Annotated in this window: 45 protein-coding genes and 2 pseudogenes (1 of these 47 cut by a window edge); 23 read left to right on the top strand and 24 right to left on the bottom strand. The window is 70.1% G+C overall.

Annotated elements, in window-relative coordinates; genetic code table 11:
* Positions 1-220: 220 nt before the first annotated feature.
* Positions 221-1,399 (bottom strand): GDSL-type esterase/lipase family protein, encoded by a 1,179-nt coding sequence (locus ACFYYH_RS03495; RefSeq protein WP_388545214.1) that lies wholly within the window; start codon positions 1,397-1,399, stop codon positions 221-223.
* A gap of 92 nt (positions 1,400-1,491) precedes the next feature.
* Entirely contained in the window at positions 1,492-2,109 is a 618-nt protein-coding gene (locus ACFYYH_RS03490) for a TetR/AcrR family transcriptional regulator (protein ID WP_388545211.1), read from the bottom strand.
* A gap of 176 nt (positions 2,110-2,285) precedes the next feature.
* Between ACFYYH_RS03490 and ACFYYH_RS03485 the strand changes: the two genes are divergently transcribed.
* Positions 2,286-2,768, top strand: a complete 483-nt coding sequence (locus ACFYYH_RS03485; RefSeq protein WP_388545208.1) for a MarR family winged helix-turn-helix transcriptional regulator — start codon at positions 2,286-2,288, stop codon at positions 2,766-2,768.
* Positions 2,769-2,925: 157 nt separating this feature from the next.
* Here ACFYYH_RS03485 and ACFYYH_RS03480 read toward each other — a convergent pair whose 3' ends face one another.
* Entirely contained in the window at positions 2,926-4,338 is a 1,413-nt protein-coding gene (locus ACFYYH_RS03480) for a hypothetical protein (protein WP_388545205.1), read from the bottom strand.
* A gap of 163 nt (positions 4,339-4,501) precedes the next feature.
* Between ACFYYH_RS03480 and ACFYYH_RS03475 the strand changes: the two genes are divergently transcribed.
* The 5 genes from ACFYYH_RS03475 (at position 4,502) to ACFYYH_RS03455 (ending at position 7,975) form a co-directional block, all read left to right on the top strand.
* Positions 4,502-4,867: a hypothetical protein gene (locus ACFYYH_RS03475; RefSeq protein ID WP_388545202.1), complete on the top strand. Its 366-nt coding sequence runs from the start codon at positions 4,502-4,504 to the stop codon at positions 4,865-4,867.
* Positions 4,868-5,192: 325 nt separating this feature from the next.
* Positions 5,193-5,807 carry a TIGR04222 domain-containing membrane protein gene (locus tag ACFYYH_RS03470; RefSeq protein WP_388545200.1) on the top strand — a complete coding sequence of 205 codons (615 nt, stop codon included), beginning with the start codon at positions 5,193-5,195 and terminating at the stop codon, positions 5,805-5,807.
* 139 nt (positions 5,808-5,946) lie between these two features.
* Positions 5,947-6,876 carry an N-acyl homoserine lactonase family protein gene (locus ACFYYH_RS03465; RefSeq protein ID WP_388545197.1) on the top strand — a complete coding sequence of 310 codons (930 nt, stop codon included), beginning with the start codon at positions 5,947-5,949 and terminating at the stop codon, positions 6,874-6,876.
* A gap of 93 nt (positions 6,877-6,969) precedes the next feature.
* Positions 6,970-7,395: an SRPBCC family protein gene (locus ACFYYH_RS03460; RefSeq protein ID WP_388545195.1), complete on the top strand. Its 426-nt coding sequence runs from the start codon at positions 6,970-6,972 to the stop codon at positions 7,393-7,395.
* Between the two features lie 121 nt (positions 7,396-7,516).
* Positions 7,517-7,975: a MarR family winged helix-turn-helix transcriptional regulator gene (locus tag ACFYYH_RS03455; RefSeq protein ID WP_388545193.1), complete on the top strand. Its 459-nt coding sequence runs from the start codon at positions 7,517-7,519 to the stop codon at positions 7,973-7,975.
* Here ACFYYH_RS03455 and ACFYYH_RS03450 read toward each other — a convergent pair.
* Complete coding sequence (locus ACFYYH_RS03450; RefSeq protein WP_388545190.1) at positions 7,858-8,394, bottom strand: chorismate-binding protein; 537 nt, start codon at positions 8,392-8,394, stop codon at positions 7,858-7,860. The genes ACFYYH_RS03455 and ACFYYH_RS03450 overlap by 118 nt on opposite strands.
* 141 nt (positions 8,395-8,535) lie before the next feature.
* Positions 8,536-9,204 (bottom strand): methyltransferase domain-containing protein, encoded by a 669-nt coding sequence (locus ACFYYH_RS03445; RefSeq protein ID WP_388545187.1) that lies wholly within the window; start codon positions 9,202-9,204, stop codon positions 8,536-8,538.
* Between the two features lie 214 nt (positions 9,205-9,418).
* Between ACFYYH_RS03445 and ACFYYH_RS03440 the strand changes: the two genes are divergently transcribed.
* Complete coding sequence (locus tag ACFYYH_RS03440; RefSeq protein ID WP_388545355.1) at positions 9,419-10,306, top strand: GNAT family N-acetyltransferase; 888 nt, start codon at positions 9,419-9,421, stop codon at positions 10,304-10,306.
* Between the two features lie 100 nt (positions 10,307-10,406).
* On the opposite strand, the gene ACFYYH_RS03435 is transcribed toward ACFYYH_RS03440, so the two are convergent.
* The 4 genes from ACFYYH_RS03435 to ACFYYH_RS03420 form a co-directional block, all read right to left on the bottom strand.
* On the bottom strand, positions 10,407-11,216 hold the full coding sequence (locus ACFYYH_RS03435; protein WP_388545185.1) for a serine protease: 810 nt from the start codon (positions 11,214-11,216) through the stop codon (positions 10,407-10,409).
* Positions 11,217-11,806: 590 nt separating this feature from the next.
* Complete coding sequence (locus tag ACFYYH_RS03430; RefSeq protein ID WP_388545352.1) at positions 11,807-12,523, bottom strand: alpha/beta fold hydrolase; 717 nt, start codon at positions 12,521-12,523, stop codon at positions 11,807-11,809.
* 137 nt (positions 12,524-12,660) lie between these two features.
* Positions 12,661-13,293 carry a TetR/AcrR family transcriptional regulator gene (locus ACFYYH_RS03425; protein WP_388545182.1) on the bottom strand — a complete coding sequence of 211 codons (633 nt, stop codon included), beginning with the start codon at positions 13,291-13,293 and terminating at the stop codon, positions 12,661-12,663.
* 1,001 nt (positions 13,294-14,294) lie between these two features.
* A complete protein-coding gene (locus ACFYYH_RS03420; protein WP_388545180.1) occupies positions 14,295-14,969 on the bottom strand; it encodes a guanylate kinase in 675 nt (224 codons plus the stop codon).
* A 420-nt stretch (positions 14,970-15,389) separates the two neighbouring features.
* Here ACFYYH_RS03420 and ahcY point away from each other — a divergent pair, with 420 nt between their 5' ends.
* Genes ahcY through ACFYYH_RS03400 form a run of 4 tightly spaced genes read left to right on the top strand, consistent with a single transcriptional unit; the run spans position 15,390 to position 20,409 of the window.
* Positions 15,390-16,865, top strand: a complete 1,476-nt coding sequence (ahcY, locus tag ACFYYH_RS03415; protein ID WP_388545177.1) for an adenosylhomocysteinase — start codon at positions 15,390-15,392, stop codon at positions 16,863-16,865.
* A 24-nt stretch (positions 16,866-16,889) separates the two neighbouring features.
* Positions 16,890-17,843: a cupin domain-containing protein gene (locus tag ACFYYH_RS03410; protein ID WP_388545175.1), complete on the top strand. Its 954-nt coding sequence runs from the start codon at positions 16,890-16,892 to the stop codon at positions 17,841-17,843.
* A gap of 41 nt (positions 17,844-17,884) precedes the next feature.
* Entirely contained in the window at positions 17,885-19,138 is a 1,254-nt protein-coding gene (locus tag ACFYYH_RS03405; protein WP_388545173.1) for an aminotransferase class III-fold pyridoxal phosphate-dependent enzyme, read from the top strand.
* Positions 19,135-20,409, top strand: coding sequence for a hypothetical protein (locus tag ACFYYH_RS03400; RefSeq protein ID WP_388545170.1), 1,275 nt, complete (start codon positions 19,135-19,137; stop codon positions 20,407-20,409). Before ACFYYH_RS03405 ends, ACFYYH_RS03400 begins: the two co-directional genes overlap by 4 nt.
* Positions 20,410-20,514: 105 nt before the next feature.
* Here ACFYYH_RS03400 and ACFYYH_RS03395 read toward each other — a convergent pair whose 3' ends face one another.
* From ACFYYH_RS03395 to ACFYYH_RS03370, 6 genes are all read right to left on the bottom strand, one after another.
* Positions 20,515-21,348 (bottom strand): ABC transporter permease, encoded by an 834-nt coding sequence (locus ACFYYH_RS03395; RefSeq protein WP_388545167.1) that lies wholly within the window; start codon positions 21,346-21,348, stop codon positions 20,515-20,517.
* Between the two features lie 11 nt (positions 21,349-21,359).
* Positions 21,360-22,127 carry an ABC transporter permease gene (locus ACFYYH_RS03390; protein ID WP_388545166.1) on the bottom strand — a complete coding sequence of 256 codons (768 nt, stop codon included), beginning with the start codon at positions 22,125-22,127 and terminating at the stop codon, positions 21,360-21,362.
* On the bottom strand, positions 22,124-23,083 hold the full coding sequence (locus ACFYYH_RS03385) for an ATP-binding cassette domain-containing protein (RefSeq protein ID WP_388545163.1): 960 nt from the start codon (positions 23,081-23,083) through the stop codon (positions 22,124-22,126). The genes ACFYYH_RS03390 and ACFYYH_RS03385 overlap by 4 nt, the downstream gene beginning before the upstream one ends.
* Positions 23,080-23,943, bottom strand: coding sequence for a hypothetical protein (locus ACFYYH_RS03380; RefSeq protein WP_388545161.1), 864 nt, complete (start codon positions 23,941-23,943; stop codon positions 23,080-23,082). Before ACFYYH_RS03380 ends, ACFYYH_RS03385 begins: the two co-directional genes overlap by 4 nt.
* The gene (locus ACFYYH_RS03375) at positions 23,940-25,127 is read right to left on the bottom strand and encodes a M16 family metallopeptidase (protein WP_388545159.1); all 1,188 of its coding nucleotides are present in this window, start codon (positions 25,125-25,127) and stop codon (positions 23,940-23,942) included. Before ACFYYH_RS03375 ends, ACFYYH_RS03380 begins: the two co-directional genes overlap by 4 nt.
* A 654-nt stretch (positions 25,128-25,781) precedes the next feature.
* Positions 25,782-26,687, bottom strand: coding sequence for a cupin domain-containing protein (locus tag ACFYYH_RS03370; RefSeq protein WP_388545157.1), 906 nt, complete (start codon positions 26,685-26,687; stop codon positions 25,782-25,784).
* A gap of 233 nt (positions 26,688-26,920) precedes the next feature.
* On the opposite strand from ACFYYH_RS03370, the gene ACFYYH_RS03365 reads away from it, so the two are divergent.
* Complete coding sequence (locus tag ACFYYH_RS03365; RefSeq protein WP_388545154.1) at positions 26,921-27,979, top strand: hypothetical protein; 1,059 nt, start codon at positions 26,921-26,923, stop codon at positions 27,977-27,979.
* A 19-nt stretch (positions 27,980-27,998) separates the two neighbouring features.
* On the opposite strand, the gene ACFYYH_RS03360 is transcribed toward ACFYYH_RS03365, so the two are convergent.
* Positions 27,999-29,477 carry a helix-turn-helix domain-containing protein gene (locus ACFYYH_RS03360; protein ID WP_388545151.1) on the bottom strand — a complete coding sequence of 493 codons (1,479 nt, stop codon included), beginning with the start codon at positions 29,475-29,477 and terminating at the stop codon, positions 27,999-28,001.
* A gap of 365 nt (positions 29,478-29,842) precedes the next feature.
* Here ACFYYH_RS03360 and ACFYYH_RS03355 point away from each other — a divergent pair, with 365 nt between their 5' ends.
* The 6 genes and pseudogenes from ACFYYH_RS03355 to ACFYYH_RS03330 all read left to right on the top strand — a co-directional run bounded on the left by ACFYYH_RS03355 (position 29,843) and on the right by ACFYYH_RS03330 (position 39,134).
* A complete protein-coding gene (locus ACFYYH_RS03355; protein WP_388545148.1) occupies positions 29,843-31,540 on the top strand; it encodes a DUF885 domain-containing protein in 1,698 nt (565 codons plus the stop codon).
* 175 nt (positions 31,541-31,715) lie between these two features.
* On the top strand, positions 31,716-32,525 hold the full coding sequence (locus ACFYYH_RS03350; protein WP_388545145.1) for a class I SAM-dependent methyltransferase: 810 nt from the start codon (positions 31,716-31,718) through the stop codon (positions 32,523-32,525).
* A gap of 220 nt (positions 32,526-32,745) precedes the next feature.
* Positions 32,746-33,539: pseudogene (locus ACFYYH_RS03345) on the top strand (response regulator transcription factor).
* A 152-nt stretch (positions 33,540-33,691) separates the two neighbouring features.
* Positions 33,692-35,428, top strand: coding sequence for a sensor histidine kinase (locus tag ACFYYH_RS03340; RefSeq protein WP_388545142.1), 1,737 nt, complete (start codon positions 33,692-33,694; stop codon positions 35,426-35,428).
* A gap of 161 nt (positions 35,429-35,589) precedes the next feature.
* Positions 35,590-36,945 carry a glycosyltransferase gene (locus ACFYYH_RS03335; RefSeq protein WP_388545140.1) on the top strand — a complete coding sequence of 452 codons (1,356 nt, stop codon included), beginning with the start codon at positions 35,590-35,592 and terminating at the stop codon, positions 36,943-36,945.
* Positions 36,942-39,134, top strand: a complete 2,193-nt coding sequence (locus ACFYYH_RS03330) for an ArnT family glycosyltransferase (RefSeq protein ID WP_388545137.1) — start codon at positions 36,942-36,944, stop codon at positions 39,132-39,134. The genes ACFYYH_RS03335 and ACFYYH_RS03330 overlap by 4 nt, the downstream gene beginning before the upstream one ends.
* Before the next feature lie 587 nt (positions 39,135-39,721).
* Here ACFYYH_RS03330 and ACFYYH_RS03325 read toward each other — a convergent pair.
* Positions 39,722-40,687, bottom strand: a complete 966-nt coding sequence (locus ACFYYH_RS03325; protein ID WP_388545136.1) for a pirin family protein — start codon at positions 40,685-40,687, stop codon at positions 39,722-39,724.
* 123 nt (positions 40,688-40,810) lie between these two features.
* On the opposite strand from ACFYYH_RS03325, the gene ACFYYH_RS03320 reads away from it, so the two are divergent.
* The gene (locus ACFYYH_RS03320) at positions 40,811-41,182 is read left to right on the top strand and encodes a tetratricopeptide repeat protein (RefSeq protein ID WP_388545133.1); all 372 of its coding nucleotides are present in this window, start codon (positions 40,811-40,813) and stop codon (positions 41,180-41,182) included.
* Between the two features lie 219 nt (positions 41,183-41,401).
* Here ACFYYH_RS03320 and ACFYYH_RS03315 read toward each other — a convergent pair whose 3' ends face one another.
* From ACFYYH_RS03315 to ACFYYH_RS03305, 3 genes are all read right to left on the bottom strand, one after another.
* Positions 41,402-42,793, bottom strand: a complete 1,392-nt coding sequence (locus ACFYYH_RS03315; protein WP_388545130.1) for an NADP-dependent succinic semialdehyde dehydrogenase — start codon at positions 42,791-42,793, stop codon at positions 41,402-41,404.
* 110 nt (positions 42,794-42,903) lie between these two features.
* On the bottom strand, positions 42,904-44,754 hold the full coding sequence (locus ACFYYH_RS03310; protein ID WP_388545127.1) for a transketolase: 1,851 nt from the start codon (positions 44,752-44,754) through the stop codon (positions 42,904-42,906).
* A gap of 1 nt (position 44,755) precedes the next feature.
* Positions 44,756-46,141 (bottom strand): NAD(P)/FAD-dependent oxidoreductase, encoded by a 1,386-nt coding sequence (locus tag ACFYYH_RS03305; protein ID WP_388545125.1) that lies wholly within the window; start codon positions 46,139-46,141, stop codon positions 44,756-44,758.
* 294 nt (positions 46,142-46,435) lie between these two features.
* Between ACFYYH_RS03305 and ACFYYH_RS03300 the strand changes: the two genes are divergently transcribed.
* Complete coding sequence (locus ACFYYH_RS03300; protein WP_388545351.1) at positions 46,436-46,981, top strand: DUF5709 domain-containing protein; 546 nt, start codon at positions 46,436-46,438, stop codon at positions 46,979-46,981.
* 254 nt (positions 46,982-47,235) lie between these two features.
* Here the strand turns inward: ACFYYH_RS03300 and ACFYYH_RS03295 are convergent, their stop codons facing one another.
* Both ACFYYH_RS03295 and ACFYYH_RS03290 read right to left on the bottom strand, forming a co-directional pair.
* Positions 47,236-47,766: an ATP-binding protein gene (locus ACFYYH_RS03295; protein ID WP_388545122.1), complete on the bottom strand. Its 531-nt coding sequence runs from the start codon at positions 47,764-47,766 to the stop codon at positions 47,236-47,238.
* A gap of 262 nt (positions 47,767-48,028) precedes the next feature.
* Positions 48,029-48,397: a hypothetical protein gene (locus ACFYYH_RS03290; protein WP_388545121.1), complete on the bottom strand. Its 369-nt coding sequence runs from the start codon at positions 48,395-48,397 to the stop codon at positions 48,029-48,031.
* Between the two features lie 131 nt (positions 48,398-48,528).
* On the opposite strand from ACFYYH_RS03290, the gene ACFYYH_RS03285 reads away from it, so the two are divergent.
* Positions 48,529-48,909, top strand: coding sequence for a VOC family protein (locus tag ACFYYH_RS03285; protein ID WP_388545118.1), 381 nt, complete (start codon positions 48,529-48,531; stop codon positions 48,907-48,909).
* Positions 48,910-49,100: 191 nt separating this feature from the next.
* Here ACFYYH_RS03285 and ACFYYH_RS03280 read toward each other — a convergent pair whose 3' ends face one another.
* Together ACFYYH_RS03280 and ACFYYH_RS03275 are read right to left on the bottom strand one after the other, a co-directional pair.
* Positions 49,101-49,634 (bottom strand): type 1 glutamine amidotransferase domain-containing protein, encoded by a 534-nt coding sequence (locus ACFYYH_RS03280; RefSeq protein ID WP_388545116.1) that lies wholly within the window; start codon positions 49,632-49,634, stop codon positions 49,101-49,103.
* Between the two features lie 158 nt (positions 49,635-49,792).
* The gene (locus ACFYYH_RS03275) at positions 49,793-50,794 is read right to left on the bottom strand and encodes an amino acid ABC transporter permease (protein ID WP_388545113.1); all 1,002 of its coding nucleotides are present in this window, start codon (positions 50,792-50,794) and stop codon (positions 49,793-49,795) included.
* A gap of 765 nt (positions 50,795-51,559) precedes the next feature.
* Between ACFYYH_RS03275 and ACFYYH_RS03270 the strand changes: the two genes are divergently transcribed.
* A complete protein-coding gene (locus ACFYYH_RS03270) occupies positions 51,560-52,693 on the top strand; it encodes an LLM class flavin-dependent oxidoreductase (RefSeq protein ID WP_388545111.1) in 1,134 nt (377 codons plus the stop codon).
* A pseudogene (locus tag ACFYYH_RS03265) lies at positions 52,693-52,741 on the top strand (GNAT family N-acetyltransferase); its annotated part runs 458 nt beyond the window's last position; the annotation flags it as partial. The gene ACFYYH_RS03270 and the pseudogene ACFYYH_RS03265, both read left to right, overlap by 1 nt.

Below are 52,741 nucleotides of genomic sequence, written 5' to 3'. Positions count from 1 at the left end.
CCGCTACGAACGCAAAGCCGAACACTTCCTCGCCTTCGTCGGCATAGCCGCAGCCCTCATCAACTACCGCCGACTCACCAAATGAAACGACGTCTTATCCGTGTTCTCGCCCTCGCCCGTGATCGCCTCGCCATGTCCGCGCCGTACCGGCCGGTCCGCCTTCAGGCGTGCCCGCTCGGATCAGCCGGTCCTGGCGCGGATCAGCCGGTCCTGGCGCGGATCAGCCGGTCCTGGCGGCGAAGGGGGCGCCCTCGCCGAACGCGAGCCGCGCGAAGTTCTCGCCGATGCGGCGGTGGCCCGCGGGGTCGGGGTGGACCTCGTCGGGCAGTGGCAGTTCGACGTAGTCCTTCTCTCCGTAGAGGTCACGGCCGTCGAGGTAGTGCAGGTTCGGGTCGTCAGCCGCCCGCTGTTCGACGATACGGGCGAGTTCGTCGCGGATGACGTTGAGCGTCAGGCGCCCGGCGGCGCGTTCGGCGGGATCACCCATGGCCTTGAACCGCAAGGTCCCGCCGTCGAAGTCCGGCGCGAGGGGGCCGGGGGTGTCCTCCTGGACCGGGCACAGGATGGGGGACACGACCAGCAGCGGCGTGGTCGGATGCCCCTCGCGGATGGTGTCGAGGAAGCCGTGGACCGCCGGGGTGAAGGCACGCAGGCGCATCACGTCGGTGTTGACGACATTGATGCCGGTCTTGAGGCTGATCAGGTCCGCGGGGGTGTCCCGCATCGCACGGGCGGTGAACGGGTCGAGCAGCGCGCTGCCGCCGAACCCCAGGTTGACCAGTTCCACGCCGCCCTGGGCCGCGGCCAGGGCCGGCCAGATGGCGGTCGGGTGCGCGGCGTTCGAGCCGTGGCTGATGGAGCTGCCGTGGTGGAGCCACACCCTGCGCCCGCTCTCCGGCGCCGGCTCGACCGGGGCATCGGTGCGCAGAGCGATCAGCTCGGTGATCTCCGTATGCGGAAGCCAGATCTCGACGTCCTTGTCACGCGTCGGCAGACCGGTGAAGCGGGCGGTGCCGGCGGGCCCCTCCCGCAGTTCGGCGGACTGGGTGGCCATGTCGACAATCGTGCGGACGTTACCGCCGGTCACCGTGGCCTGGGCCGCGAGACGGCCGTCAACGAGCAGGTCGTACACACCGTCCGCCGGGGCCGGGAACCCTCGGTAGACCCGCTTGGTGGGCAGCGTATCCAGTTCGATGGTGGTGGCCCGGGTGCGGAAGGCCAACCGTACGCCGGAGGGCTGGGCCTCGGCCACGGCCAGTTGGTCGTCAGGGATCTGCCGGCGAGCCCGAGCGGGCAGGCGGTGCGGCAGCAGACCGTGCGCCGTCGGTTCCACGTCGAGGAAACCGCGCAGCATGTCGGTCGTGACAGGTGTGGTGATCCAGTCGTGCTCGATGTTCATCGTCCCAGCCCGTTCATCAAGATCTTCAGATTGTTCAGACGCGCCGGCGCGCGGCGCGGCGGACCGTCTCCGGCGGTGCGGCCCCGCGCTGGTCACGGTGCGATCCCGTGCGCCGGTCCCGGTGTGAACCCGTCTGCCGGTCCGGGTGTGAACCCGTTCCGCAGCAGGGCGTCCAGGCGGTCCAGGATCCAGGACCAGGTCTCCTGCGAGTCGACGGCGGTATGGCTGAAGCCTCCGGCCATCTCCAGACTGACGTAGCCGTGAAAGACGCTGCCCAGCATCCGGACCGCGTGCGTCTGGTCCGGCTCCGTCAGGTCGTAGCCACGCAGGATCGCCCGCGTCATCTGCGCGTGCCGAACGCCGGCACTGGCGGCCGCCGTCTCGGGGTCGAGCCTGAGACGGGCGGCGGCGTAGCGGCCGGGGTGCTCCCGCGCGTAGTCGCGGTAGGCGTCCGCGAAGGCCGCCAGGGCGTCCTTGCCGGCCCGCCCGGCCAGGGCGGCGGCGACCCGGTCGGCGAGTTCCTCCAGCGCGAACAGGGCGATCCTGGTCTTGAGGTCCTGGGAGCTCTTCACGTGCGAGTACAGACTCGCCACCTTGACGTCGAATCTCCGGGCGAGTGCCGAGACGGTCACCTGGTCGAAGCCGACCTCGTCGGCCAGTTCCGCCCCCGCCCGGGTCAGACGCTCCGCGGTCAGCCCTACTCGAACCATAACGTTCCTCCTATCCAGCGAAAAGCATTATGCATTTACCTAACAGCTTTAGGCAAATCGGCCTGCCGTCCATGAGACCGCCGACTGGGCAAGAGTGCCGACTGGGCAGGAGAAGAGAGCCGTACCGCGTTCGTGAACCGCACCGAGGGCGCGATGGGCGATATAGCGTCGCCACCATGAGACCGCCGACCGACACCCCCACCGACCAGGCGCCGGCTGATCCGGCCGCCACCGACGACATGCTGGCCACCCAGCCCATCGGCTACTGGAGCGGTCTCGCTCACGCGGCCGTCACCCGGCAGCTGCGTGACGCCATGGCCAGGATCGACGTCACGCAGCCGCAGTACTGGGTGCTCAACCGGGTGAACGGCGGGCCCCCGGCGCCGAGCCGCGAGGAGGTCGTCGTCCAGCTGACGCCCCTCGCGGACGGGCCGCACGAGATCGCTCGTGTCATCGACCAGTTGTCGCACCGCGGCTGGCTCCGGATCGATGCCGGGCAGCGCCTGCGGCTCACCGACGCCGGGGAGGCTGCCAGGGTGCGGCTGCGCGAGCTGGTGACCGAGCTGCGCGCCGTGGTCCACGAGGGCGTCAGTGACGAAGAGTACGTGGCCGCGCTCAAGGTGCTGCGCCGGATGATCGCCAACATCGAGAACAGCTAGGGACAGCAGGGACAGCAGGGACAGCGGGGACTCCTAGGTCCGCCTCTTCGGGGACGGAAGGGGAAGGCCGACGGCCGAAGTCGGCCTGGCCCGTGCGGCGGGCCCGCCCGCGGCCTCGCGCAGATCGCTCCGCGCCACCCTGACCGGGGCGGAACCGCTACAACGGGGGCACCCGGACGTTGTTGAGCGCGCTGCGTACGTACTGGGCGAACGCGCGTGTCGTCGGCGTCGACCAAGCCGGCGGAGCGGCCAGTACCGCGTTGATCCCGTTGAGCCAGTTGGCGCGCCGGCCCCGGTCGGCGAACTCGTCCAGCGTCGAGGCGGCGTACAGATGCACGTTCGCGTAGTTCAGCCCGTCGCACAACGCCTTCTGGAGCTCCAGATCATTGGTCGCCGCGGCCACGTCCGCATGGTTGTTCTTGCTGCCGGCGGTGAAGTACCGCAGTCCGGCCGCGCCGTCGACTTGCACCGGCACCGTGATCGCGTTGGCGAACGCCTTGCTCAGCGCGTTCGGCGTCTCCCACGACTCGTGCCAACTCTGCCCTGGCCCCGCGCCGTACATCTGGAAGTAGAACAGCCTCGCGCCTTGGCCCACCGCGTTCTCGCCGATGCGCGCGTAGTTCTCCAGAGTCAGGTAGTCGGTGCCGTCGATGGCGACCACGCCGCCCCAGTGGTAGCCCCACAGCACCCGGTTGATGTCCACCGCGTCGCCGACCACCCGGGCCGCGTTGGCGTGGTCCACGATCTCCCGGCCACCAAGGGCACGCGGGCGCGGGGAGCCCAGCGAGCCGGTGTACAGACCCTGACCGACGGCGGTGGGGCGGGCGAACTGGTTCACCCCCAGCCCCTGGACGTCCGCGACGATCGTCGGCGTGTGCGGCGGCACCCCCGCCACCCTGACCGCTCCGATGTCCCGTCCCCAGTTGTGTGCGACGGCGTCCAAAGCTGCGGCGTGCGTGGCAGGAGGGTCGAGCGGAAGGTCTCCGACCGGCCTGCCGTGCGAGAGGTGGTTGGCGAGGTGGTAGTCGAAGAAGCTCCTCTGGAGTGGCACCGTGCCCAGGAAGGGCGGGGCCGCCAGCCTCGGTACCGGCGGCCGCAACGAGCCGATCACCTCTCTGACAGTGCTGTCACAGTTCTCGGCAGTGGTCATGGCGTCACCGACCCCCCGGGCGACACCGGCCAGGTTCGCCGCCCGCACCCGGGGCAGCGTGGTGGCCACGGCCGCGCCAGGCAGGGTGAACGTCACCGTCCCGGGCGGGTCCGGGAAGAACTGGAACACCGAGCCCTGCCGGGCCAGCGTCCGGTTCCACTGCGCCAGAGCCGCCGGATCGGCGAAGAAATGCCTCGGCTGACGTCGCGTCAAAGAAGCGTCCTCGACGGCGAACAGCCCGTTTGTCGACACCCGCAGTCTCGGGTTGGCCAGCGGCACGATGTTCGGCGCACCACCGACGAGGAACGTGTAGCCCACGGCGGCCGCCCCATCGGCCACCCATGACTGCGCCTCGAACTGCTGGTTGGTGGTGTACGTGGGCGCCCCCGCGCCCGCCCCCGCCAAGTCGTAGATCAGCACGAACGCCCCCAAAGAAATACGTCTGCGGCACAAGGCACCGCGCAAGACGGCGTCGTGCACATCCCGGCCCCCGCGAACCGCGCACGGCTTTCATTGGTAGCAGCCCCCGACAGGTCGCACCATACGGACGACGGAATCCGGACCAACCAGGCAGACGTCGTGGGTGCAGTACTTCGAACTCGACCGCGAGAACTGGCACTCCCCCGTCACCATCGGAAATGCGAAAGCCTTCTGGCAGGTGGACGTGATCGCACCTCACGACCTTCTCCCCACCGAGGAGGACGCCCGCATCGCGATCGAGAAAGTCACGGAGGCGATCCGGTCCGTGGCCGGCGAGGGTCTGTTCCCGGCGCGTGGACCATGGGTCCATGTCTATGTGATCCCGCCAGGTCACTGGGGCCAGGACGGCAGCATCATGAACTTCGAAGCGGCCCCCGCCTACTTTGCCGCCGAGACTCCCGAAGAGGCAGCGCGCGTGCTCGGGACCGTAATGGGCCACGCCATGACCTCCAGGGATCAGGTCTCGTGAAGGCGACCGCGCCCATGTGACCGGACGTAGCCCCTACCGCCCCAGGCCACCCCATGCCGCGTCGTACTCCCGGTCGGTTCCGGGGATGTCGGCAGGCCGGATGGCGAGCCCGAGCCGATGCGCCGGCGCGGGCGCCCACGGAAATGGCCGCCCGTCTGAACCACCGGTCACCGACGATGTCAGGGACCGTGGGAGCCGGTCCGGGCCGAATCCTCAAATCCTGCTCTGAGAACGGCTCCGGCGGGGTTGGCCCGGGGCGGATCCGACGACACTGATGACAGGGGAAGCAGCAGGCGAGGAAGACAGCAGGTCGGGGGGATCACGGATGGGAACCATATTCCGGGGGCGGGCCACGGCGGCCCCGCCGGCACTGGACCGGTACGACATCGCCCATCTCGCGGGCGGGGCACAGCGCGTGGCGGAGACCGCGCTCATAGAACTGCGCGGGCGGGGCGTCATCACGGTCCTCGGCCCACGGGTGCGCGCGGCGGAGAGCACCGACGGGCCGACAGGGGAAGGGGCGCTCCACCCTGTCGAACAGGCCCTCGTCGCGCTCTGTCCCTGGAGCAGAAGCGTGGCCGCGGTACTTGCCGATGTGGCACGCGGCGCCCAAACGGGCGAGATCGAACGCCGCCTCGTCGCACACGGTCTGCGCACCCGCCACCGGCACCGCCTCACCCACGCGGGCCGGCAGACCCTGGAGACCGCCGTACGGGAGGGGGTCTTCCCCGCGTACGTCTTCGAGGGCCCCGCGGCCGTCACGGACCGGCGGCTGAGCCGCGTGATCAGGGAGGCCGAACTCCCCTCCGGGCTGGGCAAGTCCCTGATGCGGCTGGGCAAGGCGCTCGACTCCGACCACGAGCCAGGCCACGACTCCGACGCACACAGCGGCTCCGGCCACTCCTGCGGTGGTGGCGGTGGAGGCGGCGGCGGGGACTGACCCCGTACGGATCCCGCGGTACGGGACGGGTTCGACACACACGCGGCAGTTGTCACGGCGACGGCCGGCGAGTTCTCCGGCAGACACGGACGCCCCGGAAACGTTTGACACGACATACATGTCGTGTCATCTTTTACCTATGACGACCTACGCGAACGACACGAGCGCCCCCGTCCAGAACGTCTCCGTAGTCAGTACGGGCGAGGTGATGATCCGCCCCGAGCACCGGGCCGCGACCCGCAAGCCGATGTACTGGTGGCTGGCCACCTCGCGGCGGTGGACCGAGCCGCTGCCGATCAATGTGTACGTGGTCGAACACCGCGACGGACTCGTGCTGTTCGACACCGGCCAGGACCGCGCCTCGGTGACCGACCCCGCCTACTTCCCCGGCGGACCGGTCGGACTGATCTACAAGCGGCTCGCCCGCTTCGACATCGGCTCCCACCAGACCCTTACCGCCCAACTGGCCGCCATCGGGTACGACATCCGCGATGTCACCACCGCCGTCATCTCCCACCTGCACCAGGACCACATCGGCGGCCTGCGCGAGCTGACCCACGCCGAGATCGTCGTCAGCCGCCGTGAGTGGGAGACCCTGGACGAACCGGCCCCCGAACAACGCGGGCTGCTGCGCTCCCACATCCAGATCCCCGGCCTGCGCTGGAAGCACATCGTTCCCCAGCCGTTCACCGACCCCGCCCTCGCCCCCTTCACCACCGGAAACGACCTGTTCGGCGACGGCAGCATGGTTCTGGTGCCCACCCCCGGCCACACCCCGGGATCCCTGTCGATGCTCGTCCGCGGACCCCACCACCCTCCACTTCTCATGGTCGGTGACGTCACCTACGACTCCGCCCTGCTCGAAGCGGGACACGTCCCCGGCGTGGGCGAGAAGAAGCGCCTCACCGAGACCACCGTAAAGATCAACGAGATGCGCCGGCGCAACCCCGGCCTGACCGTCCTGGCCGCCCACGACCCCGGCGCCGCCTCCGCTCTCGCCACCGCCACCGCCACCACCACCGCTACCCGCGTAACCCGGCCCGCCGCCGCCCACGCCTTCCACGGCTGAGCCGAGCGCACACCCCGCCGCCGCACCCCGGCCGCCGTACCCCGGCCACCCGCACCCCTCGCCGCTCCCGAACAGCCCGGAGAAGGACCCGTCATGACCAGCAGACAAGCCACCCGTTTTCTCGACGCCTCCCCCGCCCAGATCCGCCACGCCCTCCTGGACCCCCTCGCCCTGCCCGACTGGAACCCGGCGTTCAAACGCCTCGACGGGCCCGCCCGCGCCACCACCGGTGTCCCCTACGCCCTCACCGTGATCGGCGGAATCACCGGGACCTGGCAGTACACCCGTATCGAAGACCGGGAGATCGACTGCACCTGGCAGATCCCCGGCTTCCAGGAGACAGGCACCTGGCACCTCCGGCCCCACCACGACGGCACCCGGGTCACCCACGCCTTCACACACCAAGGCCCTCTGGCCCGCGCCCTCGCCAAGGCGTACCGGGGCGTGGCCGATCTGCGGCTGGACCGTCTCACCGAATACTCGGCACACCCGGGACTCCTCACCGACGCGGCCGTATGAGCGACTCCGCCGCCGCCCCCGGGGCCCCGCGCCGAACCACTTCGCGTACGCGGGCGAGGCCCTGGGGCAGCCGGGGCTGGACCGCTCCACAGAACCGGCACTGATCAGGGAGAATGTGCCCATGCCCGCCATGCGTCCCGCTGAGGAACTCCGCTACCTGATCCTGGCCGCCCAACGTGAAGGCAACCGGCTGCTCGGCCAGGCTCTCAGGCCCCTGGGTGTCACCACCTCCCAGGCAGAGGTCATCCGCGTCCTGGAGGACCGCCAGCCACTCACCCTGAACGGTCTGGGCGAACTCCTGGTCTGCGAGAGCGGCAGCCCCAGCCGCCTCGTGGACCGGCTCGTCTCCGCCGGCCTGGTCAGCCGCCAAGCAGCGGCGCACGACCGCCGCCACATCGAACTCGCGCTCACCCCGTCCGGTGCCCAACTGGCCCGCCGGATCGCGGAGATCGAGGAAACCCTCTACCGATCCATGGACGCCCTGGCCCACACACACGACACCGGACAACTCACCGCTTTCCTCCGTGCTTTCGTGGCCGACCTCCCCTCCGGCCACGCCCTCGTCAAACGTACGACCTGACACCACACCGGACCGAAAGAGGCGCCTCGGGCCCCTGGCGGCGGCCACGACAACTCCGGCCTCGCGCGCGGCATCAGCGGCCCTCCGGCACGGCTGGGCTCCGGCCGACCCCGACACGACCGTGATCGACACGCTGCTCGCTGAGCTGGAGGCCAACGGTCGAGTCGCCCACCGGGCCGCGGCGTCCACGAGCCCGGAACCCTAGCCTTCGGCAGTGCCCGCAGGGTTGCTTCGGCTTTGAGCAGCATCTCGTCGTACTCAGCGGCGGCATCGGAGTCGAGTACGATCGCGCCACCCGCACCGATGGTCAATTCACCATCGTGGCTCACAGCGGTGCGGATGGTGATGCCGAGGTCGGCGGTTCCCGTGTATCCAATGAAGCCGAGGGCTCCGGAGTAGGCTCCGCGTTCGCGGTGCACTCGCTGGTGGAGGCACTCCGGGACGCTGATCGGTCACGTCGCCGCCGAGCTGTCCCCGAAGCACGTACCGGCCGTGGTGACGTTCCACGACGCGCTGCCCCTCACCGCTGCCGGCAAGCCGGACAAGCGGACGCCTGATGGTCAGCCGGGGCGCTTGGCCATAACAACCAGTCCCGGCCCGCTGTACTCCTCCGCGGGGAGACGGAGTTCGGCGACCAGGTGCAGGCCGGCCCGCTCGATCAGGTCGACGAGTTGTTCCGGCCGCCATTTGTGCGTTGTCCAACGAACGGGTACGCCCCCGTAGGCCTCGGTGCGCACCGCGTCTTCGTCGCCGACGTGTGTCGCGGTGATGAAGTGTCCGCCCGGCTTCAGGGCGCGCGCGAACAGGGCGAGAACCTGGGGAAGGACATCACGGGGGAGGTTGAACAGTGACCACCACCCGAGCACGCCGCCGAGGGACGCTTCTTCAAGGTCGAGGTCGGTGACAGAGGCGACACTGAAGCGGCATCGCGGATGGAGTCTGCGCGCGTTCTCGATCATGCGAGGAGAGAGATCTACCCCGGACACATCGAGTCCGCGTTCGGCGAGGTAGCCGGTCACCGTTCCGGGTCCGCAGCCGACGTCGAGTACAGGCCCGAGCTCGCGCACGGTGTCGGCGAAGGCGTCGATCGACGCCTTGAGCCATGGATGGCGACGGATGTCGCCAACTCCCGTCGTCACCACCATGTGAGCGTAGTTGTCGGCCACTCGGTCATAGGACGCGCGAACCACGTCGAGATCGGCTGGGCGGTCAATAGGGTGTGCACGCATCAGCCAACGATAGGGCTGTACGGCGGACTTGGGACTGGTAAAGCGGTTAACGCCGAGCCGTTGATCACCGCCCGGCTGTACTCGTGAGGGGGCTGACGCGGTTCTCCTACTCGCGGCGGGCCTTGCGCTGTCCAGGACCGCCGGGACATTCTGGGCACCGTCGAAGAGCCGGCAGCGGGTGAGGAGAGCGCGGTGGACCGCAGGGGTGGTGGCATTGCTCCCGGATGACTGGTACCTCACCGAAGACGTCGATGATTTCCTCGCCCGAGCCGGGGGCTTCCTGCGCTCGCGCCCCGCCCTGCACAACACACCCCTGACGGACATCGAGAAACTGCGCATACGCAGGGCGGACCCACACGACGCCGAAGTCGCCGTCTTCGGCCGACTGGAGTCGGGAGGCGAGGTCCGCGCCGTCTTTTACCGCACTCCGCGCGGCCGCCTGGGCCTCACCCCCCTCTCCGCCGAGCAGGCCGACACCCTCGCCGCTCACCTGGCCGGCCTCGGCCACTCACCCGCCAACGTCATCGCGGACCACGACACGGCCACCGCGTTCGCCGAGTCATGGCAGCGGCACACGGGCGCGGCGCCAGCACCTTTCTGGCGGACGCATCTTTACCGTCTCGGCACGCTCACCCCACCGCAGCCGCGCCCAGCGGGCCGGGGCCGCATCACGGGCGATGAGGACCGTGAGCAAGTCGTGCGCTGGTGCCGTGAGTTCTGCGTCGACGTCGGGGAGCAGCGCTCCATCGACTTGATCGACGCCGGCTCCTGGGACGACTCGCGTTTCGGCGACAGACACTTCACGTTCTGGGAGACCCCGGACGGCACCCCCGTCTCGATGGCGGCCGCGACCTCGATGGTCGGCGGCATGGTCCGGGTGGACCCCGTCTACACGCCGGCCCACCTCCGAGGCCGCGGCTACGCGGGCGCCGTGACGGTCGAGGCGAGCAGGGCCGCGCTGGCCGCGGGCGCGACGGATGTCGTCCTGTTCACGGACCCGGCCAACCCCACCAGCAACGCCCTCTACCAGCGCATCGGGTACATCCGCGTCGCCGACTTCACCGGGTACGCATTCTCCTTCGACGCACCACAAGCCGGGTAAGGTCCTGCTCGGCGCAAACACACCTGCCACTTCGGATGCCGAGTGGGATTTCGTCCGGCCGCTGTTGCCGGAGCCGTCCCGCCCTTCTGCTTGAGTGGGCCTACTGGGTGGGAAGTGGGCCGGCGACGCTCGCGATCCAGGATCGGTATGCGGCAACCCTGGTGAAGACATCGGGGTACGTGGAGGCGCAGCCCTGCCCGTAGGAAATGATGCCTACGAGGTTCGTCCTGTCGTCGGCCAACTTCTGTGCGAGGGGGCCACCGGTGTCTCGCTGGCAAGTTCCCCTGTCGCGTGCGTAGGTGCACAACTGCTGGTTGCCGTCCACATTGCCGTAGTAGTTGTTGCACTGGCTCGCAGTGATCACGCCGACCTGTACCTGCTGGAGTTGGGTCGGCTGCCGGCCGCCGTAAGAGAGGGTGCCCCAGCCCATGGCCACGGCGGTCTGTCCTGCATGGGCGTCGGGCCGGGTGTCCGCATCCATCAGGGCCGGTGCCACCGCGACGTTCAACGTTGCCTTCTTGCCGAGCTGGACAACGGCGATGTCGTTGCGGGCCGAGGCGGGCACGAAGGACGGGTGGATGATCCAGCGTCCGACCGGGTAGAGCGCGGCGAAGGGGGTCTCCGTACCGCTCGCGGTGTCACGATCACCGAGCAGGACGGCAGTGGTGCCTGGCGCCTTGCCCCGTAGGCAGGATGCGGCCGTCAGCACGTACGTGTCGCTGATCAGCGAGCCTCCGCAGAAGACCTGACCGGAGTTCGTGTCGACAAGGCCCGCCATGCTCCGCGCGAGGGTGGAGCCTCCGGGGGAGGCGGGCACCGCGGTTCCTCCGACGATCGCCTGCGCCGGGGCGATACCCGGCCCGACCATCGCCACCGCGGCGGCCGACAGCGCGACCGCAAGCTTCCTCAACCACTTCATGGGAACCAGGACCTTTCAGGATAATCCGCACTATTCGCCGGAGATGGTCTCTACAGACAGCATCACTGCCGTCACTCGAAGTTACCCCCTTGGCGGCGTTCCCGGGGCAGGACCGGCAGATCGCCCAGCAAGCAGCGACGGCGTCTCGGGTGGCGCCCAGGGCGCGGGTGATGTCGAGCAGCGGGTACTCCTGCGCACGGGAGGTGCGGAACTCAGCTGTGGCTCGATGTCCAGGAGGGCCGCGACGGGGAGCTCGCGGATCTCTTCGCGGCCCTGCCGCCCGGGGCGGTGATCGAGGCGGTGGAACCGGCGGAACCGGGGCGACGGGCGGTGCCGGGAGGACCTGACGGCCCGACGCCGCAGGGCCTGAGACGGCGTCCCACGACCTCATGACTCGCTGCCTCCATCGGGACAGCGGGGTGTTCGCGTGATGCACGCGGGCCGGGCCGGCTCGGCCGCCCGCCGGATTGTGGCTCCAGTCCCAAGGGGGCTGGAGCCACAATCCTCGTCCGGCAGGAAACCGCCGATGAAATCCTCGGACAGGTCACCCCCGTGCGTCCGAGGACCTCATGTACGCGACATCAGTCGCTCAGGATCGCCTTGGCGACCTCATCAGGGTGGGTCAGCAGGCCCTCGTGGGTCCCAGGAACCATGACGGGTTCGAGTCCCAGCCGCGCCGCGAACTCGGTGCCGGGCCGGGGAAGCGCGTGATCGTCCTCGCCGAGGATGTAGAGCGCGGGAATGCCGAGCTCGGCCACATTGGGCACGTCAAGTGCGTCCAGGAAATAGTCACCGGGCTGCGGCGTCAGCAGCTCCGCCACCAGACGCTGGGTCGTCTCATCGACGTCCTGCATGAAGATGCCCTGGACGAACTGGAGTGCAGGCGGGATCGCACGTGTCGGGGATGCGTCGATCAGCCCCCGCAGCATCGCTGCGGCCTCCGGAGGATTGTCCTCCACCATCGACCTGCCGCGCACGGGAACCTGCGCGCCGTAATAGACGACCTTGGATATCTTGTCCGACAGACGGTGCGCTGCGCCGGCCATCGGATACCCACCCCAGCTGTGACCCACCAGAGTCACATCGGTGAGACCCAGCCTTTCCACCTCGGACACCACATGGTCCACCGCGTCCTTGAGCCCAAGCCCCGTGGGATCGTCACCATCACCCAAGCCGGGCAGGGTGAGACAGATCGCACGGTGACCCGCGGCGCGCAGTCGCTCGGCAACCGGGCGCCAGGACCACCCCCCGTGCCAGGCACCTGGGATCAGAACATACGTAGAGTCTTTTCCGCTCATTTTCATCCTCGCTCATTGAAGATTTGTTCTCGGTGAAAACAGTGAAACAACGGATGACGGCCGTTATCCGCATCAGGTGATTCGCCTTCACCGCCGCCTTCACCCGGCGCCTTCACCCGCGATGCGGCCGACGGGTGTCACCCGGCCGGGCGCCGATAGGCGCCGTACCACCAGATCCTTCCGAGTTCACGGGCCAGTGCGGCATCGCCGCTCCCGTCGTCCACGCTGATGTGGCGGGCGATGGCCTGGGCTCCGCCCCATACGATGACCCTGCTCGCGGCAACGGCATCGAGGTCGGACGGCGTGGCTCCGGCCTTCTGCTGCTCCACGAGCGTCGCGAGCACGGCCTCGTCGAACCCCTCCAGGTCGGCTGTGTAGAAGTCCCGTACCTCCGAGTCGTAGGAAGCGACCTCTCGAACCGCGGAAAGCACCGGATGGTTCGCCCGATGGAGAGCGAGCACGTCCTCGAAGAACCGCGTGTATCTGGCCGCGCCGTCCTCGCCCGCTCCTGGGTCCCACTGCGTGGCCAAGGCCAGCGAGGCGTCCCTGACTCTCTCTGCGAGCCGCTTGAGAATGTCCGGCTTTCCCTGGAAATGCGAGTAGAACGTAGCCCGTGACACACCGGCTTCTTCGATGATGCGCTGAACGCTGATCTCCGTGAAGGATTCACCGGCGCCGAGCAGGTTTTCGACCGACGCGAGCAGCTTTGCCTCTGTTGCCGCTGACCGCCGCTCGTGATCATGGGTCCGGCGTCGCGTTACCGACGTCATGGTGCCCTCCCGGAAGGTTGCAAAAGGTGCCGGACCTGCGGAACGCCGGTCCGGCAGGCCGTCCACGTACTGCATGCAGAATATACATACAGCATGTATGGACAACCTGGCCAGGTCGGCAGGGGGCAGGTGAACACACCGGCTGCCGGCCGACGTCGCCTCGCTGGACGCAGCCGCGTATCTCACCGGCCGCGACGTCGCCGCGGCGGACCATGCGTTCGTCGGCACCGCCTGCACGTACTGCTCCCGCTGACCCCTGCGACACTGGAAACGCCTCGCCCCCGGCAGCCGCAATGCCGGGGGCGAGGCGTTGTCGTCAGGTGACCGTCCGGACCAGCGGACGCCGGCCAGGCCGGCCGCCGGGCAGGAGTCACCTGTTGGCGGCGCAGGTGGGGGCAGCGGGGCGGACGATGGAAGTGGAGATGATCGCGCCGAGCCACAACAGCGGCAGCGGTGGCGGTGGCGGCAGCGGTGGCGGGAAAAGCCGCGGATATGAGCCGGTCTCCGTCACACGGGCGACCGAAAGCAACGGTGTCGATCTCGGACGAAGCAACAAGGTGCCCACCCAAGGGGGCTGTTGAGGTACTCGCACCGCGCGGCACGCGGAACGCAGCCGAACTCGTCGCGGTGACGAGGCAGTTCGGGTAGCACTCGGGACTCGCCTTCCGGCAGTTGGAACAGAAGGCGGAGGCGTACGGTGACGTACTGGCGCGCAGCACACGCGCGGACGTCCTGCGCCGGCGGTCCTTACCGCGCCCGGAGACACTGCTCGCTCTCGTCCGCGCGGGGCGGAGCGGGGGACCGGGCGGACATCTGGCTGGAGTCGCGGCGCAGGATCTCGGCCGGAGAGACCCGTGCCCCCGGCCGCCAGGAGAGGCAGGAGAGACCGGGGAGGGTGGGGGCCACCGTCGCATCGCCCGCACGGGCATCGTTCCGTCTGTTCCGCCTCCGCCTCCGCCTCCGCCTCCGCCTCTAGAGGCACATAGCCGTGCTCGGCTCCCTCACGTGGGGTCGTAATACCGCAGCAGCGTCTTCTTGCTGTGGCGACGGTACTGATCGACCACCCCCGGCTGCCTTGTCAGCCGTGCCCTCTCGGCCCGGCGGATGGACTGGATGGTACGGAGGGCCTCGTCGAAGTCGTCGTTGATGAGGTGGTAATCATGCTCGGCGACGAAGTCGAAGTCCCGCTCGGCCATGTTCTGACGGTGCATCAGCTCTTCGCCGAACTCGGTGCCCCGCTTCGCCAGCCTTCGCCGCATCTCCCCCACGGACGGGGCCATGACAAATACGCCGACCGTATGCTGCGGGTAATATCGCCGAAGGTTGAAGTAACCCTCAGGGATATAGTCGAACACCATGTCCTGCCCCTGAGCAAGTGCCTCCTCCACCGGCGCGCGCAGAGTTCCGTAGAACTCGTCGAAGGAGGGATGAATCCACTGGATGAATTCATCCCGCTCCACCATGCCGAGGAACTTCTCCCGGCTGACGAATTCGTAGTGCTCCTCAAGCCCCTTACGTGGTTTGCGCGTGGTGACGCTGTAGGTGTACCCGAGGTCCGGTTCCTGCTCCCGCATGGCTGTGATGAGTGAGGTCTTACCAATCCCGGAGGGGCCGGAAAGAACCAGAAGAATCCCGGTGGAAGCAACCTTGAGTGGTAATTCCTCTGAACGCGCCATCGTGCTCCGCTTTCGTCAGATGCCAGATTTTTGGCGGGACCGGCCCTGGGCGGAAGCACAATCCCGCACCTGCGGCCCCTACCTCGCCGGACAACGGTCACGGTTGCCCATCAGTGACTGCCCGACCGAGGGTTCGACCATCTGAAGGCTACGGACCCCACCCCGCCCGGCGGGAGTCCCGCCGGGTTGCCGTCATTGAGAGGCAACAGGACAACGCATATCGCATCCGCAGAAGCGGACCAAGCGGACCGCTCCTGGCCTCCTTTCCGCGCGCCACCCCATACACCATTGCCCGAACCCCTCCGTTGTCGCGGATGAAAAGACACCGGGCAACACCTGGCAAGGAGGTGTCCGCTGGACCATATTGGTCGGTCTGTGCACTGCACGCCGCGATTCTTGAGGGAACGGAGGTTCCAACTGATGGGATCCAACAGTCGGATCGGCCATGCGCGTCTGGCCGACGGCGACGTCTGGAAAACCGGTGGGCAATTCGCCGGCCAGGATCGCCGCATCGCCGATCCCTTGCTGGCGGAAGCCGGCCGACGGGAAATCATCCTGGCCGAGCGGGAAATGCCGGGGCTGATGGCGCTACGGCGTGCTGAGGGTGTTCCCCGCCCGCTCGTCGGTGCTCGGATCAGCGGATTCCTGCACATGACTGTGCAGACCGCGGTATTGGTGGAGACCCTCGTGGAACTGGGGGCACAGGTGCGCTGGGCGGGATCCGACCCGTTGTCCACCCAGGACCACGCGGCCGCAGCGCTGGCGGCGGGTCCGCCAGGACGCCCCGGGATCCCGGTATTCGCCTGGAAAGGACAGACCCAGGACGAGCTGTGGCAGTCCGCCAGAGCCGCGCTGGCCTGGCCCGACGGGCGCGGTCCGAATCTGCTGCTCGACGACGGCGCCGGACTCAACCGGCTGATCCACTCCGGGGTCAGCCGGGACAAGTACGGCGCGCTGCCCGACATCGGGCTTCCGGAGGAGCCGGCCTTCGAACGGGCCCTCTCCGCTCCGGCCGGACACTGGGCGGCGGTCGCGGACGGGGTGCGCGGCAGCAGCGAGGAGACCACGACCGGCGCGCGGTACCTGCGTCATCTCGCGGAGCGGTCGGAGCTGCTCTATCCGGCCATCAGCGTCAACGACTCCGTCACCAAGTCCAAGTTCGACAACCGGTACGGAAGCCGCCACTCGGTGGTGGACGCGTTGAACCGGGCGACCGACGTCCTGATCGGTGGCAAGCTCGCCGTCGTCTGCGGGTACGGCGATGTCGGCAAGGGGTGCGCGGAGGCGCTGCGTGGCCAGGGAGCCAGAGTGGTGGTCACCGAGATCGACCCCATTTGCGCGCTACAGGCCGTGATGAGTGGCTTCCCCGTGGTCACCCTCGACGAGGTGATCGCAGAGGCGGACATCGTCATCACCACGACCGGAGTTCCCCATGTGGTCACCGCCGACCACATGGCCGCCATGAAGCACAACGCGATCGTGGGCAATATGGCGCACGACGACACCGAGATCGATGTGACCGGTCTGGCGAAGCGGTCGGACGCCATCCGCCGGCCCGTCAAACCGCAGGTCGACGAGTGGGTGTTCGCCGACGGGCACTCGGTGGTCCTGCTGTCGGCGGGCCGCATGATCAACCTCGGCAACGCCACCGGCCATCCGAGCTTCGTGATGTCCGCGTCCTTCACCAATCAGGTGCTCGCGCAGATCGAGCTGTACACGCGCGGCTCCGATCTCCCCGTCGGTCTGCACGCGTTGTCCACCGAACTGGACGAACGAGTCGCCCGCTACCACCTCGGGGCGCTGGACGCACACCTCACGACGCTCACCGATCTCCAGGCGCTCGCCCTCGGCGTGGGGGTCAACGGGCCCTTCAAACCCCGTGATTACCGCTACTGACAGCCGACCGGCGAGGAAGTGTCCATGAAATCGAACGAGGCAGCCTTCATCGAGGCACTGCGATTGCGGGCCGACTCGACGGGCGGCTGGTCCGGCCCGTCCTTCGGCCACGCCCTCCCTCCCGGAGTGTCCATCACCGACGGGGTCTCCGTCCGCACACGACTTCTGGAGCCGGGCGGGACGCTGCGGGCCCGGAGGCCTGCCGCGGACCTGATGCTCTTTCATCACGCCGGTGGGCCGGTCGAGGTGCGGCTGTCGGATCCGGTGACAGGTTCCTCGCCGGTGCTCGTCGGCGATGCCGCGTCGAACGGAGCGGTACCCCAGCTGGTGGTGCCCGCCGGCACCCGTCACACGGTGGTGGCGCTCTCCGGACACGGCGCCCCGCTGTGGAGCGAGGCCGTGGTCCCTTCGCGGGCCGACGACGCCCCGCTCCCGCTCCCTGACACGCCGGCCGGCGGACTCGCCGCGATACCGCGGACACACGGTCTCGCGACCGGTCTTCTCCTGCGGACCCGGCTGGGACTGACACCGCACGTGGAGGGCGGCTACTACCGTCAGACCTACCAGACGACCCGCACCCTGCCGACCCCCAGGGGCGAGCGGTACGTCGCCAACTCCATCCTGTATCTGCTCGACGAGGAGTCGCCGATCGGCTTCCTCCACAGCAACACCTCGGACATCACGCACTTTGTCCACGGTCCCGGGCCCATCCGCTACCGGATGCTGGCACCCGACGGGTCCCTGCACGAGGAAACCCTCGGGACCGACGTCGCCGTCGGCGAGCGGCCGGTGATCACCTGTCCCGCCGGCTGGTGGAAGTCCAGCGCTCTGGATGACGCGGTCGACGCCGGTCTGATCAGTGAGCTGGTCGCGCCCGGATTCGATTTCGCCGACCAGGAGCTCCTCACCGCGGAGAACCTGGCGGCTTCCTATCCGCACGTACTCGACGAACTCGGAGCGTACGTCCGGTCCCGCTGAGCCGCGCGGTCCTGTCGGATTTTCCTGGAGGTTGACACACCATGAGTGCTGTATACCCGCTCTACCCGGAGTCGCGGAAGCTGTTGGAACGGGCCCGCCATGTCATACCCGGCGGGGTCTGGGGGCACAACCGGTTCCCCTCGGCGTACGACCCGGACGAGCTGCCCTGGTTCGCCGAGCACGCGGAAGGCGCGCGGCTGCGTGATGTCGACGGCAACTGGTATACGGACTATATCTGTGGCTTTGGAGCGATGATCAATGGTTATGCCCGCTCGGAGATCGACGAGGCCGTACGGGTGCAAGCCACCCGGGGCAGCACGCTGAGCCTGGCCACGGCGCGGACCGTCGAACTGGCGGAACTGCTGGTCGACATGGTGGACGGCATGTCCTGGGTCACCTACGGCAGCAGCGGATCGGATGCCACCTGGTCCGCCGCGGTGATCGCGCGTGCCCACACCGGACGTTCCCTGGTGGGTTGCGTCGAGGGCGCGTACCACGGCTCCCACGCGTGGAGCGGTCAGCCGGACGAGTCCCAGGGCCGGTACCACGACGACTCGGCAATCGTGCGAAAGGTGCTGTGGAACGACATCGAGGGTCTGAGTAAGCTTTTCACGGAGTACGGCGACCAGCTCGCCGCATTCTTTGTGACGCCCTATCACCACCCGATTCCGGGGGAGGCAGAGCTCCCGGACCGGGAATGGGTGAACACGCTGCATGAGTTGTGCGGCCGGCACGGCACGCTGTTGGTCATCGACGATGTGCGCGCCGGCTTCCGGCTGGATCTGCGCGGGTCCCACGCCGCTTTCGGGTTGCGACCCGATCTGGTCTGCTTCTCGAAGGGGTTGGGCAACGGATGGCCGCTCTCCGCGGTGCTGGGCCGGGCGGCCCTGCGGGACACCTCCGAGAAGATCTTCCTGGCGGGCACCTTCTGGAACTCGGGCAACGCCATGGCGGCAGCGATCGCCAACCTGGGACTGCTACGGAGCGAGGACGGTGTCGAGCGGATGCGCGTCAGCGGCAAGCTGCTGGTGGACGGGCTGCGCCACACCGCGGAGCGGCACGGCGCACCCCTGCGCGTCACCGGCCCTGAAGCCATGCCGTCGGTGACCGCGGACGGCGACGAGGGCGCGCAGTGGATGCGCCGCTTCGCCGTACACATGGCCAGGCAGGGCAGCCTGATTCACGCCGGCCACAACTGGGCGCTGTCCACCGTCCACGATTCGGGCACGGTCGAGGAGACCCTGGACCACGCCGACCAGGCGGTTCAGCGGACCCAGGAAGAGCTGAGCGGATGAGTGGCGTCGTGGTGGTGGAGGGACCGCACGTCCGTGAACGGCTCCGGGAGTGGTTGGCCGACCTGTCGGATGTGACCGTTGCCGAAGGGCGCGGACGGGCAACGCGCCTGTTCGGGCTCGGCATCGACCTGGCGGTCGACACGGCGCGGGCGCCGGACGTGGACCCGACGTTCTGGGCCGCTTCGGTCGTCCGGCGGGCGGCCAGAACGGTCCCCGATGCCGCCGACTGTGCCTCCCCGGGGCTGGAGGAGGCCGTGCGGAGCGGAGTCTGGACACATCCCGAGACCTCGTCGGACAGCGCACACCTGTCGGGCGTTCTGGTGTTCAAGCCGGGTACCCGGGTGTCCGCCGAGGTGCTCACGGACATCGCCGGACGCCTCGCCGAATGCGGATACCGCGCGGAGTCCGCGCAGGTGGTGCCGAGCGACCGGATCCGCCGGCTCGGTCTGGCCGCCCGTCACCACGGCGCCTTCGCCGAACTGGCCAGGCGGGGACCCCTGATCGACGAGGACCGTGCGGCCCTGCTACGGCTGTACGGGACCGAGGAGTGCGTGGCACGCTTCGGGCCGCCGGAGAAACTGCCGGTGTACACCGCCCAGGAAGCCGTGACGGACCTTGGCGTGCCCATGGACCTGCTGACCGCCTGGAATCGGGAGGCAACCCTACGGCATGGATTCGACAGCCCACATCCCGATGGCCCCAGTCACATCGGAGAGTGCCTCTTCGCCCAGGTGGTGATGGACCCCGACTACAACGGCGGTGGTGCGTTCGTGGTGCTGAACGCTCATATGCCACGGGTCCTGGCGGAGTTCGAGTCCGCGGACGCGCTCGCGGTGACCATCACCGCGGCGTCGCGGACCCCGTTGCCGTGGCCGCGCGTCCGCCGGGAGTTCTGCGGAGCCACCGACCCGGCGAGGGCCCTGCCCGGCAGTGTCCGCGCGGACGCCCTGGCGGGTCTGCTGCCGCTGAGCCATGTCTCCGGCCGCCCGTTGCAGCGGACCGCGAACGGCATACACCTCAGCAACGGTGCCTTCGAGACACTGAAGGACGCCTGGGTATGGTTCCAGGCGAACCCGGAAACCACGGACGCCGGTCGCCACTTGTCGGCGTCAGGGCTCGATGTACGCCGCCTCGTCGACTCCCCGTTCGTGGAACTGGAGGGGCGCCGCCGCGCCGTGCAGGAGGTCACCAACGGACTCGGCGCGCGGCAGGCCGCCGAGGTGCTGAGGGGCACGCGTCCGTACGATCCCGCTCTCGTGACCGGCCGCTGATCCGCCTCCCCGCGCCGACGTCCGCCTCCATACGGGCGTCGGCGCCCGGGGTTCCGGCCCGCGCGGTCTCCCGCAGAGGGACTGACCCTCAAGACCCGACCGGTCTCAGAACAGGTCCGAGCTGCCCGTCCTGCGGCTCCTCGCCATGAAACGGTCGAAGGCCACGTACGCTCCCGCCAGCCATCCCGCACCGCACAGCAGGGCGAGCCCCGCGGCACCCAGGATCTGGGGAGCCTCTGCCCCCGCGAACACCAGCCTGATCGCCCGCAGACTGTGCGTGAGCGGGAGAATGTCGGCCACCGCCCTGACGACCGGGGGCCATTGGCCCACCGGAACGTTGACGCCGCACAGAACCATCATCAGCAGATACGCGACGTTGGAGACGATGTTGCGCACGCCACTGGCATTGAGCACGAAAGCCGCCAGGAACAGCCCGAAACAGTACGTGGTCACCGCGGTGAGCAACACGAGCGCCACCAGTGCGGGCACCTGATGGGGTTTCCATGAGACGCCGAACAGCGGGGCCAGGACCAGCAGCGCCACCAGTGAGGTACCGCTGCCGCTGACCGGCCACTGGAGGCTGCGGCCGAAGAAGATCCATACAGGACGGGCCGGGGCCGCGCACAGCAGCGCCAAGGTGCCCGACACCCGCTCCCAGGTTGTCGAGGCGACCACGGACATGCACTCCAGGGCGCATGTCATCACGCAGTTCCCCACCACGATGTACGCGGTGTGGGCCTCGCTGCCCGCGATACGGCCGAGCAGAGTGAAGAAGGTGACCTGAGCGAGCATCCGCCCGAGCCAGCCGAAAACCCACACCTGCCAGGTGTAGACGGCCCGCATATCGGCGAAAGCGATGATCGCGCTGTGCCGAACGACGCGGGCGGCGTGAACGACGGGGCGCGGGGTGAGGACGGAAGCGACGGGCGTGAAGCGCACACCGACACCTTTCACGTCTGGGAGAGCGTTCCTGTACGCCGGACCCGCAGGACGACACGGTGCAGCAGAACCATGCCGACCCCGTAGCCGGCGGCGCCGAGCACGAGCACGGCGAGCAGCCGCAGCACCGGCCGGCCGACCGGGGCCGTGGCCAGGCTGTCGCGCAGCAGGTCCGCGCACCATGACAAATAGACCGCGCGGGAGGCCGGTTGCACCCACACGGGCAGCGAAGCGGCTGGGACGAGCACCCCTCCCAGCAGATAGAAGGGAAAGCTCAATGTGTTCTGCACCGTACGAGCCGAGGGGGTGAGCACGAACAGCGGCGCGAGCAGCCCCGCGGTGCCCGCGGTGGCAGCCGCGGTGGCGAGCAGACAGCCCGCCAGGACGAAGGGATGGGGAATGGCGAGCCAGCGCCCGAAGAGGACCCCGGCCACGAGCCAGGACTCGGCGAAGGCGACAAGCCCCACGACGACGACCGAGCACATCCTGCCGAGGAAGGTCAGTCCCATCGGGGCCGGCGCGGCGATCTGGCCCTCCAGGGTGCCCAGGTCCCGGTCCTCCGTCAGCGCGGTGCCGGCGATGGAGAGACCCAGTGTCCACAGCGACATGAGCGTGGGCGCGGCCACCGCGTAGCTGGTGAGGTCTCCGGCGCCGGTGTACTTGTTGATGGCGAGGAAGACCACGGTCAGCAGGGGTGCGGTCGCACACACCTGGAAGGTGTCCGGCGAGCGGCGTGCCAGCAGGAGCTGGAATACGAAGCCGTTCAGGAAGAGCCTCATGAGCGCACCGCCATGCCCCGGTCGCCGATCAGGCTGAGATAGACCTCCTCCAGGCTGGGTGGGGTGGTACTGATCCGGGTGACTCCGGAACCCACGAGCAGCCGCAGCGCTTGCGCGGCTGCCCCCTCCGTGCTCGGGAGCACGCGCACCTTTCCGTTGCCGAGGAGATCCACCGATGTGATGCCGGGCAGCTCCCGCAGCGCCCGGACCGTCTCGTCGGGCACGTCGGCGGCCTCGATCCTGTCACCGGGCGCCAGCAGCGAACCGATCCTGGCGACCGGCTCGGAAACGATGACCTGCCCGTGGTCCACGAGTGTGACGCGGTCGCACAGTGCCTCTGCCTCCCGCATGTCATGGGTGGTCAACAGGACGGTGCGTCCATCGGTCCGCAGTTGTTCGATCATCTCCCGGAAGGCGTGGGCGGCCACCGGATCCATGCCGATGGTCGGCTCGTCCAGGATCAGCACCCGCGGGTCATGGACGAGGCCGCGGGCGATGTGCAGGCGTTGCTTCATGCCGCGGGACATGGTGTCCACCCGGTCGTCGGTGCGATCGGCCAATCCGGTGCGTTCGAGCAGCAAGCCGACGCGGTCGCGTAACTCCCGCCCGCTGAGCCCGTACAGAGCTCCCCAGAAACGCAGGTTCTGCACGACGGTGAGCCGCCCGTACAGGCCTCGCTCTCCGCCGAACACGATCCCGATACTCCGCCGGACCGCGTCGGGCTCGGCCAGCACATCGTGGCCCAGCACCTCCGCGGTGCCGCCGGTCGGCAGCAGGACGGTGCACAGGATGCGGCACAGCGTCGTCTTGCCCGCTCCGTTCGGCCCCAGCAGACCGTGCACCTCGCCGGGTTCGACGCTCAGGTCGAACCCGTTGAGCGCCAGGTGCGGACGCGTGTCGGTGCCTTTACGGGCAGGGTAGGCGCGGGTCAGCCCGCGCGTGCGTACGGCGGTCACCGTGCGGCGTCCTCGCCGGTCGAGGACGAACTCGCGGTGCCGGCCGACGCGTCGAGCGGCAGCCACCACATCGTGTGGTGGTGGCTCCATCCCCGGGATGTGAGGGAGGCCAGAACCTGCTCCCCCGGGTCACTCTCGCCCACGAGGGTGTGCACGACGTTGCCGATCAGGGGCAGCCGCCGGGCCGCCGCGTGCCGTGCGGCGGCGGCGACGAGCGCCGCGGTCGCTCTGGGCCGGTCCGCCGACGGGACCTCCACAAGGATGTCGAACAGCTCGGCGATGGGCTCGCCGGTCACGTCGTCCTCTTCGCCGCAGAGCACCGTGGCGTGGCCCGCGGGCGATCCGCCGAACAACACCACGAAGCTGCTCCTGCCGGGATGCTCCAGCAGGCTCTTCACCACGGCTTCCTCCGGCCGCGCCCGCTCGGCGCCGTGGGCGGCGGCCGCGTTGGACAGCGCCATGCCCAGCCAGCGGCCGATCGGGCCGTCGTGCTCGGGCAGGGCCGGGACGACCTCGGGCAAGTCCGGTGCCGGGGCGCCGGATTCGGCGGGAGACCGGTCCGCGCCGTGGTAGGACAGATAGGTGAGGTACCGGCGCCACGCCGCGGGAGGCCGGAGGTCCGACGGGAGGCGGGCGACCACGGCCTGTGCGGCCGGGGCGGCCGCGCGGGCGAGGGCGGGCAGCTCGGCCCACCAGGAAGGGCGGGCCGCCAGGTCCGGATCGCAGTAGGTCACCAGGTACTGGAGCTCGCAGCGGACCGGTTCCTCGTAGGCTCCCGCGACATAGGGGGATCCGGCGAACCGGTCGAGGAGACCGGCTTCGGCGGCTGCGCGCAGATAGGACTCCGAGACGGCGTTCATGATTTCTCCGGGCGGATCGTGACGACCACGTTGTCCAGGATGTGTGCCGCCGCCGCGGCAACCTCCTCCGCGGTCACCGCCGCCAGGGCGGCCTCCTCGGCGGCAGGCGTCCAGGACGGCTCGGAGACCAGGTGCCGAGCCAGCAGCCGAGCGTGCTCCAGAGGGCTTTCGAGGTCGAAGAGGATCCCGCTGCGCGCCTGTTTGCGGGCGGCGGCCAGGTCGGCGGGCGTCGGCCCGCTGCGGGCCAGGGTGTCGAGCGCGTCCATGACCACCTCGACGACCTTTTCTCCCTTGCCGGCGTCGGCGCCGATCAGAACACGCCAGGCACCCGCCTCGGTGTAGCCGCGGTGCCATGACTGGAACGAGTACGCGAGGCCCCGCCGGCCGCGCAGCGTCCGGTAGAGGGGCGAGGAGGGGCTGCTGCCGAACAGTTGGGCGAGGATCTGGTAGCTGTGGCTTCCGGGCGCTCCGACGGCCGTCGAACGTCCCCCTACGGATACCCAGGTGAACTCGTCCGACCAGGCCGGCGGACGGCGGGTGACACTTCGCAGGGGCTGCGGCACGACGCGACGGGGGGCGCGCCGCCCCAATGTGTCGATGGTGGTGTCGACGGGCAGATCCGCGGGAGCCTCGGGCGCCACGACCACGAGCACACAGCGGCTCGGCAGGAAGAGCTCGCGGTGCTCGGTGTCGATGTCGGCGACGCTGAGCGAGCGCACCTCGCGGGCGGTCCCGCCGACCGGACGGCCCAAGGGATGGCCGGGGAAGAGGTCGGCGAGGAAGGCGTCCTGCACGACGTCCACCGGGTCCGCGGCGGCCGCCGCCAGTTCCTGCAGCACGACTTCGAGCTCGGAACGCACCAGTTCGGCGTCGTGCTGCGGACGGCGGACCGCGTCCCGCAGCAGAGCAAGCACGCTTCCGGTGTCCTCGGCGAGGACTTGAGCGTAGAACAGCATGTGCTCCAGGCCCGTTTCGGCGTTGGTGTTGCCGCCGAGACGTTCGACGTGTTCGGACAGGGACCCGACGCCGTCCACGGGATAGGCCATCAACAGGTGTTCGAGGCAGTGCGCGAGCCCGCCCCGGCCGTCAGGATCGTTCCTGGCACCGTAATCAACAGCCAGACATATACCGGCCGTCCTGAGCCTGTCGTCGACAACCAGATGAGTTGAAAGCTGCTCCAGCAAGTGATCACCTCGGCGGGGCCATCGGTTACCAAAAATGATTAGTGGGGGCGCCCCGCGTCACGCGGGGGCGCCCCCACCTCCTAATTCGCCTTTCAACGCGTCTTGATCTTGTCAAGGCGCGGGCGCATGGCTCCGGCGTGCTTACGCATGGCATTCTCCTTTCTTTCTGGGGGCAGGCTCACCCGAATTGATGGCCAATTCCGGGCTGCGCTGCCTTCGCCAAAACTCTGACACACAGCGGTCAGTCGAATCCAGGTGTTGCTCGTTGTCCGCCGCCACGGGCAACGGAGGCTCCAGTAATTGTTCCGCCTTTCGCGGTCGCCCGGACTCGAAACCCCGCGCCTCCACGCGGCGCGGCACGCGCAGGGCCGGCGGGGCTGGATCGTTGTCGTGTCCGGACGGAGCTCCATGCCTTCGGCCTCGGGCATGGGCCGACACATCCGCCGGTGTGCGCGGACATGGGCCAGGGCCGCGACGAGTGGGCCAGGGGCGCTGACGAGTCGGCGTATCTCGCAGGAGTGTCACCCCGGGGCTGTCCGAAGCCCCCGCAACCCAAGGAGCCGGCACCCAGTACGGTGCCGGCTCCTTGGGTTGCGGGGGCGCGGTGTCTCTTCGCGGCCGGGCGGCTCGGCCGGTCCTGTCCGAGCAGGGCCGTCAGTCCGAGGCGTACGGCAGGAGGTTTCGCGACAGACGCGGGTAGGTCCGCAGGATGTCGTCGGCGTGGATCGGATCGCGCGCGACGGATCCGGCTCCCCGGACCAGTTCGCTCACTACGGCGTCACCCGCGCCCGCGGGAAGGTAGCTCGCCCGCCACCAGCCGGCCGGCACGGTCACGGCCGGGATATGACCGCTCGCGGGGTCCGGACCGAGCCGGTGCTCCCGGACGACTCCCTCCGGCGACACCAGCAGGTGGTGCACCGGTCCCCCGGCGGCGAGGAGGTACGTGACATCCTGCTCCCTGGTGTGCAGCCGGTCCATGACATCGCCCCCCGTCAGCACGGACAGGCTCACCAAGGCGCCGCGCACGGTCGACAGCGCGAGTTCCGCGAGCCGCGTCGGAGCCAGCCGAGGGCGCAGTGCGGTCGACCTCGAGGCGACGGCGTAGTTGCCCCGGTTGCCCGGCAGCGGCGGATGCAGGACCGCATACGGGTTGGTGCCCTCGGGGAACTCCCATCCGGTCCCGACCGAACCGAGCAGTGTCTCGCTCCACAGCGCGAACTCGCCGGGGGCGGGACTGACCGTGTGGGTGACGCCGGCCGGCACCACGTACTGGGGGACATGTCCCGCACCGGGATCGTCGCCGAGAATCGTCATGACCCGGCCGCGGGCGGAGTCGCGGAAGCTCACGCAGATCTCGGCGCCGGGGTGGGCGAACATCACGACGTCGGCGGTGGCGCGCCGCCAGCGAAGGCGTACGCCTGGCCCGAGCAGTCGGGTGCGGGCACCCGGCCCCGGTGCCTCGTCGGCCCCCGTCGGGCGGATCACCGGAGCGGACCAGCCGCCCGCCTCGTCGGGTTGCAGGTCGAGCGCGGCGACTGTCGAATTCACAAAGGCGAGCACGTAATTCCTCCAAGGCGGTCGACTGGAACACGGCCGCCGGCCGGTAGCGCGCAAATGGAGTCTCCGTCCCCGCGGTAACGCGGAGCAAGTGCGGCCTGGTTGTCCGCACGAAGGACAACGGGCAACGCGACGCCCGGTACCGGGCAACCACTTGTCGGCGTCACTCCCCCGGGCCACGATGTGTGCCCATGGGAGAACAGCGGATACCAGTCTCGCAGAAACTCACACTGGACATGCTTTACGAACTTTTTAGTTCGGGGCCGGACGAAGGCCTGGGGCGCCTTATGCATGCCGCCCGGCAGGCTCACTACACCCTTCCTTTTCTCGTCCTCTCGGTCATCGAAAGGGAGGGTGTCGCCATGGGCCCGGCCGCGACAGGCGAACTCGCCCGCGCGCGGCGGCGTTCCGCGCACTACCGCGATGTTCTGGGGAGGCTGGCGGCCGACGCGGAGTTCACCGTCCTCAAGGGCCCGTCGCTGGCGTCCGCGTATCCGTCAGGGGTGTTCCGGCCACAAGGGGACATAGACCTGCTGGTGCCGGACGAGGAGCAGTTGTGGCGGATCGTGGGCGACCTGTCCGATCCGGCACCGGCGGCGGTATGGGTCACGGTGCTCGGCCAGGAGCGCCATCTGCTGGTCACGCTGGTGTGGCCGCCGGAGGAACCACTGCTGGACCCTGAGTACCGGGTCGAGCTGTCCACGGCGGCCCTGCTCGGGAACGCCGAGGTGCCGATTCGGGTGCATCCGCCGGAGGACCCGTGGTTGTCGAATCTGGTGTGCCTGGCCGAAGAGCGGTTGCAGCGCGCCTTCCACCCGCGGGACGCGCTGGACCTGTACATGCTGACGGGTCAGGGGGTGCCCGCCCTCGCCGACCTCGTACGGACCGTGGTCGATTTCCGGCTGGCGCCCGAGGTGGCCGAACTGGTGCGGTACACGGCCGCCTTCCTGCCCGTCGACGGGCTCACCGGGATGCTGCCCGCCTTGGACGGGAAGGCGGACGCGGAGCGCGAACGGCGCCGCGCGGAAAGCGTGCCGCCCACCTCGGCGACCACGGCGGAGTCGCTGGGCTCGGGGGCCCCGCTGCACGGCATCCGCCTCGGGCGGGTACCGTCCAGCGTGGCGATGTCCCGGGCCCGGATCCACCGGTACGGCGACGAGGCGCTCCTGCTGACCCCGGTGGGCGCGTACCTGCTGGTGGGCGAGGCGCTCGTCTCACCCGAGCGCTATGAGGCGGCCCACACCGAGCTGGCAGGACTGCTGGTGAGCGCTGACGCCGACGCCACCCGGAGCTGACGCACGGCAACTCCGTGCGTCAGCGTCTCTGCTCCGACTCCACGGCTCCCGCCAGTTCGACCGCGAAGGCGCGGTGCACGGGATCGAAGCTGAAGTCCTCGTCGCGGTACTGGAGCAGATGAAGGTCGGCCAATTCGGACAGCAGCTCCTCGACCATCGGCTGCCCGGTATCCAGCAGCCTCGCGGCGTCCCGGACGGTGAATCGCCCTTCGGCCCGCGCGCCCAGCAGCCGGAAGGCCCAGGCGGCCTCAGCGCTGAGCATCTCGTAGGACCGCTGCAACAGGGCGCGTAACGACGTGGAGTCGTCGCCGCCCGTGGAGAAGACCCGAAGGATCGTGGCGCTCTCCCGCCTGCACAGACGGTTGTACGACTCAGAACCGATGTTCCGCCGGGAAAGGATGCGTATGAGCAGCGGGAGGTGCCCGCACGCCTCAAGACACTCGACGGACCGCCAGTGGGAGACGTCGTCGGAGTTGAGCGTCGCCAGCAGTTCGAGACTCTCCTCCCGAGCCATCGGCGGGACCTGCATGTGCAGCGCACCGTCCCTGGCCAGCAGGCCCGGCATGCGGTTGCGGCTGGTCACCACGGTCATACAGCCGGGGCTGGCCGACAGCAGGGGCCGCACCTGCTCGGGCCGGGCGGCGTTGTCCAGGACTACCAGCATGCGCTTGCCGGTGAGCATGCTCCGTAAGGAGAGGCCGAGCTGCTGTGCGTCACCTTCCAGGTCGGCTCCCGACGCTCCGAGGTCGCCGAGGAAGCGGCGCAGTACCTGCTCGGCGGTGAGGGGCGGGCCTCCCTGCCCGAATCCGTTGAGGTCGGCGAAGAGTGTGCCGTCGGGGAAGCCTTCGGCTGCGGCGTGCCCCCAGCGGAGCACCGTTTCGGTCTTGCCGACTCCGACAGGCCCGTCGATCAGCACGAGTGGAGAGCTCCAGAGCCGGCCATCGGCCTTCGGGGAAATCGTGTCGAGCTGCCGGAGCAGGTCGGCACGGCCGACGAAGTCGTGCACCGAACGCGGAAGCTGGCGCACTACGGGAGCTGTTGTCGCCTGCATCCGACGGCGTGGGGCGCTCATGGCGATGCGGATCAGACCGCCGCCTCCACCGAGTGCGTCGTCACAGTGCCGTGCCAGATCACCGGTCGGGGGCTTCTTCCCTGTCTCGACCCGGCTGAGGTGGCTCTTGCTGTAATTCACCAGACGGGCGAGGTCTCCGAGCGACAGACCCCGGCTGCGTCGCAGGGTCCTCAGTGCGGAGCCGAATCCGACAGGCGGAAGGAACCCGACGGGCGGAAGGAGACCGATGGACGGAAGGAGCCCGACAGGGACCGGCGCCTCCGCCTGCCCGGCCCCGGTGCTCTCACGGGACCGTATCCGCGCGTCAATGATCGACCGGACGTTCCCGCACACCAGCCGGTGTTCCAGATGCACGCGTCGTCCGGTCCGATAGTGCACCACGGTCCCCTCGCCCGAGGAACCGCGCTCCGCGTTACAGAATGTCATCAAGCGTCCTTACTCTGTTGGGCGGTTGGCCTCTTTAACTAACCGGAATGTCAAACTCTCTTGATCAACGCAGCTCTCCTCCGTTTATGCCAGCGCCTCCGGGCCCATCTGCCTCAGTCGTGCGCACTCCCAGCTCATCCGGCCTACGTGGGTTTTAGACGTGACATAAGTCACCGGTCATTTGCATACGCGGACGTGCGCTCACGCATCCGGCGAGGACGGCGGGCGGCGGGCGGCGCGCCTGGTCCGCGGCCCCGGCCCGGGAAGGCGAAGTACCCGCGGAGAACTCCGATTCGTGGCCACAAGCCGTCCGAATGTCCGCAACACCCTAAATCCCCCCGAGAAACCGAACACCGGAGGAATCAATGGGCACCCCACTCCGATCGCCCGGCCGGCCCACTCCGCGAACCGTCGCGGACCGCTACGTCGACGCCGTGACCGCGGCCGATCCGCTGATCGGCCTGCGGCTCGGTGTGCTCCCCGGTGACGACCGACTTCCCGACTATTCCCCCGAAGGTCTGGCGCAGGCTGCCCAGCTCGACCGTGCCACGCTCGCGGAACTCGGCGCGGTCCGAGCCGCCGCGCGCGAGGACCCGGCCGAACGCCGTTGCGCGCGGCTGCTCGACGAACGGCTTCGCACCCGGCTCGCTCTCCATGACGCGGGCGAATACCTGGTCCGGCTGAACGCGGTGAATTCGCCGCTGCAAGCTGTGCGCGGCTCCTTCCTGACGATGCCGACCGCCACGGATGACGACTGGATCGCGGTGGCCGGACGGATGGCCCATGTGCCTGCCGGCCTGATCGGCTACCGTGCCGCCCTGCGAGCGGGGGCCGGCCGCGGAATCCACGCGGCTACCGCGCAGATCACCGCGGTCCTCGACCAGCTCGGTACCTGGCTCGGCCGGCCGAGCTGGTTCGCACAGTTCGCGGCCAAGGGCCCGGAGCGGCTCAGGCCGCGGCTCGACACGGCAGCCCAGGCTGCCGCCTCGGCGTTCGCCTCGTTCCGGGACTGGCTCGAACAGGACTACGCGCCGATGGCGTGTGAGGCCCCCGACGCCTTTGGCAGGGACAGATACGCGCTGTGGGCCGCCCACTGGACGGGGAGCCGGGTCGATCTCGACGAGGCGTACGCCTGGGGCTGGGAGGAGATCCGCCGTATCGGATCGGAGATGCGCGCGGAAGCGGCCCGCGTGCTGCCGGGAGCGTCGCCACAGCAGGCGCTTGAGCACCTCCGCACGCACGGACAGGCACTGCGAGGAGCGAGCGCCGCCCGTGACTGGCTCCAGCAGCTCATGGACCAGACGGTCGCAGCGCTCGACGGCAAGCACTTCGCACTGCATCCAGCGCTTCGCGCGGTGGAGGCGAGGATCGCCCCGGCCGGGAGCGCCGCGGCGCCCTACTACACCCCACCGTCCCTCGACTTCGCCCGGCCCGGCCGCACCTGGCTGCCGGCCGCCGAGCACGAGCGCATCCCCGTGCACGACATCGTCAGCGTCTGGTACCACGAGGGAGTGCCGGGCCATCACCTCCAGGCAGCCACCCGGATTCGTCTGTCGGACCAGCTCTCCCGCTACCAGGCGACGCTGGGTTCGGTGAACGCCGACATCGAGGGCTGGGCCATGTACGCCGAGCGCCTCATGGACGAACTGGGCTTCTTCGAGGATCCCGCCCTCCGGCTCGGCCATCTGGACGGGCAGATGATGCGAGCCGTCCGGATCGTTGTCGACATCGGCGTCCATCTGCGGCTGCCCGTCCCCGCCGACGAGACACTCCCGGCGGGCACGGCCGATGAACGCCACTGGACACCCCGGCTGGCGCGCGCCTTCCTACGGGCACACAGCCGGCGTTCCGACGCCTTTCTGGACAGCGAGTTGACCCGCTATCTGGGCATGCCGGCACAGGCCATCGGTTACAAACTCGGTGAACGGGCCTGGCTGGGCGGCCGTGCTGCCGCGAAGGCGCGCCGCGGCCCGGCGTTCGACCTGCGGGAGTGGCACCGGGCCGCCCTCGCCCAAGGGCCGCTCGGACTGGACTCCCTGGCCCAGGAGCTGGCGACACTGTGACCGAGGGACGTCCCCGGCCCGGCCCGAACTTGAGCGGCCTGGCCGAGGTTCGCTTCGGTACGGCCGTGCCCGAGAGGGGCGCCGGGATCAGCGGCGCACTTCGCCGCGCCCGCTTGGCGCCGTAACCCGAAAACGCAGTGGCCGCGCGGGGTCGGGGCCACATACGTTCGCGTCCATGGTTGACGCATCTTTCGGGCATCCGCGCCTCGCCGCCCTCTACGACCCGCTCGATCCGGACCGCGGCGATCTCGACGCGTATCTCGCGATGGCGGAGGAGTTCGGGGCGCGGTCCGTGCTGGACATCGGGTGCGGTACGGGCGTGTTCGCGCTGCTGCTCGCCGAGCGCGGGATCACGGTCACCGGGATCGATCCCGCGCGGGCGTCCGTCGATGTCGCGCGTGGCAAGCCGGGCGCGGAGCGAGTGCGCTGGCTCGACGGCGACGCGGGGGACCTGCCGCCCCTGCGGATCGACCTGGTGACGATGACCGGGAACGTCGCCCAGGCGATCGCCGATCCGCAGGCGTGGCGTACGACGCTGCGCGGCGCGTACGAGGCGCTGCGGCCCGGCGGGCGGCTGGTCTTCGAGACACGCGATCCGGCGCAGCGCGTGTGGGAGGAGTGGGCGGAGTGGACGCGCGAGACCACATACCGCGTGACGGACATCCCCGGCGTCGGCCGCGTCGAGACCTGGGCCGAGCTGACGGACGTGAGCCTGCCGCTGGTGAGCTTCCGGGGTACGCACGTGTTCGCCGCGGACGGGGACGTACTGATCTCGGAATCGACACTTCGCTTCCGTGAACGTACGGAGATCGAGCGGGACCTGCACGAGCACGGCTTCACCGTCGAGGACGTACGCGACGCACCCGACCGGCCGGGCAGGGAGTTCGTGTTCGTGGCGCGGCGCGGTACCGCGGAGCCGTCCCTCCCGGAATGCTCAAGAAAGCGTACGCACGCACCACACGGGACCGGGCAGACGGGACTTTGAAGACACTCCCTGACGGTCGATCCCGCATCGCGGATGTGATTGTCTCGAGCGGTCGCCCGGTCCGTGTTCGGGAATACGAGAACGGGGCGCGGGCTCTCGGGGCCGGAGGCGGGGTGAGGGCGGGTCTGGTCCCGGGCCGGGGTGGCGCCGGAGCGTTTCTGAGGGAATTCACAGGTTTCGGAAAGAGGGCTCTCAGAGGCGGTCTTCAGGGTTGACCAGCATGACCATCACCTCGCCCCGCGGGCGTACCGAATTGCTCAGGCCGGACGGCAGTCCCGTCCGCGTCCTGGTTGTCGACGACGAGGCCTCGCTCTCTGAGCTACTGTCCATGGCCCTGCGGTACGAGGGGTGGGAGGTGCGCAGCGCCGGTGACGGCGCGGGCGCGGTGCGGTCCGCGCGGGACTTCCGGCCCGACGCGGTGGTGCTCGATGTGATGCTGCCGGACATGGACGGGCTGGCCGTACTGGGACGGCTGCGGCGCGAACTGCCGCAGGTGCCCGTCCTCTTCCTCACGGCCAGGGACGCCGTGGAGGACCGGATCGCGGGGCTGACCGCGGGCGGCGACGACTATGTCACCAAGCCGTTCAGCCTGGAGGAGGTCGTGGCCCGGCTGCGCGGACTGATACGGCGGTCCGGCGCGGCGGCCGTCCGCAGCGAGTCGCTGCTGGCCGTCGGGGATCTGACCCTGGACGAGGACAGCCATGACGTCAGCCGGGGCGGGGAGTCCATCCATCTCACGGCGACCGAGTTCGAGCTGCTGCGCTATCTGATGCGCAATCCGCGCCGGGTGCTGAGCAAGGCGCAGATCCTCGACCGGGTCTGGTCGTACGACTTCGGAGGCCAGGCCAATGTGGTCGAGCTGTACATCTCGTACCTGCGGCGGAAGATCGATGCCGGACGCCCGCCGATGATCCATACCCGGCGGGGGGGGCGGGCTATCTGATCAAGCCCGGTGAGTCCGGCGAGTCCGGCGAGCCGGCCGTCGCGCCGGGCGGCGTCCGTAATCGGCCGTAACAGCTGCGAGGGCGGCGATGTCCGTGAGGGCTGCGGTGTCTGCGATGGCCGTGAGGGCCGTGACGTCTGTGACGGCCGTGGGAGCCGTGGGGGCCGTGGGGGCCGTGGGGGCCGTGGGGGCCGTGGGGGCCGTGGGGGCCGTGGGGGCCGTGATGAGGAAGTCGGCGAAAGGGCACGGGAAGGAAGCGGAAAGGGTGGCGGCGGTGAGAAGGACTCGAAGGGGGGCGCCCCGGCGCCGGTGGTCCCTCCGGAACCGGCTCGTGGTCTCGGCGGTCACGCTGATCGGGGTGGTCGCCGCTGTCATCGGCACGGTGACCACCATCGCGCTCCGCTCGTACCTGTACGACCAACTGGACGGTCAGGTACAGGCGATCGCCAAGCGGGCCGCGGGCCCCCCGATGCCGGATCCGGCTGGTGGGGGGCCGGGAGCGCTGGACGTGCCGGACCTGCCGGAGGCGCCGGATGCGCCCGGTGTCGAGCCGCCCGGTGGCAGGGACCCGCTGCGGATCGTCACCGGCGGCGGTGCGCCCGTCGGGACCGTCGGCGCTGAAGTGACGGGAAGCGGTGCCATCGGCCGGGCCCTGGTGAGTATCCAGCAGGAATCCGAGGAGTCCTGGCGCCCGATCGCGGACAAGCCGCTCACCCGCGCCGAGACCGAAGTCCTCGCCACCGTGCCGCGCGACGGCGGTCCGCACACCATCGCCCTGCCCGGCAGGGGCGACTACCGGATCGAGTACATCACCGGCGGCAACGGCCGCTTCCTCGTCGGCGTCCCGCTCACCGAGGTGCGCAACACCCTCAACACCCTGGTGCTGGTGGAGATCTGCGTCGCCGTGGCCGGGCTGTTCGCCGCGGGGCTCGCGGGCGGCAGCCTGGTCGGGGTCGCTCTTCGGCCGCTGCGCAGGGTGGCCACGACCGCCACCCGCGTCTCCGAACTCCCCCTGCACAGCGGGGAGGTGGCCCCGCTGGAGCGGGTCCCGGCGGGCGAGGCCGATCCCCGTACCGAGGTCGGGCAGGTCGGGGCCGCGCTCAACCGGATGCTGGAGCACGTCGGTTCGGCGCTCGCCGCCCGGCAGGAGAGCGAGACGCGCGTACGGCAGTTCGTGGCCGACGCGGGGCATGAACTGCGGACACCGCTGGCCTCGATCCGCGGGTACGCCGAACTCACCCGGCGCGGCCCCGAGAAGACCGGCCCCGACACCCGGCACGCGCTGGGCCGGATCGAGTCCGAGGCGGAACGGATGACCGGCCTGGTCGAGGACCTTCTGCTGCTGGCCCGGCTCGACGCCGGACGCCCCCTCTCGTACGGGAGCACTGATCTGGCCGGCCTGGTCGTGGACGCGGTGAGCGACGCCCGGGCGGCCGGCCAGGATCATCACTGGCTCCTCGAACTGCCGGAATCCGACGGCCTCCCCGCCACCGTGCACGGCGACGCGTCCCGGCTCCAGCAGGTGCTGGTCAACCTGCTCGCCAATGCCCGTACGCACACACCTCCCGGTACCACGGTCACCGCCCGCATCCGCAGAGGCGGGCAGGCCGCCGGGACCCCGCCCGCCGGGTCCCGGACCCCCGGCGGGCGGGGTCCCGGCTCCCTCCGCCCCTCCATCGTTCTCGAAGTCCAGGACGACGGTCCCGGCATTCCGCCGGCGCTGCTTCCGCATGTCTTCGAGCGCTTCGCCCGGGGCGACGCCTCGCGCTCCCGCGCGGCCGGCTCCACGGGTCTCGGCCTCGCGATCGTGCAGGCCGTGGTCACCGCGCACGGCGGCACCGTGAGCGTGCGGAGCGTGCCCGGCCGGACCGTCTTCGCCGTGCACCTCCCGGCCCTCAGTGCCCCGCACCCGTCCCAGCACCGGCTGTCGCACCCGGCCAAGCACCAGACCCCGCACTGAACCCCGCGCCCGCTCCCGGACCCGGCCGAGCACCAGGCCCTGGATCAAAACCGCCACATTCCCGGTGAACAAGGCCCGTCCCGGCAGTCCCGTACCGGCTCACAGGCAGATCACAGCCTCACCACACCCCCGTGACAGCACGCCCGCCGAGTGTCGACGGCATGCGAACCGACCCCCCATGGAGCACTCTCCCGGCCCGGGAACATCTCCCGGCCCGGGAACCTCTCCCGGCCAAGGCGGCCAACGCTCCGGTGACCGGCACTCCGGTGCTCGATGTGACGATTCCCGTCTTCAACGAGGAGCAGGATCTCGAACCCTGTGTGCGACGCCTGCACGCTCATCTCGTCCGGACCTTCCCCTACAGCTTCCGCATCACCGTGGCCGACAACGCCAGCACCGACAGCACCCCGGAAGTGGCGGGCCGGCTCGACGCGGCGATCCCCGAGGTACGGGCCTACCGCCTGGAGCAGAAGGGCCGCGGCCGGGCGCTCCACACCGTCTGGTCGCGCTCCGACGCGCCCGTCCTGGCCTATATGGATGTGGACCTGTCGACCGATCTCAACGCGCTGCTCCCGCTGGTCGCGCCGCTGATCTCCGGCCACTCCGACCTGGCGATCGGGTCGCGACTGGCCCGCTCCTCACGCGTCGTGCGCGGTCCCAAGCGCGAGTTCGTCTCGCGGGCGTACAACCTCATCCTCAAGTCCTCGCTCTCCGCACGCTTCAGCGACGCGCAATGCGGTTTCAAGGCCATACGGCGTGAGGTCGCCGAACGGCTGCTGCCGATGGTCGAGGACACCGGGTGGTTCTTCGACACGGAGATGCTGGTGCTCGCCGAACGCGCGGGACTGCGGATCCACGAGGTGCCCGTGGACTGGGTGGACGATCCCGACAGCCGCGTGCACATCATCAGCACGGCGATCGAGGACCTCAAAGGGGTCTGGCGGGTGGGGCGGGCACTGGCGGTGGGCGCGCTGCCTCTGGACCGGCTGGCCAGGCCCTTCGGGGACGACCCGAGGGACCGCCGGATCAGGGGAGTTCCCGGCGGTCTCGCCAGGCAACTTGTCGGCTTCTGTGCCGTGGGCGTCCTGTCCACGCTCTTCTACCTCCTGCTCTACTCCCTCTTCCGCACCATGGCCGCGCCGCAACTCGCCAACGGGGCCGCGCTGCTGGTCTCCGCGATCGCCAACACGGCGGCCAACCGGAGACTCACCTTCGGAGTACGGGGCCCGGAGCGCGCCCTGCGCCACCAGGCCCAGGGCCTGGTCGTCTTCGTGATCGGACTCGCCCTCACCAGCGGCTCGCTGGCGGCCCTGGACGCGGCCTCCGGCACCCCCGCGCACTCCACGGAGCTGGCCGTGCTGATCGCCGCGAATCTCGCCGCGACGGTGCTGCGCTTCCTGCTGCTGCGCGCCTGGGTCTTCCCGGACCGGCGCGGCAACCAGCCCTGCGTCCCGTACCAGCCCTCCGCCCCCGACCAGCCCCGCCGTACCGACGGCCCGAAGAAGGACGCGCGATGACAACGATCCTTCAGCCCGACGGCCCGCCGCTCGCCGGGCCGGATGCCCGTCACCACCGGCGCACCGGCCTCGCCGCCCGCTTCTGGCGGGGCAGGCTGGACGACGCACCCTGGGTACGCCCCGCCCTGCTCGTCCTCCTCCTGGCCACCACGCTGCTCCAGCTCTGGGATCTGAGCGCCTCCGGGTACGCGAACTCCTTCTACTCCGCCGCCGTCCAGGCGGGCAGCGAGAGCTGGAAGGCTTTCTTCTTCGGTTCCTCCGACGCCGCGAACTCCATCACCGTCGACAAGCCCCCGGCCGCGCTCTGGCCGATGGCCCTGTCCGTAAGGCTCTTCGGACTCGGGTCCTGGCAGATCCTGGTGCCCGAGGTGCTGATGGGCGCGGGGACGGTGGCGGTGCTGTACGCGGCCGTACGCCGGCGCTTCAGCGCCACCGCCGGGCTGACCGCGGGCGCGGTGCTGGCGCTGACGCCCGTCGCCGCGCTGATGTTCCGCTTCAACAACCCGGACGCTCTGCTCGCGCTGCTGATGACCGTCACCGTCTACTGCGTGCTGCGCGCGCTGGAGGACGGCCGTACCCCATGGCTGCTGTACGCGGGGATCGCGGTCGGCTTCGCCTTCCTGGCCAAGACACTCCAGGCGTTCTTGATCCTGCCCCCGCTCGCCCTGGTGTACGGGGTGTGCGCGCCCGGGCCCCTACGGCGCAGGCTCGGGCAGCTCGCGCTCGCCGGACTCGCCGTGGTCGTCTCCAGCGGCTGGTGGGTCGCGATCGTGGAACTGTGGCCCGCGGCCTCACGCCCGTACATCGGCGGGTCGCAGAACAACTCCTTCCTTGAGCTGACCTTCGGTTACAACGGCCTCGGCCGGATCAACGGCGACGAGGTCGGCAGCGTCGGCGGCGGTGGTCCTGGCGGTATGGGCGGCGGCCGGTGGGGCGAGAGCGGGATCGGCCGGATGTTCAACGAGAGCGTCGGGGACCAGATCTCCTGGCTGCTGCCCGCCGCACTGTTCCTGCTGGTAGCGGGACTCGTGGTGACCCGGCGGAGCGGACGTACGGACCCGGCGCGCTCGGCGTTCCTGGTGTGGGGCGGGTCCCTGCTGATCACCATCGGGATCTTCAGCTTCATGGCAGGGATCTTCCACGAGTATTACACCGTGGCACTGGCGCCGTACATCGCGGCGCTGGTGGGGATGGGGGTCACGGTCCTGTGGGAGGAACGTTCCGCGCTCCCGGCCTCCGCGGCGCTCGGACTGACGGCCGCGGGGACGGCGCTCTGGTCGTACGTTCTGCTCGGCCGGACCCCGGACTATCTGCCCTGGCTGCGCTGGGCCGTGCTGGCCGGCGGTCTGGCGGCGGCGCTGGGACTGCTCTGTACGGTACGGCTCGGGCGGCGCCTCGCGTTCGCGGCGGCCGGGGCCGGGGCGGCGGCCGCTCTGGCCGGGCCACTGGCGTACACCCTGTCCACGGTGAACACCCCGCACGCGGGCTCGATCGTCACGGCGGGACCCGCCTCGGCGCGGGGCGCCTTCGGTGGCGGCGGGCCCGGCGGACGGCCGGGCGGAGGCCCTGGTGCCGGCGGAATGCGCCCACCGGGCCAGGCGCCCGGCCAGGGGCAGGGCGCGGGGCAGACACCGGGTCAGGGCTCAGGCCGGGGAGAGCCACCGGCGGCCGGTGGCGGGCAGACCTGGCCCACCCAGCAGAACGGGCAGCCCGGGACCGGCCCGGGGACCGGCCGCTGGAACGCACTGCCCGAAGGGTTCCCGGGCGCGGGCGGAGGCGGTCGCGGTGGCATGGCCGGACTCCTCAACGGCCCGAGCGTCAGTACCGAGGTCAAGACCGCCCTGGAGCGGAACGCCTCCGACTACACCTGGGCCGCCGCCGCCATCGGCTCCCAGAATGCCGCCAGTTATCAACTCGCCACTGAGAAGCCGGTCATGGCGATCGGCGGCTTCAACGGCAGCGACCCCTCGCCGACCCTCGCCCGGTTCAAGCAGTACGTCGCCGACGGAAGAATCCACTACTTCCTCTCCGGCGGCGGACCCGGCGGCGGGGGCGGGGGCGACCTGCCGGGCGGCGGAGGCGGTCCCGGCGGCGGCAACTCCGCCATCACCACCTGGGTCGAGTCCACCTTCAAGAAGGTCACCGTGGACGGCACGACGCTCTACGACCTGACACGGAAGACAACCTGACGCACCGCGGCCTCTGACCGCGTGCCTTCAGGCCGGCCTCCGACCGTCTTCGGGCATCGGCTCTCCGGCCGCCGGACTCGCACAGTACGGCGGCCGGTTGGACCCGCAGAAGAGCGCGATCCCGGAGGCGGTCGTCAAGGCGCAGCTGGACCCGCTGGGCTGAGCCTTCGCACCACACACGTGAGAGCGCCCGGCCGGGGGACCCCGGCCGGGCGCTCTCACGCGGTTTCGGCCAGTCGAACGGGTGCGAGCATCGGCAGCTTCCGTGTGCGCGTCCGCATAAGGCGTCGCCTTTCGAGAAGGGCGTGATCGAGAAGACCCTCGGTTCGGTGGCGACGCTGTTCACGCAGTTTGTCGACCCAGCGGAGTACTACGCGCATCACCAGCAGGCACCCTCTGCTGCTACAAACGACTCACCCAACTCACCACATAGGGCACGGTCCAAGCAGGCCGCCGGCACAACTGTCCGGGCGGAGCTGGCCGGCATCGCTCCAACGAACCGTACGGCACCAGGCATGGCTGCCACTCCGATGACAGGATTTGATTACTCATCAGTAAGGTCAGCGAGGGTCAGCAATCAGACCGGGTCAGCGCGTGCGTCCCCGTGGTTTCAGCGGGGTCGGCGGGAGGGCCGGCGCGGGGAGGCGGGCGCCTTCGAAGCCGTGGACGTCGCCGAAGCGGGAACCGGTCATCCACTCTTCGCGGGCCTGTGCGATATCCTCGTTCGACCGGCCGATGAAGTTCCACCACATGATGAGCTCCTCCTCGAACGGCTCGCCGCCGAGGAGCATCAGAGCGGCGTCGGACTCCGCGCGCAGGGGCAGTTCCGAGCGGCCGCAGCCGAGGTAGAGCATCGATCCCGGCAGTACGGGGACGCCGTCGACCTCGGCCTCGCCGGACATGGACAGGACCGCGTACTCGAAGTCCGGCTCCAGCGGCAGGCGGGCCTCGCTGCCCCCGGCGAGTGCCAGATCGGCGCCGATGATCGGGGTGTAGGTGGTGCCCGGTGAGACCGCGCCGTCGAGGGCGCCGAGGATGACCGTGGCGGTCAGCCCCGGGGCGGTGACGACCGGCAGGTCCGCGTGGTGCTGGAAGTGCGGCTGGACCTGGCGGTGGGCATCGGGGAGGGCCACCCAGAGCTGGGCGCCGTGCAGAAAGCGGGCATGCCGGCGCGGGCTCTCCTCGGAGTGGGAGATCGCCCGGCCGGAGGTCATCAGGCCCAGCTCGCGCGGGCGCACGGTCTGGAGGCTGCCGAGGCTGTCGCGGTGCAGCACCTCACCGTCGTGCAGCCAGCTCACGGTCTGGAGCCCCATATGCGGGTGGGGCGGCACCTGCATTCCGGCCTCGTCGGCGATGTCGTCGGGACCGTAGTGATCGACAAAAGCCCACGCGCCGACCATCCGGCGGCCCAGATTGGGCAGCAGTCTGCGGACCTCGGTCGATTCCCCGAGCTGGACCCGGCGCGGGCTCAGCAGCTCGCGTACCGGCTCGGCAACGACAAACCCGCGTCCACCGCAGACGGTGAGGGCGGCCTGACGATCAAGATTGCTCATGGCGCCCAACCTAATCCCGTGGCATCCGGAGGCACAGTACCCACGACCCCCGCGATGCCTGTAGTGGAATGTTCAACCATCTTCTGCTGTTGGGCAGCATACGACACCGTCGGAGGAGGAGACGTGGAGAGCACCTACTATGAGTACGGGACAGCCGCCGAGCGCTGGGACCGTGCGCAGATGTTCTTCGACGCCAAGGAGTACGTCACGGCGGCCCGGATCCTGGCCGGGCTGGTGGCGGAGGTGCCCGAGCAGGTCGCCCCGAGGCTGCTGCTCGCCCGTACGTACTACCACTCGGCGCGGCTGGGCAAGGCGGAGACCGAGCTGCGCGCCGTCCTGGAGCGCGACCCGGTCGAGCAGTACGCGCGGCTGATGCTCGGCCGCACGCTGGAGCGGCAGGGCCGGGGCGCGGAGGCGGCGACCCACCTCCGGATGGCCGCCGCGCTCGCCGGTGAGTTCCCGGCCCCGGCCGGGGCCCCGGCCGACGGAGCCTGAACGTCCCGCGTGGAGTGCGTCCGGCGTTCCTGCCGGGGTCGGGGCCCGGAGCCCGACCAAGGTCCCGGGCCCGGGGCGCGGGGCCCGGTGTTCCGGGCCCGGGGCGCCGCCCGGTGTTCCCGCTCGCTGTTTCGGCCCGAGTCCGGCCCGGCTTCGCGGCCCTGGGGCGTGGTGGTCCTTCACCCGCCCCGGGGGCCCCGTCCCCGGACCCCCGGTGTCTCAGGCGCCGTGCCACACCGTGGTGACGTTGCAGAACTCACGGATGCCGTGCGCGGACAGTTCACGCCCGTACCCCGAGCGCTTCACGCCCCCGAAGGGAAGCGCCGGGTGCGAGGCCGTCATCCCGTTGAAAAAGACACCGCCCGCCTCCAGATCACGGACGAAGCGGCGTATGTCGTCCTCGTCGCGCGTCCAGACAGTGGAACTCAGCCCGAACGGGGTGTCGTTGGCGAGCGCCACGGCTTCGTCCAGACCCGCGACGCGGTAGAGCGTCGCGACAGGACCGAAGGTCTCCTCGCGGTGGATCCGCATCGCGTCGGTGATATCGGCCAGGACGGTGGGTGCGTAGTACCAGCCCCGCTCGCGCTCCTCCGGACGCCGTCCGCCGCACAGCGCCGTCGCTCCCCGGCTCAGCGCGTCGTCGACCAGTTCCTCCAGATCGGCGCGGCCCCGCTCGCTGGAGAGCGGCCCCACGTCGGTGGACTCGTCCAGCGGATCACCGACGGTCAGATCGCGCATTCCGGCCGTGAACCGCGCCGCGAAGGCGTCGTACACGTCCTCGTGCACGATGAACCGCTTGGCGGCGATGCACGACTGGCCGTTGTTCTGCACCCGCGCCGTCACCGCGGTCCGTGCCGCACCGTCGATGTCCGCCGACGGCATCACCACATACGGGTCGCTGCCGCCCAGCTCCAGCACGGTCTTCTTGATCTCGTCGCCCGCGATCGCGGCCACCGAGCGGCCGGCCGGCTCACTGCCGGTGAGGGTGGCGGCGGCCACCCGGGGGTCGCGCAGGACGGACTCGACCGCGCCCGACCCCACCAGCAGCGTCTGGAAGCAGCCGGCCGGGAATCCGGCCCGCAGGAACAGGTCCTCCAGATACAGCGCGGTCTGCGGCACGTTCGAGGCGTGCTTGAGCAGCCCGACATTGCCCGCCATCAGGGCCGGCGCGGCGAACCGTACGACCTGCCAGAGGGGGAAGTTCCACGGCATCACCGCCAGCACCACGCCCAACGGCCGGTAGTGGACACTCGCCCGGGACGCCCCGGAGTCCTTCACATCGGCGTCGGAGGGGTGTTCGTCGGCCAGCAGCTCCTCGGCGTGCGCGGCGTACCAGCGCATCGCCTTCACGCACTTCGCGGCCTCCGCGCGGGCCGCCGCGACCGGCTTGCCCATCTCGGTGGTCATCGTGCGGGCGATGTCCGGCCCGTCCTGCTCCAGCAGGTCGGCCGCGCGGTCCAGCAGCCGCGCGCGCTCCTCGAAGCCGGTCGTGCGGTACTCCCGGAACGTGGCGTCCGCGGTCGCGATCCGGCGCTCGACCTCCTCGGCTCCCAGTGGATCGAAGGTCTTGAGCGTCTCGCCGGTGGCGGGATTCACCGTGGCGATGGGCATGGGCGGTTCCTCCTCGATTCGACGGCCGTACGCCGGCCCCACGCCGGCCCCGTACGTCAGCGGGTCCGGCCCTCGTCAGCGGGTCCGGGCCTCGTCAGCGGGTCCGGGCCTCAGTGGATGATCTTCTCCACCAGCAGCCGCACCCCCGCCGCGATCGAGTCCGCGTCGATGCCCGCCGCGCGGAGCTGCTCCTCCGGTGTCGCCGAGTCCGGGATCTTGTCCACCGCCAGCCGCACCAGCCGCTTGGGCGCCGGGCGGCCGTCCGAGAACACCTCGGCCACCGCGTCCCCGATTCCGCCCTGCGGATGGTGGTCCTCCACCGTGATCAGACAGCCCGTGTCGGCCGCCGCGGCCTGGAGGGTGTGTTCGTCGACCGGCTTGACCGAGTAGAGGTCGACGACCCGGACGGGGATGCCCTCGCCGGCCAGCAGATCGGCCGCCTTCAGGCACTCGTGGACGGTGGTCCCGGCACCGATCAGCGTCACCCGGTCCCCGTCCGAGCGGCGCAGCACCTTGCTGCCGCCGATGGGGAACTCCTCGTCGGGGCCGTAGATGACCGGCGTCCCGCCACGGAGCGTCCGCAGATAGCGGATGCCCGACAGTCCGTGCATCGTCGCCACCAGCCGCGCCGTCTGATTGCCGTCGCAGGGGTGCAGCACCGTGGTGCCCTGGATGGCGCGGAACATCGCCAGGTCCTCCAGGCCCATCTGGGACGGGCCGTCCTGGCCGATCGCGACCCCCGCGTGGGAGCCGACGACATTGATCGAGGCCCGGCTGACGGCCGCCATCCGCAGGAAGTCGTGCGCGCGGGTGAAGAAGGCCGCGAAGGTCGAGGCGAACGGGACATGCCCGAGCGCCTGCATACCGACGGCCCCTGCCACCAGTTGCTGTTCCGCGATGTAGAACTCGAAGAACCGGTCGGGGTGTTCCTTGGCGAAGAACTCCACCCTGGTCGAGTCGCTGACCTCGCCGTCGAGCGCGACGACCTCGCCGTGGGCCGTGCCGAGGGCGGCGAGCGCCTTGCCGTACGCGTCACGCGTGGCGACCGAGTCGCCCATTTCGTAGCGCGGCAGTTCGAGGGTGGCCGGCTGCCTGGGGGTGCGGGCGGGCGTCTCCGGCTCGGCGGGCTTCGCCACGGTGACCCGGATGGAGCGCCGTCCGCCCAGTTCCTCGATGGCGCTCTCGGCGTCGGGCAGCGGCTTGCCGTGCATCCCCTCGCGGTCCTCGACGGAGGCGACGCCCTTCCCCTTCCGGGTGCCCGCGATGATCGCGGTGGGCCTGCCGCGCGTCGACGCGGCCTCGTCGAAGGCGGCGTCGACGGCGTCGACGTCATGGCCGTCGATCTCGATGGTGTGCCAGTCGAACGCGCGCAGCCTGCGGCCGTACGCCGCCAGGTCCCGCTGGTGGCGGGTGGGGCCACGCTGGCCGAGCCGGTTGACGTCGATGACGAGCGTCAGCGAGTCGAGATGCTCGACCCCCGCGTGCTCGATCGCCTCCCACACCGATCCCTCGGCCATCTCGCTGTCGCCGGAGAGCGCCCAGACACGGTACGGGGTGTGGCCGAGCCGCTGTCCGGCGAGCGCCATACCGACGCCCACGGGCAGTCCCTGGCCCAGCGAGCCCGTGGCGACGTCGACCCAGGGCAGTTCGGGGGTCGGATGGCCCTGGAGCCGGCTGCCGAGGGTCCGGTAGGTCAGGAACTCCTTCTCGTCGATGGCGCCCGCCGCCAGATACATGGAGTACAGCAGCGGCGAGGCATGCCCCTTGGAGAAGATCAGCCGGTCGTTGCTCGGGTGGCCGGGGCGGTCGAAGTCGTAGCGCAGATGGTTGGCGAGCAGGACCGCCATGAGGTCGGCGGCGGACATGGACGAGGTCGGATGCCCCGACCCCGCCGCGTCGGCGACCCGGACGGAGTCGACCCTCAACTGCTGGCCCAATTCGGTCAGTTGTTCGCTGTTCATGTCACTCCTCGCGAGATGTGCCGGACGTGCCTGAGGTGCCGGGCGTACTGGAGGTGCCGGACGTGCTGGAGGTGCCCGGCCCGCCGGGGACCCGCGCCAGCTCCGGCGACGACGATTCGAGCGGTACGGTCCAGGAGCGGACCAGACCGAGCTGTACGGCCTGACGCGGCAGCACGGAGTCGAGCAGCCAGTCGGCGGCGACGCGCACCCGGTTTCCCGGCATGGCCGCCAGGTGGTAGCCACGGGTGACGGCCCCCGCGAGCGGTCCGGACAGCGGCACCCCGAGCGGGTTGGCGGCGGCCTTGACACCGCCGAGGTCCACGACGAAACCCAAGTCGTGGTGACGGTACGGCTGCTGCTCCCCGTGGCCGAGGGTGGCGGCGACATTGCGGCCCGCCAGCCGGCCCTGCCTGCTGGCGTGCTGAGCCGTCATCGGGGTGAACTCGCCCGGCCTGGTGAGGTCCGGTACGGCCGCGGCGTCACCGCAGGCGAACACCTCCGGATGGCCCGGCACATTGAGCCGGGTGTCGACCAGCAGCCTGCCCCGTTCGACCGGCAGTCCGACCTGGGAGACCAGCGGATCGGGCCGTACCCCCACACACCACACCAGGGTGTGGGTCTCGACGAACTCGCCGTCGTCCAGCGTGATCCCCGTCGGTCCCGCCTCCTTGACGGAGGTACCGGTACGTACGTCCACGCCACGCTGCCGCAGCACCTTGTCCGCGGTGACCGACAGCCTGCGGTCCAGCTCGGGCAGGACGCGCGGGGCGATGTCGAGCAGCATCCAGCGGGGCTTGCGCTTGTGGCACCACGCGGGCTGTCCGCGGACCAGGGCGTCGGTGTAGAGCTGACCCTGGGCGGCGACCTCGGTGCCCGTGTAGCCCGCTCCGACCACGACGAACGTGCCCCGGGCCGCGCCCTCGCGCCGGTCGTCGGTGGCGGCGGCCAGCTCGATCTGACGGGTCACATGGTCCCGGAGGTACAGGGCCTCCGGCAGCCCGCGGAAGCCGTGCGCGTACTCCGCCACCCCCGGGACGGGGAGCAGTTTGTTGACGCTGCCCACGGCGAGAACGAGCCGGTCGTAGGTCAGCTCACCCCGTGCGCCCTCCGGACCCGTGTACGCGACACGCCGTGCTTCCAGGTCGACATGGTCGGCCTCGCCCAGGACGAGCCGTACGCGCGGCAGCGTCCCCGGGAGGGAGACGGTCACCCGGCGCGGCTCCAGAATGCCCGCGGCGACCTGGGGCAGGAGCGGGAGATAGAGGAAGTAGTCCGTGGGGTTCAGCAGAACCACTTCGGCGGTGTCCCGGACTCGTTTGGAGAGTGTGCGGGCGGCCTCGTAGCCGGCGAACCCGGCTCCGACGATGACGATGCGTTCTCGGCTCACGCTCGACTCCGTAGTGTGACATATCGGGTCGTACGGGTTGACTTGTCACGTGCCCGCCGACAGGGACGACAAACACCTCCGCTTCCCGGGAGCGCCGTGCGCGGCCCCGTGCACCCCACTCCCACAAGCGCGTTCACCTGCCGTTTGACACGGTCGTGAGAGGTGGGAAGGTGGACGCAGAGGGAGGAGCCGCCCCCTTCCCCGGCAGGAACTCCCCCGCACCGGCCGCACGGCCGGCCCGCAGGAGGCGAGGAGAACGACGTGAGCGGCGACAGCGGCGAAAGCGGCGAGGCCATGGGCGACGAGGTCTACCAGCCGGACGGCTCGGAGGTCATCGACGACGAGGGCATCCTCGACCCCGAGGACACGCTCCTCGACCGTGGCTCCGACCCCTTCGACGAGGGCTGGTCGCCGCCCGAGCGCCCGCTCGGCGTGGAGCACATGGGCACGACGGCCGCCGAGCAGCGGGCGGGCGAATCGCTGGACCAGCGGCTCGCCGAGGAGGTCCCCGATCTCTCCGTCCCCGTCGGTGACGGCATCGGTGATCTGCCGTACGGGGAGGGCGAGACGCTCGACGACGAGGTCGGCGACGACCGGTCCGGGCGGCTGGTGGCCCCGGACGAGGGCGCGCACGAGGACGCCGAGAAGGACATGATCGCCACCGATGTCGGCATCGACGGCGCGGCTGCTTCGGCGGAGGAGGCGGCGGTCCATCTCGTTCCCGATCCGGACGAGATGGATTTCGCGGACGAGATGGATTTCGCCCCCTATCCGGAGGAGAACGGACTTGAGGAGACCGGGCCGGAGGAGACCGGCCCGGAGGGGACCGGACCCGAGTGACCCGCGCGCCAGGCGCGCGGTCCTGTGCGCACGGCCCGGGGACACGGCGGCTCCACGTGAGGCCGTACAGCGGCGCGAGGAGGCCGTGCGGCGGGCGGACGAACGTCCGCCCGCCGCACGGCGATTCACCGGTACAGGCCGTTTCCCCGGCACAGGCCGTTTCCCCGGCGCGCGGCGATCGCCGCGCCCACGGCGTCCGCCCGGTGCGGGGCAGTCCCCGGACGCGCGGCGCTTGCGGGGCGTCCCGGTCGGGCTCACACCAGGGCGGGAACAGGAGAGGCCGGTACGAGGAGTACGGGAGGCACGGGAGGTACGGCCGGGACGGGGCCGTCCACCGGGACGGGTTCGCACCGCGCCGCGTCGAGCCCGGTGAGCGGTGGCCGGGGCGTACGCGGGACGTCCTGAGGACTTCGGACACTCCTGGTGAACCAGATGACCTTGCCCTCGGCCGTCGCACACGTCCCCCAACTGTCGCTCAGCGCGGCGACCCTGGCGAGACCGCCGCCCCCGGCCGTGAGCAGCCGTGGCATGCGGGGGCCGTTGTCCTCGACGGAGGCGGTGAGATAGCGGCCCGTCCAGCGCAGTTCGAGCACACAGCGGTTGTCGTCACCGACATGGCGGTGGACATTGGTCAGAAGTTCCTCGACACCTTTGCCGACGGGTATGACATGCAGGTCGAGCTTCCAGTGCCGCAGATGCGCGGCGACGATGCGCCGGAGTTGCGGAACACGTCCCGGAGAGGCGTGCAGTTCGACCGCGTAATGGCGGTCGGGTGGAACGGTCATGATCGAGGCTCCTCGCAGAGAGGCCCACGAGCTTCACCACGTTGTGACAACGACCCCCGAGTACGAAGCGTGAGCGACAGCCACTTCTGGGTCATCCTCAGGGTGGGGTGAGCCGTCCGGAACCGCAACACGAGGGCCGGTGGCGGGAAGGGCGTCGCAGCGCGTCACCGCGGGCCGGGCACGTCCCGGCGCCGCGGTCCTGAGCCGGCCCCGGCGCCCCGCGCACACGGGCTCCGGGCCGGGGCCCGGAGCCCGTGGCTCGCTACCTGCTCTCCAGCAGCACCTGGATCTCTTCCTCCTGGTCGCCGAAGGCCGTACCGACATCGTGGACGGTGAAGGCCGAGGCCAGCGTCCTGCGCAGGCTGTCCACCGCCGAGTATCCGCCCTGGAGGGTCGCCGTGACCGACGCCGTCAGCCGGGCGGGGCCCGGCTCCGTCCGCACATGGGAGGCGTCGAATGTCGCGATCCATACGGTGGGGCGCTCTCCGGCCACGTCCTGGGGGACGTCATCGGCCGCGCGGTCACACTCGAAGGCCGTGCCGAGCACGCCGAACACCGCCTCCGCGTCCTCCTTGACCCCGTCGGTGAGCGCCACGACGACCTCGTCCATGGGCTGGTCCGCAGTGTTCACGTGGATCGTTCCTCTCCGTGTCCGGTGTCCGGTCTCCACCCTCTCCCCCGCGGCCGGAGTGTGCGACCGGAGCGGGCGGGGTCGGGTGGGCGCCACGTGTGCGTGCCGTAACAGGGGGTAGGCGCGCCCACATGACCGTCACCAAGACCAGTGTGCTCGTTCTCGACAGCGCCGAACCTGTCGAACTCGCCGAGTTCTATACGACGTTCCTCAACGCGGAGAGCCGCATCGGCAAGGATCCGGACTTCGTGGAGATCGTCGGCCATGCCGGGGTCCATCTCGCGATCCGCCGTGATCATGGCCACGCTCCCGCCAGTTGGCCGCGCCCCGAAAGCTCCCAGCAGGCGCATCTGCGGATCCTGGTGGCCCGGGAGGAGATGGACGAGGCGGAGCGCGAGGCGATCAGCCTGGGCGCCCGGCCGCTGGACACCAAGGACAACGGGGGGCCGCGCGACACGCGGGTCTACTCGGATCCGGCCGGGCACTCCTTCACCCTGGCCGTCCTGCCCTGACAGCAGGGTGAAGGCGGTGGGGTGAAGGCGGTGGGGTGAAGGGCCGGTACGAGGCGATGGGGCGAAGGCCCGGTGCGAGGCGGTGCCCAGGACGGACACCGGCCGGGCCCGCAGGGCCTGAACAACGCCGGGCCCGTAGGGCCTGAACAACGGGGAAGCGCTCAGGCCCTACGGACCCTACGGAACAGCCCTCAGGCGCCGAATTCCTTGAGGAATGTCGCGCAGAAGGCGTTGAGGTCGTCCGGCTTCCGGCTGGTGATCAGGGTGCTCGGCGCGGAGGTGCAGACCTGGACCTGCTCGTCGACCCAGGTGGCGCCCGCGTTGCCGAGGTCGGTCCGCAGGCTCGGCCACGAGGTCAGTGTCCTGCCCCGCACCACGTCCGCCTCGATCAGCGTCCACGGGGCATGGCAGATCGCCGCCACCGGCTTGCCCGCGTCGAAGAAGCCCTTGATGAACGACACGGCCGCGGGGTCCGTCCGCAGCATGTCCGGATTGGCCACACCGCCGGGCAGCACCAGCGCGTCGTAGTCACCCGCGTCCGTCTCGGACACCGTGCGGTCGACGGGGAAGGTGTCCGCCTTGTCGAGATGGTTGAACGCCTGGATCTCACCCGGTGCCGTGGAGACCAGTACGCGCTCGCCGCCGGCGTCGCCCACGGCCTTCCACGGTTCGGTCAGTTCGACCTGCTCCACACCCTCGGGTGCCGCGAGGAATGCCACACGCATGCGATTCACGTCCTTTCCGTGCTGTCCTGCTCGTACTCGTACGGCTTCTCGTACAGCACTGCTCGTACCCCGGAAATTCTTCCCGATTTCCGGTGAGCGGGCGCGTCGAGCGATCGAGGACGGTCAGGGGCTGATCAAGGACGGCCGGGGGCGCGGACTCAGCGGAGTTTCGCGTCGGGGGCGGTCGCGGTACGGAGCCGTCCGGTCACGGCGGCGGCTCTGCCGCGCAGACGCTGGAGCGGCGTGGCCGGGAGCTCGCGGGCCGCGCCCCGGGCGTAGTACCGCTCGACATAGAACTGGCCGGCGGACAGCACACTGGTGACGACGATGTACCAGATGGTCGCGACCATCAGCAGCGGGATGACCTGGTAGGTGCGGTTGTAGATGAGCTGCACCGAGAACAGCAGGTCCTGTACGGCGAGCACACTGACGATGCTCGTCCCCTTCAGGGTGCCGATGAGCATATTGCCCGCGGTGGGAACGATGGAGCGCATCGCCTGCGGCACGATGACGCGGCGCAGCACCCGCCACCGGCTGAGCCCCAGGGCCTGGGCGGCCTCCGTCTGGCCGGCGTCCACCGAGAGGATCCCGCCGCGCACCACCTCCGCCGCGTAGGCCGCCTCGTGCAGGGTGAGGCCGATCAGCGCGGTGAGTCCGGCGCCGAAGAGGTTCACGGTCTTGAAGGTGAGGAACTCGGGGCCGAAGGGGATGCCGATGCCGAGCGTCGGATAGAGCGCGCCGATATTGAACCAGAAGAGGAGCTGCACCAGCAGCGGCGTGGATCTGAAGATCCATACGTATCCCCAACTGATGGTGCGCAGCACGGGGTTGGCGGAGAGCCGCATCACGGCGAACACCGTGCCGATGACGAAGCCGAGCACCATCACGGCCGCGGTCAGCCAGAGCGTGAGCAGCAGGCCGTCCAGCACGGCGGGCGTGGTGAAGTACTGGCCCACCACGCTCCACTGGAACCGCTGGTTGCGGATGACCGAGTTGACGACCATCGCGAGGACCAGCAGCGCGGCGGCGGCCGACAGCCACCGGCCGGGATGCCGGCGCGGCACGATCCGGGAGATCTCGTCGGCCCGCGGCGGCGTCAGATCGTCGCGTCTCGGCGGGGCCGCGTCCGGGACGCGGAGAACATCGGGAGATACAGACATGTGAGGGCTCCGGCGGAAGTGCGGTCGGCGGCGGTCGGTGTACCCCGGGGTGAGCCGGTCGTCATCACGCGCACCGTGTCCCTCAACACGGCTGGCCCGGTTGGGTGTTCACCTCGGGTGCCCCAGGGGGCCGAGGTGCGCACAGGAACCGGACACGCCTCGATCGTACGGGCGGGGGCCGCGCGTTTGTCAAGGCGCCCGGTGCCCGCCCACACTGCGAACACCGGTTGACTTAGATGAAAGTCCCGTGCTCAATTGGCTGCATGCAGAAGCAGCTGCCGTTGGTCATTCGCGGGCACATCGACTTCGGTCGCGTGTGGTCCGCCTCGTGTTGCGCCTGATCGCACCTGACCCGGCAGCGGGCCGCCCGACCGGCCCCTCCCTCCCTCGGTGACCCCGTCGTGGGCCAAGTTCCCCTTCCTCACCGGGCGCACGCTGCCGTCTTTCCCGACGTTCCACGTGCCACTCCGCTTCTTGCACTTCCGCTCTCCTGGTCTGTGCCTGATCCCCTCCTGCGTCTCTTCCTGACCTCTTCCTGACCCCTTCCTGTTTCTCCGGCTTTCCTCACCTTCCTCACCTTCCTCACCTTCCTCAGTTCTTGGTTCCGCCGTGGATCGCCGATCCGCTGTCCGCCGATCCATCGCTCCGTCGGTCCGTAGATCTGTCGATCCACCGAGCCGCCGTGGCCGCGGTCCGCCGAGGGTTCCTCCGGCATGCCCTCCGTCCGCGTACACCCGCTCTTCTCCGCCGTACGAAAGGTCCGTCATGCCTGTGGAGTTCCTCGGTATCGCCGCCACCCACGACGGGTCGGAGACGAATCCCCGCTCCGGCGCCGCGTTCGACAAGGAGTACACGCTCAAGCTGGCCCGCGCCCACGAGGACCACGGCTGGGACCGTGTGCTGTTCGCGTACGGTTCGGGCTCGCCCGATCCCGCTCCGGCCGCCGCGTTCATCGCCTCCCGTCTGGACAGGCTCCAGCTCCTGCTGGCGCACCGGCCGAATGTGTCGTACCCGACCTTCGCCGCCAAGACCTTCGCCACACTGGACCGGATCAGCGACGGGCGGCTCACCGTCCACTTCATCACCGGCGGCAACGACCACGAGCAGGGCCGCGAGGGCGACACCCTCACCAAGGACGGGCGTTACTCCCGTACGCGCGAGTACATCGAGATCGTCAAGCGGATCTGGACCACGCGGGAGGCGTTCGACCACGAGGGCGAGCACTACCGGTTCCATGACTTCGTCAGCGATGTCTTCCCGGTCCAGGAGCCCCGGCCGGATGTCTCGTTCGGCGGCTCCTCTCCGGCCGCGTACGAGGCGGGCGGCGCCGAGGCGGACATCTACTGCCTGTGGGGCGAGCCGCTGGAGAGGACCGCGGAACAGATCGAGGCGGTGAAGGCCGCCGCACGCGCGGCCGGCCGTACCACCCCGCCCCGTATCCAGGTGGCCTTCCGGCCGATCATCGCGCCGACCGAGGAACTCGCCTGGGAGAAGGCGCACCGGACGGTGGACAGGATCAAGACCCTCAGGGAGCGGGGCGGGGCGTCCCTGGTGCGCCATCACCGCCGGGGAGAGCCCGAGAACACCGGCTCGCAGCGGCTGATCGCGATCGCGGAGTCGGGCGAGCGCTTCGACCGGGCCCTGTGGACGCCGACCGCCGCGGCCACCGGGGGCGCGGGCAACTCCAACGCCCTGGTCGGGACGCCGGAGACGGTCGCGCAAGCCCTGCTCGACTACTACGACCTGGGTGTGGACATCATCTCCGCCCGCGGCTACGACCTGCTGGGCGACGCCATCGACTTCGGCCGTCATGTCATCCCGCTGGTGCGCGAAGAGGTCGCCAGGCGGGACGCCGAGCGGGCGGCGGCCGGCCCACGCGGCCTGGTCGAGGCCGGCTGATGACCTCCGTCGCCGAACCGGGCGGTCTGACCTGGGTGCAAACCGTCC

The organism is Streptomyces sp. NPDC002018 (genome assembly GCF_042890865.1).
GTDB lineage: Bacteria > Actinomycetota > Actinomycetes > Streptomycetales > Streptomycetaceae > Streptomyces.
This window is presented reverse-complemented; position numbering and strand designations above follow the sequence as displayed.

Coding starts and splice junctions, on each gene's coding strand:
- ACFYYH_RS03270 (WP_388545111.1), top strand. CDS start 51,560: ATGCCTGTGGAGTTCCTCGGTATCGCCGCCACCCACGACGGGTCGGAG.
- ACFYYH_RS03455 (WP_388545193.1), top strand. CDS start 7,517: ATGCCCGCCATGCGTCCCGCTGAGGAACTCCGCTACCTGATCCTGGCC.
- ACFYYH_RS03275 (WP_388545113.1), bottom strand. CDS start 50,794: ATGTCTGTATCTCCCGATGTTCTCCGCGTCCCGGACGCGGCCCCGCCG.
- ACFYYH_RS03390 (WP_388545166.1), bottom strand. CDS start 22,127: ATGAGGCTCTTCCTGAACGGCTTCGTATTCCAGCTCCTGCTGGCACGC.
- ACFYYH_RS03360 (WP_388545151.1), bottom strand. CDS start 29,477: ATGACATTCTGTAACGCGGAGCGCGGTTCCTCGGGCGAGGGGACCGTG.
- ACFYYH_RS03315 (WP_388545130.1), bottom strand. CDS start 42,793: ATGCCCATCGCCACGGTGAATCCCGCCACCGGCGAGACGCTCAAGACC.
- ACFYYH_RS03380 (WP_388545161.1), bottom strand. CDS start 23,943: ATGAACGCCGTCTCGGAGTCCTATCTGCGCGCAGCCGCCGAAGCCGGT.
- ACFYYH_RS03340 (WP_388545142.1), top strand. CDS start 33,692: ATGAGGAAGTCGGCGAAAGGGCACGGGAAGGAAGCGGAAAGGGTGGCG.
- ACFYYH_RS03300 (WP_388545351.1), top strand. CDS start 46,436: ATGGGCGACGAGGTCTACCAGCCGGACGGCTCGGAGGTCATCGACGAC.
- ACFYYH_RS03310 (WP_388545127.1), bottom strand. CDS start 44,754: ATGAACAGCGAACAACTGACCGAATTGGGCCAGCAGTTGAGGGTCGAC.
- ACFYYH_RS03350 (WP_388545145.1), top strand. CDS start 31,716: ATGGTTGACGCATCTTTCGGGCATCCGCGCCTCGCCGCCCTCTACGAC.
- ACFYYH_RS03405 (WP_388545173.1), top strand. CDS start 17,885: ATGAGTGCTGTATACCCGCTCTACCCGGAGTCGCGGAAGCTGTTGGAA.
- ACFYYH_RS03485 (WP_388545208.1), top strand. CDS start 2,286: ATGAGACCGCCGACCGACACCCCCACCGACCAGGCGCCGGCTGATCCG.
- ACFYYH_RS03430 (WP_388545352.1), bottom strand. CDS start 12,523: ATGAGCGGAAAAGACTCTACGTATGTTCTGATCCCAGGTGCCTGGCAC.
- ACFYYH_RS03335 (WP_388545140.1), top strand. CDS start 35,590: ATGCGAACCGACCCCCCATGGAGCACTCTCCCGGCCCGGGAACATCTC.
- ACFYYH_RS03445 (WP_388545187.1), bottom strand. CDS start 9,204: ATGCGTGCACACCCTATTGACCGCCCAGCCGATCTCGACGTGGTTCGC.
- ACFYYH_RS03295 (WP_388545122.1), bottom strand. CDS start 47,766: ATGACCGTTCCACCCGACCGCCATTACGCGGTCGAACTGCACGCCTCT.
- ACFYYH_RS03365 (WP_388545154.1), top strand. CDS start 26,921: ATGCTTTACGAACTTTTTAGTTCGGGGCCGGACGAAGGCCTGGGGCGC.
- ACFYYH_RS03470 (WP_388545200.1), top strand. CDS start 5,193: ATGGGAACCATATTCCGGGGGCGGGCCACGGCGGCCCCGCCGGCACTG.
- ACFYYH_RS03460 (WP_388545195.1), top strand. CDS start 6,970: ATGACCAGCAGACAAGCCACCCGTTTTCTCGACGCCTCCCCCGCCCAG.
- ACFYYH_RS03420 (WP_388545180.1), bottom strand. CDS start 14,969: ATGGCGCGTTCAGAGGAATTACCACTCAAGGTTGCTTCCACCGGGATT.
- ACFYYH_RS03280 (WP_388545116.1), bottom strand. CDS start 49,634: ATGCGTGTGGCATTCCTCGCGGCACCCGAGGGTGTGGAGCAGGTCGAA.
- ACFYYH_RS03330 (WP_388545137.1), top strand. CDS start 36,942: ATGACAACGATCCTTCAGCCCGACGGCCCGCCGCTCGCCGGGCCGGAT.
- ACFYYH_RS03490 (WP_388545211.1), bottom strand. CDS start 2,109: ATGGTTCGAGTAGGGCTGACCGCGGAGCGTCTGACCCGGGCGGGGGCG.
- ACFYYH_RS03465 (WP_388545197.1), top strand. CDS start 5,947: ATGACGACCTACGCGAACGACACGAGCGCCCCCGTCCAGAACGTCTCC.
- ACFYYH_RS03355 (WP_388545148.1), top strand. CDS start 29,843: ATGGGCACCCCACTCCGATCGCCCGGCCGGCCCACTCCGCGAACCGTC.
- ACFYYH_RS03400 (WP_388545170.1), top strand. CDS start 19,135: ATGAGTGGCGTCGTGGTGGTGGAGGGACCGCACGTCCGTGAACGGCTC.
- ACFYYH_RS03410 (WP_388545175.1), top strand. CDS start 16,890: ATGAAATCGAACGAGGCAGCCTTCATCGAGGCACTGCGATTGCGGGCC.
- ACFYYH_RS03325 (WP_388545136.1), bottom strand. CDS start 40,687: ATGAGCAATCTTGATCGTCAGGCCGCCCTCACCGTCTGCGGTGGACGC.
- ACFYYH_RS03495 (WP_388545214.1), bottom strand. CDS start 1,399: ATGAACATCGAGCACGACTGGATCACCACACCTGTCACGACCGACATG.
- ACFYYH_RS03285 (WP_388545118.1), top strand. CDS start 48,529: ATGACCGTCACCAAGACCAGTGTGCTCGTTCTCGACAGCGCCGAACCT.
- ahcY (WP_388545177.1), top strand. CDS start 15,390: ATGGGATCCAACAGTCGGATCGGCCATGCGCGTCTGGCCGACGGCGAC.
- ACFYYH_RS03425 (WP_388545182.1), bottom strand. CDS start 13,293: ATGACGTCGGTAACGCGACGCCGGACCCATGATCACGAGCGGCGGTCA.